Annotated in this window: 43 protein-coding genes and 3 pseudogenes (1 of these 46 running past the window's edge); 22 read left to right on the forward strand and 24 right to left on the reverse strand. The window is 65.3% G+C overall.

What is annotated here, in order from left to right:
• Positions 1-147 precede the first annotated feature (147 nt).
• The 3 genes from AC3WJE_RS16780 to AC3WJE_RS16790 all read right to left on the reverse strand — a co-directional run bounded on the left by AC3WJE_RS16780 (position 148) and on the right by AC3WJE_RS16790 (position 3,271).
• Complete coding sequence (locus AC3WJE_RS16780) at positions 148-1,887, reverse strand: Na+/H+ antiporter (RefSeq protein WP_493731960.1); 1,740 nt, start codon at positions 1,885-1,887, stop codon at positions 148-150.
• Between the two features lie 146 nt (positions 1,888-2,033).
• Entirely contained in the window at positions 2,034-2,843 is an 810-nt protein-coding gene (locus tag AC3WJE_RS16785; protein WP_493731961.1) for a DODA-type extradiol aromatic ring-opening family dioxygenase, read from the reverse strand.
• Between the two features lie 23 nt (positions 2,844-2,866).
• The gene (locus tag AC3WJE_RS16790; protein WP_493731962.1) at positions 2,867-3,271 is read right to left on the reverse strand and encodes a DoxX family protein; all 405 of its coding nucleotides are present in this window, start codon (positions 3,269-3,271) and stop codon (positions 2,867-2,869) included.
• 105 nt (positions 3,272-3,376) lie between these two features.
• On the opposite strand from AC3WJE_RS16790, the gene AC3WJE_RS16795 reads away from it, so the two are divergent.
• Complete coding sequence (locus AC3WJE_RS16795) at positions 3,377-4,276, forward strand: LysR family transcriptional regulator (RefSeq protein WP_493731963.1); 900 nt, start codon at positions 3,377-3,379, stop codon at positions 4,274-4,276.
• 156 nt (positions 4,277-4,432) lie between these two features.
• On the opposite strand, the gene AC3WJE_RS16800 is transcribed toward AC3WJE_RS16795, so the two are convergent.
• Positions 4,433-5,350 carry a LysR family transcriptional regulator gene (locus AC3WJE_RS16800; RefSeq protein ID WP_493731964.1) on the reverse strand — a complete coding sequence of 306 codons (918 nt, stop codon included), beginning with the start codon at positions 5,348-5,350 and terminating at the stop codon, positions 4,433-4,435.
• A gap of 96 nt (positions 5,351-5,446) precedes the next feature.
• Here AC3WJE_RS16800 and AC3WJE_RS16805 point away from each other — a divergent pair, with 96 nt between their 5' ends.
• Together AC3WJE_RS16805 and AC3WJE_RS16810 are read left to right on the forward strand one after the other, a co-directional pair.
• A complete protein-coding gene (locus AC3WJE_RS16805; RefSeq protein WP_493731965.1) occupies positions 5,447-6,523 on the forward strand; it encodes an aldo/keto reductase in 1,077 nt (358 codons plus the stop codon).
• Positions 6,524-6,587: 64 nt separating this feature from the next.
• Positions 6,588-7,583, forward strand: a complete 996-nt coding sequence (locus tag AC3WJE_RS16810) for an aldo/keto reductase (RefSeq protein WP_493731966.1) — start codon at positions 6,588-6,590, stop codon at positions 7,581-7,583.
• A gap of 133 nt (positions 7,584-7,716) precedes the next feature.
• Here AC3WJE_RS16810 and AC3WJE_RS16815 read toward each other — a convergent pair whose 3' ends face one another.
• The gene (locus AC3WJE_RS16815) at positions 7,717-9,966 is read right to left on the reverse strand and encodes a putative bifunctional diguanylate cyclase/phosphodiesterase (protein WP_493731967.1); all 2,250 of its coding nucleotides are present in this window, start codon (positions 9,964-9,966) and stop codon (positions 7,717-7,719) included.
• A gap of 279 nt (positions 9,967-10,245) precedes the next feature.
• Here AC3WJE_RS16815 and AC3WJE_RS16820 point away from each other — a divergent pair, with 279 nt between their 5' ends.
• Positions 10,246-12,357, forward strand: a complete 2,112-nt coding sequence (locus tag AC3WJE_RS16820) for a M13 family metallopeptidase (RefSeq protein WP_493731968.1) — start codon at positions 10,246-10,248, stop codon at positions 12,355-12,357.
• 102 nt (positions 12,358-12,459) lie between these two features.
• On the opposite strand, the gene AC3WJE_RS16825 is transcribed toward AC3WJE_RS16820, so the two are convergent.
• Entirely contained in the window at positions 12,460-13,377 is a 918-nt protein-coding gene (locus tag AC3WJE_RS16825; protein ID WP_493731969.1) for an oxygenase MpaB family protein, read from the reverse strand.
• Positions 13,378-13,638: 261 nt separating this feature from the next.
• Between AC3WJE_RS16825 and AC3WJE_RS16830 the strand changes: the two genes are divergently transcribed.
• Positions 13,639-14,241 (forward strand): hypothetical protein, encoded by a 603-nt coding sequence (locus tag AC3WJE_RS16830; RefSeq protein ID WP_493731970.1) that lies wholly within the window; start codon positions 13,639-13,641, stop codon positions 14,239-14,241.
• 99 nt (positions 14,242-14,340) lie between these two features.
• Here AC3WJE_RS16830 and AC3WJE_RS16835 read toward each other — a convergent pair whose 3' ends face one another.
• From AC3WJE_RS16835 to AC3WJE_RS16855, 5 genes are all read right to left on the reverse strand, one after another.
• Complete coding sequence (locus AC3WJE_RS16835; RefSeq protein ID WP_493731971.1) at positions 14,341-15,936, reverse strand: APC family permease; 1,596 nt, start codon at positions 15,934-15,936, stop codon at positions 14,341-14,343.
• A 243-nt stretch (positions 15,937-16,179) separates the two neighbouring features.
• On the reverse strand, positions 16,180-16,527 hold the full coding sequence (locus AC3WJE_RS16840) for a hypothetical protein (protein WP_493731972.1): 348 nt from the start codon (positions 16,525-16,527) through the stop codon (positions 16,180-16,182).
• 34 nt (positions 16,528-16,561) lie between these two features.
• A complete protein-coding gene (locus AC3WJE_RS16845; protein ID WP_493731973.1) occupies positions 16,562-17,341 on the reverse strand; it encodes a LytR/AlgR family response regulator transcription factor in 780 nt (259 codons plus the stop codon).
• Positions 17,338-18,576, reverse strand: a complete 1,239-nt coding sequence (locus tag AC3WJE_RS16850) for a histidine kinase (protein WP_493731974.1) — start codon at positions 18,574-18,576, stop codon at positions 17,338-17,340. Before AC3WJE_RS16850 ends, AC3WJE_RS16845 begins: the two co-directional genes overlap by 4 nt.
• A 353-nt stretch (positions 18,577-18,929) precedes the next feature.
• Positions 18,930-19,121, reverse strand: coding sequence for a hypothetical protein (locus AC3WJE_RS16855; protein ID WP_493731975.1), 192 nt, complete (start codon positions 19,119-19,121; stop codon positions 18,930-18,932).
• Positions 19,122-19,339: 218 nt separating this feature from the next.
• Between AC3WJE_RS16855 and AC3WJE_RS16860 the strand changes: the two are divergent.
• Positions 19,340-19,903 (forward strand): annotated as a pseudogene (locus AC3WJE_RS16860) (FAD-dependent oxidoreductase); the annotation flags it as partial.
• Positions 19,904-20,191: 288 nt separating this feature from the next.
• On the opposite strand, the gene AC3WJE_RS16865 reads toward AC3WJE_RS16860, so the two are convergent.
• On the reverse strand, positions 20,192-21,847 hold the full coding sequence (locus AC3WJE_RS16865) for a M28 family metallopeptidase (RefSeq protein ID WP_493731976.1): 1,656 nt from the start codon (positions 21,845-21,847) through the stop codon (positions 20,192-20,194).
• Positions 21,848-22,100: 253 nt separating this feature from the next.
• Here AC3WJE_RS16865 and AC3WJE_RS16870 point away from each other — a divergent pair.
• The 3 genes and pseudogenes from AC3WJE_RS16870 to AC3WJE_RS16880 all read left to right on the forward strand — a co-directional run.
• Positions 22,101-23,153 (forward strand): annotated as a pseudogene (locus tag AC3WJE_RS16870) (cache domain-containing protein); the annotation flags it as partial.
• 21 nt (positions 23,154-23,174) lie between these two features.
• A pseudogene (locus tag AC3WJE_RS16875) lies at positions 23,175-24,254 on the forward strand (methyl-accepting chemotaxis protein); the annotation flags it as partial.
• Between the two features lie 629 nt (positions 24,255-24,883).
• On the forward strand, positions 24,884-27,763 hold the full coding sequence (locus AC3WJE_RS16880; RefSeq protein ID WP_493731977.1) for a M16 family metallopeptidase: 2,880 nt from the start codon (positions 24,884-24,886) through the stop codon (positions 27,761-27,763).
• A gap of 125 nt (positions 27,764-27,888) precedes the next feature.
• Here the strand turns inward: AC3WJE_RS16880 and AC3WJE_RS16885 are convergent, their stop codons facing one another.
• Positions 27,889-28,845, reverse strand: a complete 957-nt coding sequence (locus AC3WJE_RS16885) for a hypothetical protein (RefSeq protein WP_493731978.1) — start codon at positions 28,843-28,845, stop codon at positions 27,889-27,891.
• Between the two features lie 297 nt (positions 28,846-29,142).
• Between AC3WJE_RS16885 and treA the strand changes: the two genes are divergently transcribed.
• On the forward strand, positions 29,143-30,759 hold the full coding sequence (gene treA / locus AC3WJE_RS16890) for an alpha,alpha-trehalase TreA (protein WP_493732002.1): 1,617 nt from the start codon (positions 29,143-29,145) through the stop codon (positions 30,757-30,759).
• 641 nt (positions 30,760-31,400) lie between these two features.
• On the opposite strand, the gene AC3WJE_RS16895 is transcribed toward treA, so the two are convergent.
• The 4 genes from AC3WJE_RS16895 to AC3WJE_RS16910 form a co-directional block, all read right to left on the reverse strand.
• Positions 31,401-32,312, reverse strand: coding sequence for a CorA family divalent cation transporter (locus AC3WJE_RS16895; protein ID WP_493731979.1), 912 nt, complete (start codon positions 32,310-32,312; stop codon positions 31,401-31,403).
• Between the two features lie 124 nt (positions 32,313-32,436).
• On the reverse strand, positions 32,437-33,366 hold the full coding sequence (locus AC3WJE_RS16900; RefSeq protein ID WP_493731980.1) for a DMT family transporter: 930 nt from the start codon (positions 33,364-33,366) through the stop codon (positions 32,437-32,439).
• Positions 33,330-34,712 (reverse strand): D-serine/D-alanine/glycine transporter, encoded by a 1,383-nt coding sequence (cycA, locus tag AC3WJE_RS16905; protein WP_493731981.1) that lies wholly within the window; start codon positions 34,710-34,712, stop codon positions 33,330-33,332. Before cycA ends, AC3WJE_RS16900 begins: the two co-directional genes overlap by 37 nt.
• Before the next feature lie 250 nt (positions 34,713-34,962).
• A complete protein-coding gene (locus AC3WJE_RS16910) occupies positions 34,963-37,113 on the reverse strand; it encodes a TonB-dependent siderophore receptor (RefSeq protein WP_493731982.1) in 2,151 nt (716 codons plus the stop codon).
• Between the two features lie 432 nt (positions 37,114-37,545).
• On the opposite strand from AC3WJE_RS16910, the gene AC3WJE_RS16915 reads away from it, so the two are divergent.
• The 3 genes from AC3WJE_RS16915 to AC3WJE_RS16925 are packed head-to-tail and all read left to right on the forward strand — an operon-like array spanning position 37,546 to position 42,535.
• Positions 37,546-39,624: a DUF4034 domain-containing protein gene (locus AC3WJE_RS16915; RefSeq protein WP_493731983.1), complete on the forward strand. Its 2,079-nt coding sequence runs from the start codon at positions 37,546-37,548 to the stop codon at positions 39,622-39,624.
• An 8-nt stretch (positions 39,625-39,632) separates the two neighbouring features.
• Positions 39,633-41,519 (forward strand): M48 family metallopeptidase, encoded by a 1,887-nt coding sequence (locus AC3WJE_RS16920; RefSeq protein ID WP_493731984.1) that lies wholly within the window; start codon positions 39,633-39,635, stop codon positions 41,517-41,519.
• Positions 41,516-42,535: a hypothetical protein gene (locus AC3WJE_RS16925; protein ID WP_493731985.1), complete on the forward strand. Its 1,020-nt coding sequence runs from the start codon at positions 41,516-41,518 to the stop codon at positions 42,533-42,535. Before AC3WJE_RS16920 ends, AC3WJE_RS16925 begins: the two co-directional genes overlap by 4 nt.
• Positions 42,536-42,736: 201 nt before the next feature.
• Here AC3WJE_RS16925 and AC3WJE_RS16930 read toward each other — a convergent pair whose 3' ends face one another.
• Positions 42,737-43,645 (reverse strand): LysR family transcriptional regulator, encoded by a 909-nt coding sequence (locus AC3WJE_RS16930; protein WP_493731986.1) that lies wholly within the window; start codon positions 43,643-43,645, stop codon positions 42,737-42,739.
• A gap of 113 nt (positions 43,646-43,758) precedes the next feature.
• Here AC3WJE_RS16930 and AC3WJE_RS16935 point away from each other — a divergent pair, with 113 nt between their 5' ends.
• The 6 genes from AC3WJE_RS16935 to AC3WJE_RS16960 all read left to right on the forward strand — a co-directional run bounded on the left by AC3WJE_RS16935 (position 43,759) and on the right by AC3WJE_RS16960 (position 47,916).
• Positions 43,759-44,172, forward strand: coding sequence for a (R)-mandelonitrile lyase (locus AC3WJE_RS16935; protein WP_493731987.1), 414 nt, complete (start codon positions 43,759-43,761; stop codon positions 44,170-44,172).
• Positions 44,169-45,047: a (R)-mandelonitrile lyase gene (locus AC3WJE_RS16940; protein WP_493731988.1), complete on the forward strand. Its 879-nt coding sequence runs from the start codon at positions 44,169-44,171 to the stop codon at positions 45,045-45,047. The genes AC3WJE_RS16935 and AC3WJE_RS16940 overlap by 4 nt, the downstream gene beginning before the upstream one ends.
• 132 nt (positions 45,048-45,179) lie before the next feature.
• Positions 45,180-45,407: a tautomerase family protein gene (locus AC3WJE_RS16945; protein ID WP_493731989.1), complete on the forward strand. Its 228-nt coding sequence runs from the start codon at positions 45,180-45,182 to the stop codon at positions 45,405-45,407.
• 232 nt (positions 45,408-45,639) lie between these two features.
• Positions 45,640-46,605 carry an aldo/keto reductase gene (locus AC3WJE_RS16950; RefSeq protein ID WP_493732003.1) on the forward strand — a complete coding sequence of 322 codons (966 nt, stop codon included), beginning with the start codon at positions 45,640-45,642 and terminating at the stop codon, positions 46,603-46,605.
• A gap of 101 nt (positions 46,606-46,706) precedes the next feature.
• Positions 46,707-47,471: an SDR family NAD(P)-dependent oxidoreductase gene (locus AC3WJE_RS16955; RefSeq protein ID WP_493731990.1), complete on the forward strand. Its 765-nt coding sequence runs from the start codon at positions 46,707-46,709 to the stop codon at positions 47,469-47,471.
• A 67-nt stretch (positions 47,472-47,538) separates the two neighbouring features.
• A complete protein-coding gene (locus tag AC3WJE_RS16960; protein ID WP_493731991.1) occupies positions 47,539-47,916 on the forward strand; it encodes a DUF2255 family protein in 378 nt (125 codons plus the stop codon).
• Between the two features lie 801 nt (positions 47,917-48,717).
• On the opposite strand, the gene AC3WJE_RS16965 is transcribed toward AC3WJE_RS16960, so the two are convergent.
• On the reverse strand, positions 48,718-49,023 hold the full coding sequence (locus AC3WJE_RS16965) for a hypothetical protein (protein WP_493731992.1): 306 nt from the start codon (positions 49,021-49,023) through the stop codon (positions 48,718-48,720).
• Between the two features lie 97 nt (positions 49,024-49,120).
• On the opposite strand from AC3WJE_RS16965, the gene AC3WJE_RS16970 reads away from it, so the two are divergent.
• The 3 genes from AC3WJE_RS16970 (at position 49,121) to AC3WJE_RS16980 (ending at position 53,581) form a co-directional block, all read left to right on the forward strand.
• Positions 49,121-50,317: a DUF1963 domain-containing protein gene (locus AC3WJE_RS16970; RefSeq protein WP_493731993.1), complete on the forward strand. Its 1,197-nt coding sequence runs from the start codon at positions 49,121-49,123 to the stop codon at positions 50,315-50,317.
• Between the two features lie 38 nt (positions 50,318-50,355).
• A complete protein-coding gene (locus tag AC3WJE_RS16975) occupies positions 50,356-50,757 on the forward strand; it encodes a Rap1a/Tai family immunity protein (protein WP_493731994.1) in 402 nt (133 codons plus the stop codon).
• 562 nt (positions 50,758-51,319) lie between these two features.
• Positions 51,320-53,581, forward strand: coding sequence for a glycoside hydrolase family 2 TIM barrel-domain containing protein (locus tag AC3WJE_RS16980; RefSeq protein ID WP_493731995.1), 2,262 nt, complete (start codon positions 51,320-51,322; stop codon positions 53,579-53,581).
• Positions 53,582-53,779: 198 nt separating this feature from the next.
• Here the strand turns inward: AC3WJE_RS16980 and AC3WJE_RS16985 are convergent, their stop codons facing one another.
• The 5 genes from AC3WJE_RS16985 to AC3WJE_RS17005 all read right to left on the reverse strand — a co-directional run.
• Positions 53,780-54,277: a hypothetical protein gene (locus tag AC3WJE_RS16985; protein ID WP_493731996.1), complete on the reverse strand. Its 498-nt coding sequence runs from the start codon at positions 54,275-54,277 to the stop codon at positions 53,780-53,782.
• A 110-nt stretch (positions 54,278-54,387) separates the two neighbouring features.
• Positions 54,388-55,065: a hypothetical protein gene (locus AC3WJE_RS16990; protein ID WP_493731997.1), complete on the reverse strand. Its 678-nt coding sequence runs from the start codon at positions 55,063-55,065 to the stop codon at positions 54,388-54,390.
• Between the two features lie 90 nt (positions 55,066-55,155).
• The gene (locus AC3WJE_RS16995; RefSeq protein ID WP_493731998.1) at positions 55,156-55,953 is read right to left on the reverse strand and encodes a TSCPD domain-containing protein; all 798 of its coding nucleotides are present in this window, start codon (positions 55,951-55,953) and stop codon (positions 55,156-55,158) included.
• 180 nt (positions 55,954-56,133) lie between these two features.
• Positions 56,134-56,733 (reverse strand): hypothetical protein, encoded by a 600-nt coding sequence (locus AC3WJE_RS17000; protein ID WP_493731999.1) that lies wholly within the window; start codon positions 56,731-56,733, stop codon positions 56,134-56,136.
• A 166-nt stretch (positions 56,734-56,899) separates the two neighbouring features.
• Positions 56,900-57,671 carry the 3' end of an adenosylcobalamin-dependent ribonucleoside-diphosphate reductase gene (locus AC3WJE_RS17005; protein WP_493732000.1) on the reverse strand. Its footprint extends 1,382 nt past the window's final position, so the window shows 772 of its 2,154 coding nt (coding positions 1,383-2,154); the start codon falls outside the window, past its right edge; it ends in the stop codon at positions 56,900-56,902.

Below are 57,671 nucleotides of genomic sequence, written 5' to 3' on the forward strand. Positions count from 1 at the left end.
ACAAGCAACGTCCATGGATCCCCGCTTCCGCGGGGATGACGGTAAGAGAGATGGCTAGGAAGTCGCTGGGTCCCCGCCTTCGCGGGGACGACGATAGAGAGATGGCGTGCAAAGCGCCCCGCCCCGCCCAGCAGAGAGCAGCAACAACTAACTACGCTGCCGGGACTCAATCAAATCCAGGTTATGCACCAACCGCCGCGACAGCTCATCCGAAATCTCCCGCTGCCGCGCCAACTTGAACAACTCATTGCGCTCAGCCTTCAACCCGGCACCACGCAACTCCCGCACCGCCTGCTCATACGCCCGCGCCTCCACCGGATCGCGATCCGCCGCATCCTCCACCGCGCCCAGCTTGCGCTGGTAAAGCGCGCTGACCAAGGTCGCCGCCGCGTTGTAGCGCTCCGCCGTCGCCTCGTCGCCCGCGTACTTCTGGCGCACCCTTTCGACCGCCTCCAGCGCCGCACGGGCCGAGGCCGTGCGCGCCAGATCCTCCTCCCGTTCGTGGTGGGGTTCTTCCGGCACCTCCAGCCCCTTGAGCAGGCGCGGCAGCGCGATGCTCGCGACCACCAGCGACACCAGGATCACCGAGGTGGCCAGGAAGATCGTCAGCTGGCGGGCGGGAAACTGCGAGCCGTCCGGCATCAGCAGCGGCAGCGTCAGCACGCCGGCCAGGGTGATCGCGCCGCGCACGCCGGCCAGCGAGGCCGCCACCATCACCCGCCACGGCGGGCTTGCGCCCTGTTCGCCACGGCGCTGGGCCTTGAACAGGTTCCAGCGCAGCGACAGCCACACCCAGACGAAGCGCAGCGCCGCCAGCATGGTGCTGATCGCCAGCACGTACACCGCCAGCCACCACGGATTGAGGTGACCGGCCTCGCGCACGCTGTGCACCGCGCCGTCGAGGATGCCCGGCAACTGCTCGCCGAGCAGCACGAAGATGATGCCGTTGAAGGTGAACTGCACCGTGTCCCAGACCGCGGTGCGCTTCACCCGCATGGTGCCGGGCGCGTTGCCGCTCAGCTCGACATAGCTCATCGTGACGCCGGCCGCGACCGCGGCGAGGATGCCCGAGGCATGTACCGATTCGGCCAGCAGGTAGGCGGCGAACGGGGTGATCAGGTTGACCAGGATCGCCGAGCCCGGCTCCTCGCCGAAGTGCCGCCAGATCCAGCTCTGCACCCGGCTCAGGCCGAAGGTGACCGCCACGCCGGCGCCGAGACCGGCCAGCGCGACCCAGACGAAGGTCAGCGAGGCAGTCGCCAGCGAGAACGTGCCGGTCAGCACCGCCGCCACCGCGAACTGGAAGCACACCAGGCCAGAGGCGTCGTTGAGCAGCGACTCGCCTTCCAGGATGTGCATCAGGCGCTTGGGGATCGGCACGCGCGAGGTGATCGAGGACACCGCCACCGGATCGGTCGGCGAGATGATCGCGGCCAGCGCGAATGCCACCGCCAGCGGCATCGCCGGAATCATCCAGTGGATCAGCAGGCCGGCGCCGATCACGGTGAAGATCACCAGCCCGAACGCCAGCTCCAGGATCGCGGCCTTGTCGCGGAACAGGCCTTGTTTAGGGATGCGCCAGCCATCCAGGAACAGCAATGGCGGCAGGAACAGCAGGAAGAACAGCTCCGGCTCCAGTTCATGGCCCCTGTCGAGCACGCCGGAAATCACCGCGCCCAGCGCGATCTGCACCAGCGGCAACGGCAGTGAGAAAGGCAGGATGCGGATCAGATAGCCGCTGGCGGCCACCGCAATCAGCATCGCCAGGACGACGTCGATCGAATGCATGTTGGAGCGCGCTATGCCCTTGGAGTGGTGGCCGTCAGCGGTGCGGAACCGGCGGCGTGGGGAAAGACGGCGCACGCGGCGACGTCGCCCGATGAACATAGCGGCTCGTGGGAGCGATGGGAACCATCGCGTGCGGCGGCTGTGAGCATCGCCGCATCACCCATTCATGCAATCGCACCGGACCTGCTCCGGCCGCCCGGCGCGGGTCATCGTGCCGGGCGGGGTCGGTCAGCGCATCGGTCCACTCACGCGGCGCGTTCCTGCGCCGGCGCGCCGTCGAACCGGTAGATGTCCATCGCCAGCGAGCCCATGTCGATGCCGGCGTCGATCCGCTGTGCGCCGAGCGTCGTGCCGCCGGCCGCGCCCATCGCGAAGTACAGCGGCAGCAGATGCTCGTCGGTGGGATGCGCGCGCTCGGCGTACGGCGCCTGGCGACGGTAGTCGAGCAGCGCCTGCAGGTCATCGGTACGCAGTCGCTGCTCGATCCAGTCGATGAAAGGACGCACGTACGGCGCTTCCTTGCCCTCGGCGTAATTGCGTATCTCGTGCAGGTTGTGGGTGATCGAGCCGGAGCCGATCAGCAGCACACCCTGCTCGCGCAACGGCGCCAGCGCGCGGCCCAGCGCCAGCTGATGGGCCGGCCCGAGTTCGGGCTGGATCGACAGCGGCACCACCGGGATGTCCGCCTGCGGGTACAGCAGCCGCAGTGGCACCCAGGCGCCGTGGTCGAGGCCACGCTGCGCGTCCAGATGCGGATGCAGGCCGGCCTGTTCCAGCAAACGGTAAACCTGCTGGGCCAGCACCGGATCACCCGCGGCCGGGTACTCGATGTCGTACAGCGGCGGCGGGAAGCCACCGAAATCGTGGATGGTCGGCAGCCGCGCGGCACTGCCGACCAGCGGCCGACGCCCGAGCCAGTGCGCCGAGGCCATCACGATCGCACGCGGACGCGGCAGCGACGCGGCCAGTTCGGCCAGACGCACGCCCACCAGACCGGGCTGCAACGCGGTCATCGGCGAGCCATGCGAGATGTACAGGGACGGCAGGGTGTTCATCGAAATCTCCGGGAGACGTGGGCTCAACGCGACTTGATCGTCAGCGCGCCGTCGCCGATCAGGAACTGCACCACCAGCGCGATCGCCCACACCGCCGGGTATTCCCAGCCGCCGCCGGCATTGGCGAAGCTGAAACCGTTGGCGCCATGCACGGTGACGATCGTGCCCAGCAGCAGCGGCACGCCGATCAGGCCGAACCAGCGCGCGTAGATGCCCAGGATCAGGGTGATGCCGAGCAGCAGTTCCAGCGCCATCGAGACATAACCCAGCGCGCCGGGCAGGCCCAGCGACTGGAAGTAGGCGAAGGTGCCGGCCGGCGTGAACACCAGCAGCTTGGTCAGGCCGTGCACCAGGAACAGCGCACCCAGGGTGACACGCAGCAGGGTGGCGCCGCAGGCAGGCAGGGAAGAGCGGATTGCGGTGTTCATGAGCGCCTCCTCGAAGAGTGACTGGAAGATGGAGCAAGCCTATTCCCTCACCTTTTCTGGTAAAACATCGTGAACATCCATTGTTTATTTCAGAAAGAGAAATAGATGGACACCCTCGACGCAATGCGCGTATTCGCGGCGGTGGCCGAGCGCAGCGGCTTCAGCGCCGCCGCCGAGGCGCTGAAGCTCTCCACCGCCAGCGTCACCCGGCAGGTGGCCGCGCTGGAGCAGCGCCTGGGCACCCGGCTGCTCAACCGCACCACCCGCCGGGTCAGCCTGACCAGCGCCGGTACCGCCTATTACCAGCGCGCCACGCTGTTGCTTGCCGAGTTCGATGATCTGGAAGCGGCGATCGGCGCGCAGGCGCTGCAACCGTCCGGCCTGCTGCGGATCAACGCACCGGTGAGCTTCGGCATCGCCCGGATGGGGCCGCTGCTGGCCGGCTTCCGCGAACGCCATCCGCAGGTGACCCTTGATCTGGCCCTGTCGGACCGGCTGGTGGACATGGTCGAGGAAGGCTTCGACGTGGTGATCCGCATCACCCACAAGCTCTCGCCGACCCTGATCGCGCGGCGACTGGGCACGGTGCGCGTACTGGTCTGCGCCTCACCCGATTACCTCGCACGCGCGGGCACGCCGCGCCTGCCTGCCGATCTGGCCGGCCACGAATACCTCAGCTACAGCTACTGGTCCGGCGGCGACGAGTTGCCGCTGCGCCGTGCCGATGGCACCGAGGAAACCGTCCGCATCCGTGGCGGGCTGCGCGCCAACAACGGCGACGTACTCCGCGAAGCGGCGGTGGCCGGCATGGGGATCGTCGCGCAACCGGATTTCCTGATCGACGAGGCCCTCGCCACAGGCCGGCTGGTGCGCGTGCTGCCGGACTACGAAGTGCCACCGGCAACGATCTTCGCCGTCTACACCAGCCGCAGCCACCTCGCACCGAAGGTGCGCAGCTTCATCGACTATCTGGTGGAAGTGCTCGACTGCCCGGATTCTCTGTAGGAGCGGCTTCAGCCGCGATGGGCTTCACCGATTGAATCCCGCGCATCGATGCTCGGACTCTTGCTGAGGGATATGCATGTATGCATGAAAGCCTCATCGCGGCTGAAGCCGCTCCTACGACGGCGCCCCCGTCCTTTGAGCCGAGCTTGCTCGGCTCTACGAGTGCGCGCCCGGCGGCTGGTTACCCCAGCGCTCGCGCAGGTAATCGATGAACACCCGCAGCTTCGGCGCCATGTGCTCGCGCGCCGGGTAGTAGACGTACCAGCCGGCGAACGGTGCCTGCCAGGCGTCGAGGGCGCGTTGCAGACGGCCGGCGGCGACGTCGTCGGCCACCTGCCACTCGAACACCTGGCTCAAACCCGCGCCGCCGCGCAGCGCCGCCAGCCCGACCGAGCTGTCGTTGACCACCAGCCGGCCCTCCACCTGGACCTCGAAATCGCGACCGTCGCGGGTGAACTCCCAGGGCTGGATCCGGTCATCGGCGCGACGCCAGCGGATGCAGTCGTGGCCGACCAGATCGGCCGGGCTGTCCGGCACGCCGTGGCGCGTGAAGTACTCCGGCGTGGCGACGATCAGCTGTCGCTGCATCGGCCCGATCGGCACCGCCACCATGTCGCGGGCCAGCGATTCGCCAAGGCGGATGCCGGCATCGAAACCACCGGCGACGATGTCGGCCAGGGTGCGATCGGCGTACAGCTCGACGATCACCTCCGGATAGCGCGCCAGGAACCCCGGCAGGTGCGGGCAGACCAGTTGCTTGGCGGCCACCGACGGCAGGTTGATGCGCAGCGTGCCGGTCGGGCGATCGCGCAGGAAATCCAGGTCGGCGAAGGCGGCATCGATCTGCTGCAGCCCCGGCGACACCCGCTGCAGGAAGCGCTCGCCGTGCTCGGTCAGCCCGACCCGGCGGGTGGTGCGGTTGAGCAGGCGCACGCCGAGCCCGGTTTCCAGCGCGCGTACGGTCTGCGACAGCGCCGAGGTCGACACATCCAGCTCGGCCGCGGCGCGGGTGAAGCTGCCGTGGTGGGCGACCCGGGCGAAGGCCACGACTGCGGACAGGGGATGGGTCGCCATTGTTTAGTAAAACTTCAAGGAAGATTCGGATTCTCCGGATTTATCCCCCTCGTTGCCAGGCCTAGAGTGGCTTCGTCTTCCACCGGAACCGCCACCATGCAACTCGACCATTACCGCCTGCTCGGCCGCTCCGGCCTGCGGGTCAGCCCGCTTTCGCTCGGCGCGATGACCTTCGGCCAGGACTGGGGCTGGGGCGCCGACGAGGCCGCCGCGCGCCGCTTGTTCGACCTCTACGTCGATGCCGGCGGCAACTTCATCGACACCGCCAACATCTACACCAACGGCAGTTCCGAGACCCTGCTCGGGCGTTTCGTCGCCGATCGCCGCGACCGGCTGGTGATCGCCAGCAAGTACACGCTCAACCCGTTCCCCGGTGATCCCAACGGCGGCGGCAACCACCGCAAGAACATGATCCGGTCGGTCGAAGCCAGCCTGAAGCGGCTCGGCACCGATTACCTGGACCTGCTGTACCTGCACATCTGGGACGGCACCACGCCGGTCGAGGAAGTCATGCGTGGTTTCGACGATCTGGTGCGCGCCGGCAAGATCGTCTACGCCGGCATCTCCGACACGCCGGCCTGGCAGGTCGCGCGGATGCAGACACTGGCTGAGCTGCGCGGCTGGTCACCCCTGATCGCATTGCAGATCGAATACTCGCTGGCGCAACGCACCGTCGAGCGCGAACTGCTGCCGATGGCAAACGAGCTGGGGCTGTCGGTGCTGGCGTGGTCGCCGCTGGCGATGGGCATCCTGACCGGCAAGTACAGCCGCGCCGATCTTGAACGCGCCCGTGCACAAGGCAGCGGCAATTCGCCCAGCGCCGGCGATGGCGGCCGCAGCGCAGTGGCCTATTCGCACGAGATGCTCGACGAACGCACGCTCGATATCGGCGAGCTGGTCAAGGCGATCGCTGCCGAGGCCGGGCACTCGCCGGCGCAGATCGCACTGGCCTGGCTGCTGCAACGCCCCGGCGCACCGATCCCGATCATCGGCGCGCGTACCCCTGAGCAGTTGCAGGACAACCTCGGCGCGCTGGCGGTGACGCTGGATCCGGCGCAGGTGCAGCGGCTGGATGCGATCAGTGCGGTAGCGCTGGGCTTTCCGCACGATTTCATCCGCAGCGCGATTCCGCAGCAGTTGGTGTTCGGCGGTACGCAGGTGCAACCGCGCTGAGTCCGGGCTTACCCTTGCATCCGCTCCTACACAGATACTGATTCCCCCCGCACAGGAGATTTCCATGAAAACCCGCACCCTCGGCCGCAACGGCCCGGTCGTTTCCGCTCTCGGCCTCGGCTGCATGGGCATGAGCGCGTTCTACGGTGACCGCAGCGACGAGGCCGGCTCGATCGCGGTCATCCATCACGCGCTCGAACGCGGCATCAGCCTGCTCGACACCGCCGACATGTACGGCCCGCATACCAACGAGGTATTGGTCGGCAAGGCGATCGCCGACCGTCGTCATCAGGTATTCCTGGCCACCAAGTTCGGCATCAAGCTCGATCCCGGCAATGCGCAGGCGCGCGGCGTAGATGGTCGTCCCGAGTATGTGCAGGCCGCCTGCGAGGGCAGCCTGAAGCGGCTCGGCGTGGACCACATCGACCTGTACTACCAGCACCGCGTCGATCCGAACGTGCCGATCGAGGACACCGTCGGCGCGATGGCGCGACTGGTCGAGCAAGGCAAGGTGCGTTTCCTCGGCCTGTCCGAAGCCGCGCCGGATACCATCCGTCGCGCCCATGCGGTGCATCCGATCACTGCGTTGCAGAGCGAGTATTCGCTGTGGACGCGCGATCCGGAGGAGAACGAAGTACTCGCCACCGTGCGCGAGCTGGGTATCGGTTTCGTGCCGTACTCGCCGCTCGGTCGTGGCTTCCTCAGCGGCGCGTTCAAGAGCGCGGATGATTTCGACGCCGACGACTACCGCCGCAACTCACCGCGCTTCCAGGGCGAGAACTTCGCGCGCAACCTGGAACTGGTCGAGCGGGTCGAAGCGATCGCCGCCGACAAGGGCATCACTGCCAGCCAGCTCGCGTTGGCCTGGGTGCTGGCGCAGGGTGACGACCTGGTGCCGATCCCCGGTACCAAGCGCGTCAAGTACCTCGACGAGAACCTGGCGGCGTTGGATGTGATGTTGCTGCCGGAAGAACTGGACCGCATCGGCACGATCTTCCCGCCGGGCGTGGCGGCAGGTGCGCGCTATCCGGCCGCGAGCATTGGTTCGCTGCATCGTTGAGTGGGTTGGGTTGTGCTGGCGACCGCGCTGGCGCAACTTCGAAGGATGCATGAAAAGGGGCAACGTCATTCCCGCGAGGCGCTTTTCAGCAGCCGAATGGCTGATCAAGCGGGAATGACGAGCAAGCTCGGCGCTACGAACCACCACGCAACATCTCGATGATTCCATCCAGCGTTGCCGGCCGCCCAAGCAGGTACCCCTGCACCTGGTCGCAGCCATTCTCGCTCAACCAGCCCAATTGCTCGGGACGCTCCACGCCCTCGGCGATGACCTTCAACCCGAGGCTGTGGCCCAGCGTGATCAGCGTGCGGCAGATCGCCGCGCTGCGCGTGTTGCGATCCACGTCGGTGATGAAACTGCGATCGATCTTCAGCGAATCCAGCGGCATGTGCTGCAGGTAGGACATGCTGGAAAACCCGGTACCGAAGTCGTCCAGCGACACATACACGCCCTGCGCATGCAGCCGGTGCATCGTCTGCAACGCCTGCTCGGGATCACGCACCAGGCTGGTCTCGGTCAACTCGACATGCAGCGCGCCGGGACCAAGCTCGAACTCGCGACAGGCCGCGGCGACATCGCCGGCAACATCGCTGTTGAGCAGTTGCAGCGCCGAGATGTTGATCGCGATCGGCAGGTCGGCCCATCCCGCATCGGCCAGCCGGCGCCGGTCGCTCGCGCCCTGGCGGATCGCCCAGCGTCCGAGCGGCAGGATCAGCCCGGTGTCCTCGCATAGCTGGATGAACTCGTCCGGCGGCACCTGACCGCGCTCCGGGCTGAGCCAGCGCACCAGCGCTTCCAGCGTGACCGGCAGGCCACTGCGGGCATCCATGATCGGCTGGTAATGCAGCTCGAACTCACCGTGGTCGATCGCCTCATGCAGCTGCCCGATCAGGTGCAGGCGCTCGCTCAGATGCGTGGCGATGCTCTTGTCGAAATGCATCACGGTCACGTCAGCCTCGCGTGCGGCATGTGCGGCCTGTGCCGCCTGCGCGATCACCTCGTCCGCGCGCGCGCCGTCGCGCGGGAACTCGGCCACGCCGATGCGCACATCCAACGGATGCAACGAGTCACGCCCACGTACCGGCTCGGACAGCATCGCCACCAGCGCATCGATCGCCGGCAGCGGGTCGTGGCCTTCATCGATCGCCAGCACGAAATCCTCCGACGGCTGGAACGCCAGCCAGCCGTATTCGTCGGCCAGCGCCTGCAGCCGCTCGCACAGCCGATGCAGCACCTCCGCGCCCACGCGCCGGCCCAGCGTGTCGCCGATCAGTTGCAGGCCGCGCAACTGCACATGCGCGATGGTGTAGCGCGGCATGCCGGCATCACGCAGCTGCTCGGTCAGCGCGCGCACATTGAGCAGGCCGGTGGTGGCATCGTGGCTGGCACGGTGCGCCAGTTCGCGCTGGTAGGCCATGTACTCGCTGACGTTCTCGGCCAGCACCAGCCGCGCCTGCACGCCGGCGATTTCCAGCATCGTGGTGTGCACGCGCACATCCATCTGCGTGCCGTCCTTGTGCCGGTGCACCACGGTCAGCAGCGAGCCGCGCCCGGGCGGATCGGGTTGGCGCAGCCGCTGCACGACCTGCGCGGCCTGTTCGGGCAAGCCGATGTCGACGACCTGCATCGACATGAATTCCTCGCGGCTGTAGCCGTACTGCCGGATCGTCGCGGGATTCACTTCCAGAAAGCGCAACGTTTCCAGATCGAACAACCAGCACGGCAGCGGATTGATCTCGAAGATCAGCCGGAACTGACGTTGCGCATCCATCGCCAACGTCTGGATCTCCACCCGCTCGCTGACATCGACGACGGTGCCGGTCATCCGCCGCTCGCCGGCGTCTTCCACGATCGCGCCGTGCACGGCGATCCAGCGCTCACCATGCCCGGGCAACAGCAATCGATAGGTGAGCTCGAATGCCTGCTGGCCGGACCAGGCCTGCTTGAGCATGCGTACCACCCGATGCCGGTCGTCCGGGTGGACCTGCTCGATGAAGTCGGTCACGGCCATCTCCGACCGTGCCAGCTCGAACATCTCCACCGTCTGCGGCGACAGCTGCAACCAGCGCCCGTCGCGGCCGACCCACCAGGTGCCGATACCGCCGGCCTGCTGCGCGCGCCGCAGATCCTCGTCACCGCTGCGCAGATCCGACTGCAGCTGCGCCTGGCGGCGCTCGGCGCGGCGCAGGCTGCGCAACAGATGGACCAGACTCAGGCAGTAGACGCCGAACAACGCGATCGCCGGCACCAGCAGCATCCACCAGGGCCGGAGCAGTGAGTTGCCCTCGATCGCAACGAACACCAGCACGAGCAGCAGCGCGACCAGCACGCCGAACCACAGCACACTGCGCCATCGCGCCTGCCGGAACGGGAAGGGACGCATCAAGACACTCCACACCGCCGCGGTGCACCCTGGTGATCACGCAGCGGCAGCGACTTCTTCGCCTGCAGCGATGGCAAGGCGTTCATCGGCCAGCCGTGATCGTGATGGCGGACGGCATACCGCGGCAGCACCGCTCCGGCCCCGCCAGGCCATGCTCCTGGCCCGTTGACCAACCGCGCAACAGCGTGCGCGCACGACACGCCACAAGCGGCTTCGCACTCATGAAAAAGTGCATAACACGCTCTAGACTGGATGTTTTCCCGTTGCCGAGTTGCATCCATGCTCCAGCTGCATCGCCCCGCACTGATGGTCGCCATTACCGCCATCCTCGCCTTGCCGCTGACCGCCTGTGGCCGCCACGATGTACCGGCCGCCCCCCTGAATGCGGCCTCCGCCCTACCCAACGACAAACCGGCACTGGGGGACTTTGGCTTCGACACCACCGGCATGGATCGCAGCGTCGCTCCGGGCGACGACTTCTTCAGCTATGCCAACGGCAACTGGGTGAAGACTACAGAGATTCCGGCCGACCGTGCCAGTTACAACAGTTTCACCCGCATCCAGGTCGATACCGAAAAGCACGTGCGCGACATCGTCGAAGGCGCCGCCGCCAACGAGCGCGCCAGCGACGATGAGAAGAAGATCGGCGACTACTACGCCGCGTTCATGGACGAAGCCGGCATCGAGGCCAAGGGCCTGACGCCGGTGCAGCCGCAGCTGGAGGCGATCGCGCAGATCGACGACCGCCAGGCGCTGGCCACCACCCTCGGCGCGCAGCTGCGCGCCGATGTCGATCTGCTCAACGCCACCGACTACTACACCGATCGCCTGTTTGGCCTGTGGGTGTCCCAGGACATCCACCAGCCCGAGCGCTACGCGCCGTACCTGGTGCAGGGCGGCCTGGGCCTGCCGGACCGCAGCTTCTACCTCGAAGGCGGCCGCATGGCCGAACTGCGCAAGGCCTACCAGGCCCATATCGCCAAGCTGCTGACGCTGGCCGGCATTGCCGATGCCAATGCCAGGGCCGAGCGGATCGTGAAGCTGGAGACCGCGATCGCCCGTGCCCACGCCACCCAGGAACAGACCAACAACGTGCAGGCCGGCGCCAACGCTTGGAAACAGGCGGATTTTGCGGCCAAGGCACCGGGCCTGGACTGGAACGCGTTCTTGAAGGCGGCCGGCCTGGACACGCAGCAGGACTTCATCGTCTGGCAGCCGAAAGCGATATCCGGCATCTCCGCCCTGGTCGCCTCGCAACCGCTCGACACCTGGAAGGACTATCTCGCCTTCCACGCCCTCGACCGTGCCGCGCCCTATCTGTCCAAGGCCTTCGCCGACGAACGCTTCGCCTTCTACGGCACTCTGCTCGATGGCACCCCGCAGCAACGCGAACGCTGGAAGCGCGGCATCGACGCCACCAACACCGCGCTCGGCGAGGCGGTCGGCAAGCGCTATGTCGATCGCTACGTCAGCCATGAGACCAAGGAGCGTGCCGAGGCGATGGTGGACAACATCGTCGCCGCGTTCGGCAAGCGCATCGACGCGCTGGAATGGATGAGCCCGGAAACCAAACAGCACGCCAAGGCCAAGATCGCCGGATTGACCGTCGCGGTCGGCTGGCCGGAGCGCTGGCGCGACTATTCCGGGCTGGAAATCCGCCGCGATGACGCGCTTGGCAATGCCGAGCGCGCCGAGACGTTCGAGTACCGGCGCAACCTCGCCAAGCTGGGCAAGCCGGTCGATCACCGCGAGTGGTACATGCTGCCGCAGGAGGTCAACGCACTGAACGTACCGCTGGAAAACCGGCTGATCTTCCCGGCCGCGATCCTGCAACCGCCGTTCTTCGATCCGGGCGCGGACGACGCGGTGAACTACGGCGCGATCGGCGCGGTGATCGGCCACGAGATCAGCCACAGCTTCGACAACACCGGCGCGCTGTTCGATGAGCGCGGCGCACTGCACAACTGGTGGACGCCGCAGGACATGAAGCGCTTCGAGGCGGCAGGTGCGGCGCTGGCGGCGCAGTTCGACGGCTACAAGCCGTTCGACGACCTGTCGGTCAACGGCAAGCTGACCCTGGGCGAGAACATCGCCGACGTCGCCGGCCTGGCCACTGCCTACGACGCCTACCAGCTGTCATTGCAAGGCAAGCAGCCGCAGACCATCGACGGTTTCAGCCCGGACCAGCGCTTCTTCCTCGGCTTCGCCCAGGCTTGGCGCGGCAAGTACCGCGACGCCGCGCTGCGCAACGCGATCCTGACCGACGTACACGCCCCGGGCCGTTTCCGCGCGCAGACCGTGCGCAACCTGGATGCGTGGTATCCGGCCTTCGACGTCAAGCAGGACCAGACGCTGTATCTGGCGCCGGAGCAGCGCGTAAAGATCTGGTAGCCCCAGGCAGGCTGGACCTGCTTACTGTGGGAGGGGCTTCAGCCCCGACAGGCTTTACCGGTAAAGCCTGTCGGGGCTGAAGCCCCTCCTACAACCACACACTCACGGCCAGCGCGCCAGCGCCTCCTGCGTCATTCCCACCCGCCGATAGGCCCGCACCGCCAATCCATCATTCAACGCCGCGCGAAACAGCGGCGCCGAGGCGCGCATCAATCGCGCCGAAGTGCGATCGCGCGCGCGCTGCAACGGACTGCGCCCAAGCATGTCCAGCGCCCAGTCCGGCAGCAGCGCCGCACCGGCTCCGAGGAATACATCGCGCGACAGCCCTGCCGCCGGCACCGGCAGGCGGATCGCGGCGAGAATCTCCAGCACCTCGCGTGACCGCGCATCCACCTTCAGCTGCGGCCGCATCGCCGCGAAGTAAGCGTCGACCTCGCGTTCCGACGCCGGCACCCCGCGCGCGCCCAGCGCTTCGGCGACGCGTCGGTATTCGTCGTAATAGCGATCGGCGATCGCCACAGGCACGTCGCGGCAATAGCGCCGGCAGCCCTGCAGGAAACCGTAGGCCTCGGTGACGTGCACCCAGGTCAGCAATTGCGGATCATCGGCGGCGTAACCGCGTCCGTCCGGCAGCGTGCCGCTGACCCGGGCGTGGATCGAACGCACCCGCGCCACCAGCCGCTCCACCTCCGCGCTCGGCGCATAGGTAGTACCGGCGACGAAATTGGTGGTGCGGCGCAGGCGCCCGACCAGATCGTCGCGGAAGTTGGAGTGATCGTAGACGCCGGCCAGCGCCAGCGGATGCAGGGTCTGCAACATCAGTCCGCACAGCCCGCCGGCCAGCATCCCCGGGAACTCCGAATGCACCCGCCAGGTGACGCTGTCCGGCCCGAACCAGCCCGGGTCGCCGACCGGCACGTCGTATTCGATACCGCTCTGCCCGCGCGGAAATGCGCCGAGCACCCAGCGGCGGATCTGGGCGGTGGCGGGGGCAGTGAGCGTGCGGAAAACGGCAGACATACGCCTATCGTAACGGCCCGCCCGGCGCCGGCGCCGCCCGTCCGGCCACGCGAAATCACGATGCGGTGCAGCAAGCCGGCAGCCGCCCTCGGCGAGCGCCTTGCGGTTTTCCCCGGGGAAAATTGCGGTTTGCCCAACGTCGATCGCCGGCCAACGGCCTGCTCACGCGCCCTTGATTGCGAACTGGCGCGGAAGTGCTAGAAAGGTCCTGCGACCGTTTGTCGCATGCCACATGCTCGTACCCGCCGGAAGGAGCTCGTCATGATTACCTTGTTCAGGGGTTTGGGTCTGCTTTTGCAGGACAACGCGCTGCATCACCAGCCATTCGAGGAACAGGCTGCGCACTGGCGCGACAAGACCGATGCGCAGCTTGATGCAGAGGTCGAGCTGCTGACCGTCGCCAAGCAGCAATGGGTGGTCAGTTCGATCATCGGCTGGCAGGCGATCTCGCTGGTCCTGCTGGGGGTGATCACCCACCTGCTGTGGCAGCACGACTTCCACATCACCTTCAGCCGCGTGGTGATCGTGTTCACCTCGTGGGTCTCGATCCTGTTCGTGATGTGGTACATCGCCGATCTGTTCGACCACAGCGCCGGCTTCGAGCGCTGGCTGCGCGCCTTCAACAGCCGCGCGCGACTGACCCCGGATGCCGACTCGGTCGAATGCGTCAACGAAGCGCTGGAAATGGCGCGACGCTATCCCGAAGTGCTGCGCTACAAGCAGCAGGTGATGGCCAAGCGCGACCTGCGCCACGAGGACATCGTCAACATGCGCGAGATGGGACGCATGCGGCAGTACACCGAAATCGTGCGCGAGCTGGACCACTACGACGGTGGCCCCAGACTGGTAGCCCGCTCCGCGTAACTGCCCCGTAGAGCCGAGCTTGCTCGGCTGGGGCTCTGCCAGGAAATCCGGGGAAAGCCCCAGCGGAGCAAGCTCCGCTCTACGGCTGGCGGCCTCCGATCAGGCGGCCGCGACCGCCTTCTCGATCGCCGGGGTGCGCCAACCGCTGCGCACGCCCCACAGGTAGAACAGCAGGCCGACCACACCGACCACCGCCAGGTCCGGTCCGTAGGACAGATAACCGTGGCCGCCGAAGGTGGTGCTGCCGGCCCACGACAGCAGCGCGATCGCCGGCAGGTAGGCGATCATCCAGGCTGCGCCCTTGAGGTTGCGGCGGAAATCCTTGAAGCCCTGCTTGGCCTGGTAATACACGTACACCGGCAGCGCCACGACCATCAGCAGGATGATCTCGCCGGTCAGCGGCCAGCGCGCCCAGTACAGCAGCTCGGTCGCCATCACGAACGCCACGCCGGCCAGCAGCGGCATCGCCGCGACCCGCAGCGGGCGATGCACATCCGACGCGGTGCGGCGCAGCGTCATCGCGCTGATCGGGCCGGTCAGGTAGGAAATGATCGTCGCCACCGAGATCACCGCCGCCAGCGTACCCCAGCCGCGGAAGAAGAACAGGAACAGGTAGGACACGCCCAGGTTGAGGAACATCGCCGCGCGCGGCACGCCCCACTTCGGATGCACCTTGCCGAACACCGCCGGCATCGTGCCGTTCTTCTCCATGCCGTAGATCATCCGCGCGGTGGTCGCGGTGTAGGTGATGCCGGTGCCGCTGGGGCTGACGAAGGCGTCGATGTACAGCAGCATCGCCAGCCAGTGCAGGTTGACGATGATCGCCAGCTCGGCGAACGGCGAGCGGAAGTCGATGCCGTGCCAGCCGGCCTTGGCCAGCAGATCCGGCGGCACCGCGCCGATGTAGGCCACCTGCAGGATCACGTAGACCACGGTCGCCAGCGCGATCGAACCGAGCACCGCGAACGGGATGCTGCGACCGGGATCGCGCGCCTCGCCGGCCAGGTTCACCGGGCTCTGGAAGCCGTTGAAGCTGAACACGATGCCGGCGGTGGCCACCGCGGTCAGGATCGCGGCGAAGTCGATCACGTGCGCATCGCCGTGCAGGCCGACGCTGAAGTTCTCGCTGTGGAAGCCGCTGGCGATCAACGCCACGCCGGTCAGCGCCGGCACGATCAGCTTGAACACGGTGATCGCGGTGTTGGAACGCGCGAACAGCTTCACGCTCCAGAAGTTGAGGAAGAAATACACCAGCACCAGCACCGCCGAGATCAGCAGGCCGGCCACCGACAGCTCGCCCGCTCCACCCGGCGCATGCATGTACAGGTCCTGCGCCCACTGCCACGGCCACGACGCCATGTACTGCACCGAGGCCTCGGCCTCGACCGGGATCACCGAGACGATGGCGATCCAGTTGGCCCAGCCGGCGATGAAGCCGACCAGCGAGCCGTGCGAGTAGTGGCTGTAGCGCACCATGCCGCCCGACTCGGGGAACATCGCGCCCAGCTCGGCGTAGGACAGGGCGATGGTGGTGATGATCGCCGCGCCCAGCAGCCAGGCCCAGACCGCACCGGGACCGGCCAGACCTGCCGCGCGCCAGGCGCCGAACAGCCAGCCAGAGCCAATGATCGACCCCAGGCCGGTGAGCATGAGCGCAAAGGGGCCGACTTCGCGGCGCAGGGGGCTGTGAGACATGGGCTACCTGACGGTGAACGCCGCGAGCACGGCAACAAGCCGGCAATGATCGCAGAACCGTCCACGCGCGTCATGGCGCATTCAGACACGAAGCCAGCCAGCGCGGTCTTGTAGGAGCGGCTTCAGCCGCGATGGGGCTTGCCCGTTTGAATCTCCACACATGGATGTGCGGGCTTTTGCAGAGGGATCTGCATGGAAAGCCCCATCGCGGCTGAAGCCGCTCCTACAGGTAGAAAGAAGGGCTCAGCAATCGCCCTTGATCGCCTCGGCCGAGGCGCACTGGCGGAAATCCTGCGCCAGCCCCTTCAACTCGCGGACCTGGCCCACCGCCAGCTCGAAGCGGTCCAGCTCGCGGTGTGGACAGGCCTTCGTATCCGCACCGGTGCAGGCAGCGGTGTAGACGAGGTAGTGGCAACGTCCGCTGCTGCTGCCCAGGCAATGGAAGACGGCATCGCCAGCATGCGACTCGACCTTGCTGAACAACAGATCGCGGCCATCGACGGTGGCGCGGGTGATCGAGGTGGTGCCGGTGTCCTGATGGCAACCGAACAGGCCCATCAGGCAATACAGCATCGAGGCGAGCAGGCGCATGACGAATCCTTCCTTCAGCAATTGGCGGGCGGCATCACATGCCGCGGAACAAGCCCATGAACGGCTGGCTGACGGTGAGCGTCTCCGGCCGGTTCTTCAATTTCAGACAGCCCTTGCCGGTCTCGTCGCGCGACACCGAGGACACCGCCTTCATGTTGACGATGGTCGAGCGATGCACCTGCTTGAAGGTGCCCGGGTCGAGCACCTCCAGCAGCTCGCGCAGCGGCGTGCGCAGCAGCGACTCGCCGTCGGCGGTCATCACCACCGTGTATTTGTTGTCGGCCTGGAAATAGGCCACGTCGTCGAGCATCACCAGCCGCGTCTCGCGGCCGGCACTGGCAGTGATCCAGGCCATCGGCGGTTTCTCCGGTGTGGGTGCTGCCGGGCGCCGCGCCAGTCGTTGCAGCAGCGCTTCCAGCATCGCGTGATCGTGACCACCGGCGGCGGCGCGTGCCTGCACGCGCTGCACGGTGGCTTCCAGGCGCTCGCGCGTCACCGGCTTGAGCAGGTAATCGACCGCGCCCTGTTCGAAGGCGTCGATCGCGTACTGGTCGTAGGCGGTGACGAACACCACCTGGGTGGCCGGGCTGACCTCGCTGATGCCGCGCGCGACCTCAATGCCGGTCAGGCCGGGCATGCGGATGTCGAGGAACACCACGTCCGGCAGGTGTTCGGCGATGCTCTCCAGCGCGCTGGCGCCGTCCTCGCATTCCTCCACCACCTGCAGTTCCGGCCATACCTCGCCGAGCAGCTGCAGCAGCGACTCGCGCAGCAGCACTTCGTCCTCGGCCACCACGGCCCGCAACGCACTCATGCTCGTGACTCCTGCTGCGCCGGCAGCGTGATCGTGGCCGCCATGCCGGCCGGGAAGTTGGACACCAGCGCGAAGCTCGCCGCATCGCCGTAGGTCAGGCGCAAGCGCTCGCGCAGGTTCTTCAAACCGATGCCGGTACCGCTGCTCTGGGTGTTGAAACCCTGGCCGTCGTCGGCCACGGTCACGGTGACGTTCCGGTCGGTCTGCCGCGCCAGGATCCAGATCGTGCCGCCGCCCGGCTTGGGCTCCAGCCCGTGCTTGATCGCGTTTTCCACCAGCGTCTGCAGCATCATCGACGGCAGCGGCACGCTGCGCAGTTCGTAAGGCACCTCAAGCTGCAGCGCCAGGCGCGAACCCATGCGGATGCGCAGGATCTCCAGATAGGCCTGGGTGCGCTCCAGTTCATCGCCGAGCGTGGACATCGATTCGTCGGCGCTGGGCAGCGAGCGGCGCAGGTACTGGATCAGGTGCCCGATCATCGCATCGGCACGCGGCGGGTCGGTGCGGGTCAGCACCTGCGCACTGGCCAGCGTGTTGTAGAGGAAGTGCGGCTCGACCTGCGCATGCAGCAGGTTCAAGCGCGCTACCGCCAGTTCCTTCTCGGTGGCCGACTGATCGGCGGCGGCCTGCTCGTCGCGGCGCTGCTCGGCGACCTGGCGGGTGATGCTGCGCCCGACCGTCTCGGCGTTCTCGTAGTTGTTGCCCTCATCGACGGTGAACAGGTCGACCCAGGCCGCTGCATCGGGCTCGAACAGCAGCATCGCGCTGCTGGTGCCGGCGCCGGGGGTGATCGTCGCCAGCACCCGGTCGCGCTTGATCGCAAAGCGTGCAAATACGTTCCAGCGCGACGGCTGGCGGCCCTCGTAGCCGTCGATGCGCCGCACCTTGGCACGTACCTGCAGGCTGCCGGGCAGGCTCTCGATCTCCTCCACGCGCGGCAACTCACGGATCGCCGCATCCACCAGCGCAAATGCGGCGCGGGTGTCGAGCGGGATCTCGATCTGGCGGCGCTGGCGGCTGGTGAGGGTGTCGTGGTCGAGCCGACCGGCCAGCAGCTTGACCCGATGCAGGTGAGTGACCACGCTCATCGCCGCCATCACCAGCAGCACGATGGTGAGCAGGCCGAACACGCTGCCCGGCCCGCCGAACACCTGCGCCCACATGATGCCGGCCACGATCAGCGCCGCCGCCCAGGCGAAGAGGATGCGCACGAACAGGAAGATGCTGGCGGACACGGCGGATTCCGTTGATGGGTGGTTGAGTGCGGGGCGAGCATAGCCGCCCCTCGGGCGGGTGTGGCGGGGGATGCGACGAAAGCCCGGGATCGGCGATGGAGACCCGGCAAAGCGGCGCAAAGCCGGCTCTGTGGGAGGGACTTCAGTCCCGACGGGCGTTACCGGGAAGGCGTCGGGACTGAAGTCCCCCCCACAGAACAACCGCCTGGGGACGCATTACCGCGCGTTGCGCCGCGCCGGACATCGTGGTCCGGCGGCTCTTGTGCATGCCCAATGACGTCTCTGCCACAACGGCCATCCGTGGACGCTATGCTCGCCCCCGTTCCCCTACGAGGAAATCGCATGCATCGCCGTCATTTCCTGCGCGGTGCGGGTGCCGCGCTCGCGGTCGCTTCCACCGGCGCGCTGGCTGCCGAATCGCAGCGCAAGACCGTTCCGGTCGCGGCACCCGCACCACCGCCATTGGCACCCCACTTCGCCGAGCCGCAACCGCTGGCGCCGATCCGCGCCACGCCGGACCGGATCATCGCGCTGAGCGTGTGCACGCGGCCGTTCCGCGCGCAGGGGCCGCGCGCAGGGGCCGCGCATCGAAGTCGAGCGCATCGGCCGCAAGCAGGTCGTGCACAACTATGGTCATGGCGGCAGCGGCTGGTCGTTGTCGTGGGGCAGCGCGGAACTGGCAGTGGGGCTGGCGCAGGCTGCCGGCGCCAGGGACGAGCTGGCGGTGATCGGCTGCGGTGCGATCGGCCTGACCACCGCGCTGGTGGCGCAACGCGCCGGCCTGCGGGTGCGCATCTACGCGAAGGAGCGTCCGCCGGAAGTGCGCTCGTTCTTCGCCACCGGGGTGTGGTCGCCGGACTCGCGGATCTGTACCGCCGAGCACGCCACACCGGAATTCAGGAAACGCTGGGAACAGATGGCGCGGACTTCGTTCCGCCGCTACCAGACCCTGCTCGGCCTGCCGGGCGATCCGATCGAATGGCGCGATGGTTTCGTGCTGTCGGATGTGCCGTTCGACCAGCCGGCCGGCGGCAACATGGAAAGCCACGAACCGGAATATCCGCATCTTGAAAGCGAACTGCTGGACGACCTGAGCCCCAACTCGAAAGTGCTGACGCCGGGCGAGCATCCGTTCCCGGTGCCATACGTGGCCCGTTACACGCAGATGACCTACAACATCAGCGCCTACGCGCGAATGCTGATGGACGACTTCCTGCAGGCTGGCGGCGAGCTGCACACGCGCGAGTTCGAGAACCCGCGCCAGTTCGCCGATCTGCGCGAGAAGGTGATCGTCAATGCCACCGGCTACGGCGCACGCGCGCTGCTGGGCGACGAAAGCATCGTGCCGGTGCGCGGCCAGACCGCACGGTTGATACCGCAGCCGGAGGTGAATTACGGGCTGTACTGGCGCGGCCACAACCTCAACGTGGTGCGCCACGCCGCGACGGCATCCTGGTGCAGGCGCAGAGCCCGGACGATTTCGGCAATGCCGACATCACCCCGAACCGGGCCGCCTCGGACGCGGCGGTGGCTCAGCTGGCGAAGTTGTTCGGGTAAAGCCGCATCGCCGTACACCTACAAACCGGGGCCGTCATTGGACGGCCCCGGCGTTGACTCACTTGCGTTCGGCCGCACTCGCATCGCGCGTTGCACGGAACTCCGAGTCCTGGCTCCAGTTCGGCCACTGGCGCGAATCGGCCAGCTGCATGCCGAGCTTGTACAGCACCGCCAGATCGCGTGCGGCGCCGGCGAAGGTCCAGTCAGGCTGCCACTCGTCGCCCTGCTGGTGGTAGCGCTTGGCGGTGTAGTCGTCGGCCGCCGCCTTGCCTGCGGCGACGCCACCGACTTCCCAATCCTGCCCGGCCGAGTACGACAGCGCCGGCACGCCGCGCTTGGCGAAGGAGAAGTGATCGGAGCGGAAGAAATAGCCCGCTTCCGGCTTCGGGTCCGGCGTGTAACGCAGGTTCCAGCCCTGCTTGGCGACCGCCTTCAGGTCGTCGAGCAGTTCCAGCTTGGCGCTGCCGTAGATGCCGAAATCACGCGACGGCACGAACGGGCTCATGCCGTCCATGTTGATCACCGCCACGGTCTTGGCCAGCGGATACAGCGGCTTGGACGCGTAGAACTCCGAGCCGAGCAGGCCCTTCTCCTCGGCAGTCACCGCCAGGAACACCACCGAGCGATCCGGCTTCGGGCCCTTGGCGAAACCACGCGCCAGTTCCAGCAACGCAGCACTGCCGCTGGCGTTGTCGAGCGCGCCGTTGAAGATGGTGTCGCCCTTGGCATCCGGCTTGCCGACGCCGATGTGATCCCAGTGCGCGCTGTAGATCAGCGTCTCGTCCGGCTCCTTGCTGCCTGGCAGGCGCGCGACCACGTTGTGCGAGGTGATCACGTCACGCTTGACCTGATAGCGGGCGCTCAGACCTTCGCCCTTCAGTTCGACCGGCTTGAAATCGCGCGACTGCGCCTGCTTCTTCAACGCCTCGAAATCCAGGCCCGCGTCCTTGAACAACTGCACCGCCAGATCGCGCTGGATCCAGCCTTCCACCTTCGGATGCACCGTCGAGGGATCGTCACGCACCACGTCGAACATGGTGTTGGTGTTGGAGCTGGCGACCGTGGCCCAGCCGTAGGAGGCCGGCGCGGTCTCGTGCACGATCAGCACCCCGAGCGCGCCCTCGCGTGCGCCCTGCTCGTACTTGTAGGTCCAGCGGCCGTAGTAGGTCATGCCCTTGCCGTCAAAATCGCCGTGACCTGTTTCGAAGTCCGGGTCGTTGATCAGCACGACCGCGATCTTGCCCTTCAGGTCCACGCCCTTGAAGTCGTCCCAGCGGCGCTCCGGCGCCTTGACGCCATAGCCGACGAACACCAGCGGCGCGTTGGCGATGTCCACCTGGGTGGAACCGTCCATCGCGGCGCGGATCGCGATGTCCTTGCCCTGGGTCAGCGCCTGCGGCTTGCCGGCCACATCCAGCGCCAGCGTCGGCGTGCCGACGATGTCGGCGCGCTGCAGCGGCACCGCCTGGGTCCAGGCACGCGTGCCATCGGCCTGCAGGTCGCCACCGGGCTGCAGGCCCGCGGCCTGGTACTGCTTGCTCAGGTAGGCGATGGTCTTTTCCTCGCCTGCCGTGGCCGGGCCGCGGCCCTCGAATTCATCCGACGCCAGCACCTTGACGTCCTGCGAGATGCGCTTGCCGTCGAACGTCGGCGTCGCCGCCATCAACACGCCCGAGATGGACAGCGCGAGCACGCCCATTGCGATTCTTTTCATTGCGACACCCCCAACCGAAATAGTTCACGAGTGTAGGACAACCGCGACACGTGCGGGCATGTGCCAAAGGCCACGCGCGTCACGCTCCGGACCACTGCCGGTCCAGGCCACACGCGGATTCCGGCCGCAGCCAATCGCGGTCAAGCGACTGATCCGAAATGAATATCTCCCATCCGGGCAAATGATGGCCGATCAAGTTCGCGGCGCACTCGCCGATAGCTCGACCATCTTGTTTACTTTTTCGGGAAGCGCCATGAACCCGTTCGCCGCACTGCAACACCGCATCGCCGACCTTTCCGTCACCCGCAAGTTCGTCCTGCTCTGTTCGCTGCTGGCGCTGGGCGTGATCCTGCTTGCCATCGGCGCCGCGCGCCTGCAGTACCTGGACCTGGTCGAAGCCCGCAAACAGAACGTGAAGACCCAGGTCGACATGGGCATCGACGTGATCAACCACTACGCCACCAAGGCCGCACGCGGCGAGATCACCCTCGAACAGGCCAAGGCGCTGGCCAGTTCGACCCTGGCCGCGGTCAGCACCAACCACGGCGTGGACTATTTCTTCGTCACCGATCCGCAGATGCGCATCGTGATGCATCCCAAGCGCAAGGTCGGCACCGACATGCGCGACTACAGGAGCGATGCCGGCGAGTACGTGTACCGCGACATCCAGAAGGCGGTCACCCAGGGCGATGGTTTCAGCTACTACACCGCGCCCAAGCCGGGCCAGAAGACGCAGTTGCCGAAGATCAGCTACGCGCGCGCCTTCCCCGCCTGGAACTGGGTGCTGGTGATGGGGGTGTATGCCGACGACATCCAGCACGAGGCGTGGGGTTTCACCGGTCTGGTGACGCTGATCGGCGCGATTGTGGTCACGGTGATCATGGCGCTGTCGTGGCTGATCGCCGGTGCGATCGTCAATCCGCTGCGCGCAGCCACGCGCACTGCCGAGGCGATCGCCGGTGGCCGCTTCGACAATCCCATCGCGGTTACGTCCAAGGACGAAACCGGCCAACTGCTGGCCAGCATGGCGCAGATGCAGCACCAGCTGCAGCGCTTCAATGGCGAGATGCAGACGATGATCCACCTGCAGCAGGGCGAGGACATCGGCCATCGCATTCCCGAGGATTTCCCCGGCGATTACGGCACGCTGGCGCGCGGCGTCAACACCGTGCTGTTCGAGCACCTGGATGCGATCAGCGACGCGATGACGGTGATGGACGAATACGGCCGCGGCGATCTGCGCAGCGACATGCGCCGCCTGCCTGGCCAGCGCGCACGCCTGCACGAAGCACTGGATGCAGTGAAAGCCAACCTGTCGGCGATCAACCGCGACATCGCGCATCTGGCCGAGGCCGCCGCGCACGGCGACTTCAGCGCACGCGGCGATGAAGCGCGCTACCAGTTCGCCTTCGCCGAGATGGTGCATGCCTTGAACCGGCTGATGCAGCAGGCCGACGCCGGCCTGGGCGATGTCGGCCGGATCATGGCGGCAATCGCCGATGGTGATCTCAGCCAGCGTGTGGATGCGCATTACCAGGGCGCGTTCGGTCATCTGGCGCAGGCCGCCAACCGCACCGCCGAACAACTCACCGTGATCGTGCGCGGCATCCAGCATTCGGCCGAATCGATCGACACCGCCGCCAGCGAGATCGCCGCCGGCAACGCCGACCTGTCCACCCGCACCGAAAGCCAGGCCGCCAATCTGGAAGAAACCGCGGCCTCGATGGAGGAACTGACCTCGACCGTACGCCAGAACGCCGACCACGCCCGCGAAGCCGACCGACTGGTGCAGAACGCCGGCCAGGTGGCAGGCGAAGGCGGCCGCGTGGTCGAACAGGTCGTCGCCACGATGGCCTCGATCCGGGAAGCTTCCACACGCATCGCCGACATCATCAGCGTGATCGACGGCATCGCCTTCCAGACCAACATCCTCGCCCTCAACGCCGCGGTGGAAGCCGCCCGCGCCGGCGAACAGGGCCGCGGCTTCGCCGTGGTCGCCAGCGAAGTGCGCGCACTGGCGCAACGCTCCGCGCAGGCAGCCAAGGAGATCAAGACCCTGATCGACGACTCCGCCGAACGCGTCACCCAAGGCACCCGCCTGGTCGCCAGCGCCGGCAGCACGATGTCCGAAGTGGTCGGCGCGGTACAGCGCGTCACCGGCATCATGGCCGAGATCACCGCCGCCTCGCAGGAGCAGTCATCGGGCATCGAGCAAGTCAGCCAGACCGTGATGCAACTGGACGAAATGACCCAACAGAACGCCGCATTGGTAGAAGAAGCCACCGCCGCCGCCCGCAGCCTGGAAGAACAGGCCAGCCAACTCACCGAAGCGGTGGCGGTGTTCCGCCTGGAAGGGCAACCGCAGGACGAGCGGAGCGCGGACGTGCACTACGCCTCAGCGGCTTGAAAACAGCGAATCACAACGACGGAAGTCGCTGTTGCTGTTGCTGTTGCTGTTGCTGTTGCTCGTGATTTTGCCTTTGCTGTTGCCTTGGACTTTGACTTCCCGGGGCCCCCATCCGCAGCGACGGAGCCAGCGGGAAAAACCCGAAGGGCGACGCACATGGATGTGCGTCGTTTTCTGCCGCGGCATGGATGCCGCGTCAGAAAATCCCGCTGGCGGAGTGGACCCGTAGCGCAGCGAAGGGCGCGAGGACTGGGGCGTGTTTCTTTGGGTTACCTTTCTTTGCACGAGCAAAGAAAGGTAACTCGCGCCGCAGGCGCGAAAGCCTTGGCTGTTGAAGTTGCTTCAACTACAAGAAACTAAAAGCAACGTCCATGGATCCCCGCTTTCGCGGGGATGACGGTAGATAGATGGTGACAGCGGTGAGATGGCGCGAAAGTCGCTGGGTCCCCGCCTGCACGGTGACGACGGTAGTTGGATCTCCTGGAAAGAGCCCGATCCCAACCCGCACAAGAACAACGACGATCAAGCTGCCCACAGAGCAAAACCCCCATCCCCCTAACCAAAGTCATTTGCACAGCAACAACCACAGGCATAGCCTCGACGATTCAAGTCCGCTCAAGGAGTGATACATGCTTCGTCCGCTGTCCCTGCTGATCGCCGGCGTGCTCGGCACCGGCGCCGCCACCTTCCTGCCGCCGGCAGATGCCGCCCCGGCCTCGCTGGCCAAGCCCGCCGCCGATGCCGCGATCCCCGACATCGCCTACACCCGCTTCACCCTGCCCAACGGATTGACGGTAGTGGTGCACGAGGACCACAAGGCGCCGGTGGTCGCGGTCAGCATCTGGTACCACGTCGGCTCGGCGGACGAGCCTGCCGGCAAGACCGGCTTCGCGCACCTGTTCGAACACCTGATGTTCTCCGGCTCGGAGAACCACAAGGGCACCTACTTCGCCCCGTTCGAGCAGGCCGGCGCCACCGACATGAACGGCACCACCTGGTTCGACCGCACCAACTACTTCGAAACCGTGCCGACCACCGCGCTCGACATGGCGTTGTGGATGGAATCGGACCGCATGGGCCACCTGCTCGGCGCGATCGGCCAGCACGAACTGGATACCCAGCGCGGCGTGGTGCAGAACGAAAAGCGCCAGGGCGAAAACCGTCCCTACGGCCGCGTCGACCAGAACATCCTCTCCAACATCTTCCCCGGCAACCATCCGTACCAGCACGACACCATCGGCTCGATGGAGGACCTCGACGCGGCCTCGCTGGATGACGTCAAGGGCTGGTTCCGCGATTACTACGGCGCCGCCAACACCACCCTGGTGCTGGCCGGCGACATCACCGTGGCGCAGGCGCGTGCCAAGGCCGAGGAGTACTTCGGCGACATCCCGGCCGGCAAGCCGGTGCCGCGCCAGCAGCCGTGGATCACGCCGCTGGCCAGGCAGACCCGCGGCGTGCAGCACGACCACGTCGCGCAGCCGCGCATCTACCGCACCTGGGTCGCGCCGCAGCTCGGCACCGACGATGCGGTCCAGCTCGATCTGGCCACCACCGTGCTCGGCGGTGGCAAGACCTCGCGCCTGTATCAGCGTCTGGTCTATCAGGACAACCTGGTCGATGACGTCTCCGCCAGCGTCCAACCGTTCTCGCTGGCCAGCCAGGTGCAGATCCAGGCCGACGTGAAGGACGGTGTGGACCCGGCCAAGGTCGAGGCCGCCATCAATGACGAGTTGAAGAAGTTCCTGGCCGAAGGCCCGACCGCCGACGAACTGCAGCGCGCGCAGGTGGCCTACCGCGCCGGCTTCGTGCGCGGCCTGGAGAAGGTCGGTGGTTTCAGCGGCAAGGCGGTGATCCTGGCCGAAGGCCAGGTCTACCGTGGCGATCCGGGCGCCTATCGCAAGGATCTGGAGCGCGTCGCCGCCGCCACCCCGGCCAGCGTCAAGCAGGCCGCCGACAGCTGGTTCGGCAAGGGCGACTACCTGTTGACCGTATTGCCGGCCGGCGAAGGCTTCGACGCTGATGCCGAGGACAAGGCCGTGGTCGCGCTCGGCGACGCCACCGGCAAGCCCGCGCCGACATTGCCGGCGGCCGCCAAGTACAGCGTCGGCAAGAACCGCGTCGATCGCGCTGCCGGCGTACCGCAGACCACGCAGTTCCCGAGCCTGAGCTTCCCGGCCCTGCAACGCGGCAAGTTGAAGAATGGCATCGAGGTGGTACTGGCCGAACGCCACACCATCCCGGTCACCCAGATCGAGCTGCTGTTCGACGCCGGCTATGCCGCCGACCAGGGCCACAAGCTCGGCACCGCCAGCTTCACCGCCGCGCTGATGAACGAGAGCACGCGCTCGCTCGACTCGGTGGAAGTGGCGCAGCGCCGCCAGCGCCTGGGCGCGATCACCTCGGTCGGCTGCGAACTGGACGCCTGCAGTGCCTCGCTCGACGCACTGAACGATCAGTTGCAACCCTCGCTCGCCCTGTTCGCCGACGTGGTGCGCAACCCGGCGTTCAAGGCCAACGACATCGAACGCATCCGTGGCCAGTGGCTGGCCGGCATCGCGCAGGAGAAGACCCAGCCGCAGGGCCTGGCATTGCGCACGCTGCCGCCGCTGATCTACGGCAACGGCCACGCCTACGGCATCCCGTTCACCGGCACCGGCACCGAGGCCTCGATCCAGAGCCTGACCGCCACCGACCTGCAGGGCTTCCACGACACCTGGCTGCGCCCGGACAACGTGCGCATCCTGGTGGCCGGCGACACCACGCTGGCGCAGATCATCCCGCAGCTGGACGCGGCGTTCGGCGACTGGAAGGCACCGGCGGTCGCGATACCGAAGAAGAACGTCGCCCAGGTCGCCGCGCAGACCAAGCCGCGCGTGTTCCTGATCAACCGCGACGACGCGCCACAGTCGCTGATCCTCGCAGGTCTGCTCGCACCCTCGACCAAGGCGCCGGACAACCTCGACATCGGCGTCGCCAACGGCGCCTTCGGCGGCACCTTCACCTCGCGCCTGAACATGAACCTGCGCGAGGACAAGCGCTGGGCCTACGGTGCCTTCAGCTTCCTGATGGATGCGCAGGGCCAGCGTCCGTACCTGTTCTACGCGCCGGTGCAGACCGACAAGACCGCCGAGTCGGCGGCCGAGGTGCTGAAGGAAGCCAGCGCGGTGATCGGCGACAGGCCGTTGACCGAGGACGAGGTCGACAAGATCAAGAACCAGCGCATCCGCGCCCTGCCCGGCAGCTACGAGACCGCGGGCGCGGTGCTGAGCGCGGTCGAGGGCATCGTCCAGTTCGATCGTCCGGACGACTACGTGCGCACGCTCAAGCCACGCCTGGAGGCGATCGGCCAACCGCAGGCGCAGCATGCGATCAAGGAGATCGTCACGCCGCAGGCGATGACCTGGGTGATCGTCGGCGACCTGAAGAAGATCGAAGCCCCGATCCGCGCGCTCAAGCTCGGCGAGGTGCAGGTGATCGACGCTGACGGCAAGCCGGTCGGGAAGTAAGCACCAACTGCGGAAACAACTACATTGTGGGAGGGACTTCAGTCCCGACAGGCTCTACCGGCCCTCTGTCGGGACTGAAGTCCCTCCCACAGGATTCCTCTGCGCGGCGTCAATCCAGCGCCTTCCTACCCGCAAACCGTCCACTGCTTGCGCGCATACCACAGCGCACGCCGCGCCAGGTCGTAGGCGCTGTCGGCCTGCCGCGGCAGCATCTGCTCGGCCATGATCGGATCGGCGCCATGCATCATGGCGTGTTCGACACGCTCCAGATCGGCCAGATGCACCCGCGCCGGTGCCAGCAGTTGCTTGCGACGCGCGGCATCGCATGCGCTCGGCTGCGCCTCCAGCGCGGCCAGTTCCTCGCGGATGCGGCGACTCGCCGCGCCCTTCAGGTCCGGCACGTCCTCGTGCGCGATCGGCGCAGCCTTGTAGGCATCGCCGGTGGCCTCGCTGCCGAGGTCGGCCTTGTTGTCGGCCAGCGAGGGGTTGAAGCGCACGTCCGGCGGCGGACGCGCCTTGACCGACTCCACCTCCTTGCCCCAGATCACGCCGTTGATCTTCTTCATGCCCCGGTTGAGGCTCTGCACCGCCACGTCACCGAGCGTGCCGCTGCTCTTCCAGTCCTTCTCGAAACGTGTTTCGTGGTAATCGACCGGATTGGGCCGCTCCAGCAGCTTGCGTGCCTTGTCCAGCGTGCGCTCATCGGTCATGCCCGGTGGCACCGCCGCGTAGCCCGGATCGAGTGGATTGACCAACTCTCCCATCCGCACCCGGCCATCACGCGTGTACAGCTGTGCCTGCATCTCGCCGGTGGTGGCGCGTTGCGGCGGTGGTGCCGCATTGGCCAGATGCGGCGCCGCTTCGGCATGGCGCACCGGCATGGGCGTGGAGCGCGGTGAGGGCGAAGGTACCGACGTCGCCGTCGGCTCCGCCTGCGGCACCGGCTCACGCGGCAGGAAGCTCACCCGCATCACCGACGCCCTGCGCGAGACCGGCGCGGCCGTAGGCGTGTGCAACAGCAGGCGCAGGAACAGCAGCAGGATCAGCAATGTGCCGAGCATTGCCACCACATGGATAAGCATGTCTTCCCGGCTGCTGGCCTGTTTCACGGATAACAGAGTGCGTGGAATGCGAATGGGAGGGGGAAGGATGGGAGGGGAATTGTGCCGTACCGGCGGCGCGCGCCGGTGCCAACGTATGTCCGCAGGCGACGTGCAAACGCCGCGGCGCGCCAATCTAGCGGCCGGCCCGGTACGGCGCGTATGAATTCCGTTGCGCGCCCATCCGCCAACAGCCAGCGTTCACATTGATGAGCTCTCGCCGCGTGAAGACCGTGACGAGGCTGCCCCCGCAGACCTGACCTATCCTGCCGGCCCGCCATCACGGAGAGAGCCGCCATGTCGGTCCTGCATGCCTGCCGCCCGCCCCTGCTCGCCATCGCCTTGCTGGCCGCAGCCGCCTGCACCCCGCTGCAACGCAGCGATGGCCCGCCCGCGCCCCCGCAACAGGCCTATCCGGCGCTGTTCGAAGCGGTGCAGCAGACCTCCCTGTTCGAGGACCAGAAGCAGTTCGTCGACATGATCCCGCGCAACGCACCGGCACGGATCGAGGCCAGCTACCTTGCACGCCGCGAACAGCCGGACTTCGATCTCGCCACCTTCGTCACCACGCATTTCGATCCCCCCGCCTCGCACGCATCCCCGGCACTGCCGACGCAGGCCTCGTTGCGCGAGCACATCGACGCGCTATGGCCACTGCTGGTACGCGACAGCCGCCAGGTGCCGCGCTACAGCAGCGAGCTGCCATTGCCCAAACCCTACGTGGTCCCGGGCGGACGTTTCCGCGAGCTGTACTACTGGGATTCGTACTTCACGATGCTCGGCCTGCACGAAAGCGGCCGGACACGGCAATCACGCGACATGCTCGACGACTTCGCCGGGCTGATCGACCGTTACGGCCACATCCCCAACGGCACGCGCAGCTACTACCTCAGCCGCTCGCAGCCGCCGTTCTTCTCGCACATGGTCGAACTGGAAGCCGAGGCCGGCGATACCACGCTGTACGTGCGCTACCTGCCGCAACTGCGTGCCGAATACCGCTACTGGATGCGAGGTGCCGACAAACTAGCCCCCGGCAGCGCCAGCGAGCACGTCGTGCGTCTGCGCGATGGCAGCGTGCTCAACCGTTATTGGGACGCATCGGACACACCGCGTCCGGAGTCATACCTGCAGGACCGCCAGACCGCCGCCGAAGCCAGCGACCGAGCCCCCAGCGAGGTCTACCGCGAACTGCGCGCCGGCGCCGAAAGCGGCTGGGATTACTCCTCGCGCTGGCTGGGCGATCGCCGTCAGCTGCGCACGATCCGCACCACCGCGATCGTACCGGTCGACCTCAACAGCCTGATCCAACACCTGGAACGCACCATCGCCCATGCCTGTCAACAAGCCGCGGATGCCGCCTGCATACGCGAGTTCACGCAACGCGCAGCCGCGCGCGAGCAGGCGATCCAACAACACCTGTGGAACCCGGCCGGCTACTACGCCGACTACGACTGGCAACGCGGCACCGTCAGCGAACAACTGACCGCCGCCGCCGCGTTCCCGCTGTTCGTCGGCATCGCCACACCCGAGCGAGCGCACGCGACCGCCACCGCATTGCGTACACACCTGTTGCGACCCGGCGGCCTGGTGACCACCGCGCAGGTCACCGGCCAGCAGTGGGACGCCCCCAACATCTGGGCACCCCTGCAATGGATCGCCATCGCCGGCCTGCACCGCTATCACGAAGACAGCTTGGCCAGCCAGATCGCCGGCAACTTCCTGACCCGCGTACAGAGCGTCTACGCAAGCCAGCACAAACTGGTGGAAAAGTACGATGCAGAAGATGGTCAGGGTGGCGGCGGCGAATACCCACTACAGGACGGCTTCGGCTGGACCAATGGCGTGACGCTCAAGTTGCTGTCGTTGTATGGGGAGCCTGCGGCATCGGGTCAGTAAGTGCCGTCGTAACGACGAAGATGCGACCTGTCGCAGCGTTTCAAGTCGCTGGGTCCCCGCCTGCGCGGGGACGACGGCGGAGAGATTGTCGTTGCCGTTGTGTTCGCTTGCTCAGCTGAGGCGTTGCTGTTGCTGTTGCTGTTGCTGTTGCTCGTGATTTTGCCTTTGCTCTCCGCTTTTCCGGGCCCCCCATCCGCAGCGACGGAGCCAGCGGGAAAAACCCGAAGGGCGACGTGCATGGATGCACATCGTTTTCTGCCGCGGCATGGATGCCGCGTCAGAAAATCCCGCTGGCGCAGTGCACCCGTAGCGCAGCGAAGGGCGCGAGGACTGGGGCGTGCTTTCTTTGGGTTACCTTTCTTTGCACGAGCAAAGAAAGGTGACTCGCTCCGAAGGAGCGAAAGCCTTGGCTGTTGCTGTTGCTGTTGCCGTCAATGCAACTTCAAACCCAAGAAGCAACGTCCATGGATCCCCGCTTTCGCGGGGATGACGGTAGAGAGATGGCGCGGAAGTCGCTGGGTCCCCGCCTACGCGGGGACGACAGCAGAGGAATCCTGCGAAAGGAGGTGGCCGGACACTCCGCAAGGACAACACGAAACAACGACCGCACACCCAAGCCTACTCACCCAAGCACAAAAACCCTAAATCCACCCACGCCGCTTGAACCAGGCCAACGGCACAAAAATACTCAACCCAATCACCCCAAGCGCCCAGAAATAAGCGTCATGCCACTTCAACTCCGGCATGAACGCAAAGTTCATACCCCAGATCCCCACCAACACCGTAGGCGGAATCCCCACCACCGACGCCACCGCCATCACCTTCATCACCTCGTTCTGATCCATGTTGATCAGCCCGAGCACGCTGTCGAGCAGGAACCCGATACGGTCGCTCAACTCCTGCTCGAACTCGCCCAGCGAGCCGACGTCCTTGTGGATCAACTTGATCCGGTGCCGGGCGTCCTGGTCGAACCACTCCGGCGGCGCCTCGTCCAGGTACGTCGCCAGCCGCAACAAGCCATGCACCGTGTTGTGCGTGCCACCGATGCGCTGGCCCATCGCCCCGACCTCACGCAGCGCCCGTTCCAGGTCGCGATTGCGCCGCCCCGGCACGAACGATTGCCGCGTCACCTCGGCCACGTGCACCTCCAGCGCTTCCAGACGATCGGCCAGCACATCGACGATGTGTTCGAGGATGCGCAGGAACAGATCCAGCGAGCCCCCGCACGGCCGCCGCGTGATATCGCTCGCGATCTCCGCCAGGGAATTCAGTGCCACTTCGTGCTGCGTCACCAGGGCGTTCGGTGACAGCACGAAGCCCAGCGACGACACCGTGCCGTCTTCGGTCTGGAAACGCGGCAGATTGAGGATCCACGCATCGCCGATGCTGCGCACCCGGCTGGTGAACTCGATCTCGCTGATCCCCGCATGCCCGGGAATCTCGAAGCCGACCTGCCGCGACGCATCCGCCAGTTCCTCCGCTCCCGGCTGACACAGGTCCACCCATGCGCCGGGCTTTCCGTTGCGGTCGGTGATCGGATGGAGGGTGATCATGGTCTGTTCCCGTGGCGGTCGTGGGAACATTCTCCCGCACGCCACGCCTTGTCGACGCGAAGAACGCACGGGATGCGCATCGATGCAGGCGCAGCCTCGGCTTCACGCAGCGTTGCGGCCGCGCTCAGACGATCCGGGTGCGCCGCCACCAGTGAGTGACCTTCTCCTCGCGCACCAGCGTGAACAGCCCGGCGCCGAGGATCAGCACGATGCCCACCGCCATCGGCCAATCGAGATGGTCATGGAACAGCAGGTAGCCGAAACCGATCGCCCACAGCATCTGGCTGTACTGGGTCGGCGCCACCGCACTGACCGGCGCAGACCGCGTGGCGTACATCAGGAAGATCGCCGCCAGCCCGGCGAGCAGGCCGTAGCCGGCCAGCAACGCCCACTGCAACGGCGTGGGCCACACGAACACCGGCAGCATCATGATCGCGCCCATCACCAGCGGGCCGAGCACGCCGGCGCCGTACAGGGTGATGCGTTTCTCGTCGTTGCCGGCCATGCGCAATGCGATCACCGAGATCGCCCCGACCAGCCCGCACACGATCGCCGCGACATGCCCATGACTGAGATGGCGAAAGCCCGGCCGCAGCACCACCAGCACGCCGACGAAGCCGACGATCACCGCCGACCAGCGCCGCCAGTGCACCTGCTCCTTCAGGAACAGCACCGACAGCACGGTGACGAAGATCGGCATCAGGAAGATCAGCGCGAACGCCTCGGCCATCGGCAGCGTGGTGAAGGCGATCACCGAGGTCAGGTTGCCGATCGCCGCGGCCAGCGCGCGCAGCAACCACAGCGCCGGCTTCTTCGCGATCACCAGTTCGCGCCAGCGGTCCTCCGGCGTCTTCAGGAACGGCACCGCGATCAGCATCAGCACGGCGCCCAGGCACAGCACCTCGTACGCCGGCAGGCCACCTTCCAGCAGCTTCACGAACGCGTCGCTGATCGAGTAGCCCGCGTAGCAGGCGAAGCCCAGCAGCACACCCTTCAGCGGCGGCCGCTCCTTCTGCATCATCGCGGGGCGGCCACGCTCTTGCGTGCCTTCCACAGGTAGCTCACCGCCAGGATCAGGAACCACACCGGGCTGGCCAGCAGCGCGTACAGCGTGTCGTTCTGCAGCGTCAGCACCACGATCACGAACGCGAAGAACGCCAGCACCACGCCGCACATCGCAATGCCGCCCGGCATCTTGAACGTCGACGCCGCGTGCAGCTGCGGGCGCTTGCGCCGGTAGGCGATGTAAGCGAACAGGATCAACGACCAGACGAACATGAACAGCACCGCTGCCAGCGTGGTCACCAGTGTGAATGCCGTCATCAGATTGGGCACCACGTAGATCAGCAACGCACCGGCCATCAGACATGCACACGAGAACAGCAGCCCGCGCGCTGGCACCGCCGCACGCGAGAGCTTGGCGAAACCCTTCGGCGCATGATTCTCCTCAGCCAGGCCGTACAACATGCGACTGGTGGAGAAGATGCCGCTGTTGGCTGAAGACGTCGCCGAGGTCAGCACCACGAAGTTGACCAGACTCGCCGCCGCCGGCACGCCGGCCAGTACGAACAGCTCCACGAACGGGCTCTTGCCCGGCACTACTTCGCGCCACGGGGTCACACACATGATCGCGATCAGCGCGAGCACGTAGAACACGATGATGCGCACCGGGATCGAGTTGATCGCCTTTGGCAGGTTGCGCATCGGGTTGGCGGTCTCGGCCGCCGTGGTGCCGACCAGCTCGATGCCGACGAAGGCGAACACCGCGATCTGGAAACCGGCGAAGAATCCGCCCAATCCCATCGGGAACATGCCGCCGTCGTTCCACAGGTTGGACAGCGAGGCCACGTGCCCGCCCGGCGAACGGAAGCCCCAGGCCACCATGCCGGCGCCGGTGATGATCAGCGCAACAATCGCGATGATCTTGATCAGCGCGAACCAGAATTCCATCTCGCCGAACAGCTTCACCGTCACCAGGTTGAGCGAGAGCAGCAGCATCACGCACATCACCGCGGGTATCCATGGCGCCAGTCCCGGGAACCAGAATTGCGCGTAGGCCGAGATCGCGATCACGTCGGCGATCGCGGTGATGATCCAGCAGAACCAGTAGGTCCATCCGCAGAAGAACCCGGCCCACGGCCCGAGCAGATCGGTAGAGAAGTCGATGAACGACTTGTACTCCAGATTCGACAGCAGCAGCTCGCCCATCGCGCGCATCACGAAGAACAGCATCGCGCCGATGATCAGGTAGACGAACAGGATCGACGGGCCGGCCAGGCTGATGGTCTTGCCCGAACCCATGAACAGACCGGTGCCGATCGCACCGCCGATGGCGATCAGTTGCAGATGGCGGTTGGAAAGAGAGCGCTGGAGGTGATCGGGAACGGACGGCTCGGACATGGGAGGCAGGCGCCGGTGGCGGAGACAGGCGGCCAACTTAAGAGAAGCCCGCAGCGCACGCCAGCATTATCTTTGCGCCCCGGGATGGTGCGTCCGCTGCGCCGGCCCGGTGCAGCGGAAGGGGGCTCGGCCCGGCGCTCATTGCGGTTGCGACTACCCAGAATTTGTCAGGACTGACATACCGCCACCACACGCTGATGCCCATGCAGCGAAGCACCGGCCCCCCGCAGGGAGCCGGCACAACCCAGGCTCAGAAGCGATAGTTGAAACCCAGCGTCGCGCTCCGGCCAGCCGCGTAGTGCAGGTTGCTGTACTGATCGAGGATGAAGTACTTGCGGGCGGTCAGGTTCTCGACGTTCAACTGCATCGAGGCATGCGGACCGAACTCATAGCGTCCCATCACGCTCAGCAGCGTCACCGCCGACTGATCGATCCGGCGCACGCCGTCCGGGACGGGCGCGCTCACCATCGAATAGCTGGACGCCTGCCAGTTGACGCCGCCGCCCACGCTCAACCCGCTCCATTCGCCCGGCAGGCGCCAGGTGCTGAACAACCGCACCAGCGTGCGCGGCAGGTCGGGGCGCAGGTCTTCGCCGTCGGGTCCTTCCAAGTTGAAATGCGACCAGCCGAACGAGGCATTCCAGCCCTCGGCCAGCTCGCCCGATGCCTCCAGTTCGAAGCCGCGCGAACGGGTGCCGTCCACCCCGTAATAGGCCTGGGTAATGCCGTCCGGCAGGTATTGCCCGGGATCGGCCACCGCCAGATTGTCCTGACGCGTGTCGAACAGCACCAGCGAGGTGTTCAGACGTCCGTCGAAATGGCGCCCCTTGATGCCGACCTCGCGGCTGCTGCCCAGCACCGGATCGAGGAAGCTGCCATCGGCACGGCGGTAAGGCTGCGGATTGAAGATCTGCGTATAGCTGACGAACGCCGAGTACACCGGCGTGATCGCGTACATCAACCCGGCATATGGCACGGTCTTGTGGTGCTCATAGTGGAACACGCTGCTGTCGCGGGTGTCGTTCTTCCAGCGGCTGTAGCGCGCACCGGCGATCAACGTGAGCGGGTCGGCCAGTGACAGCCGTGCGGCGGCGTAGGCACCCTGCTGATCGGTACGGTTGTCGGCCGCCTTGTGCTTGTCCGCGCTGAAATCCGGATACGGATAATCGCCGTTCCAGGTCAGGAAATTGCCGACATCGGCCAGCTCGCCATGCGTGGACTCGAACGTCTCCGTGTCATAGCGCGAACCGCTCAGGCCCACCACCAGCTCGTGCTCGCGCCCCCACGCCCGGAACGGACCGGAGGCATACAGGTCCAGCATGTTCTGGCGTCCCTCCTGGTGGGCCTGGTAGGCGTAAGCCGTCATGCCCTCGCCGGTCAGCCGGTCCGGAAAGCCCTCGACATAGAACAGCGCCATGTCGCCTTCGGTCGCGCGGTGGCTGGCCATCGCGCGCAGCTGCCAGCCGTTGCCGAAACGATGCTGCAGGTCGGCGAACGCGGTCTGCGTGGTGTTGTACCAGTATGTCCAGTTGGCCGCGCTGTTGAAGCCGCGCGACCATTCCAGAAAACCGCCGTCGGCGTAGAACACCGGATAGAAGCCCCAGGTGATGCGCTCCGGCCGGGTCCTCTGGTAGTCATAGCCCACGCTCAACGTGGTGTCCGGGGTGAGATCGGCATCGATCACGCCGTACAGCACCGTCTTCTTGCTGTGGTAGCGGTCCAGGTACGAATCGCCCTGCTGGTAGGCGCCCACCACCCGCCCGCGCACGCGGCCATCCTCAGTGAGCGGCGAGGACACATCGACGGTGCCGCGCCAGGTGTCCCACGATCCGGCACTGAGCGAGGCCTCGCCCTGGAAATCGCGACTGTCGGCGCGCTTGCGCACGAAATTGATCGTCGCCGACGGATTGCCCGCGCCGGTCAACAGACCGCTGGCCCCGCGCAGCACTTCGATGCGTTCGTAGATCGCGGTATCCAGGCTGCCATCGGCGGATTCGGCATTCAGGCCCGGCGCGACCGGCACGCCGTCGTATGCCATGTTCTGGATCAGGAAACCGCGCGAGTAGAACACCACGCGTTCGGTGTCATAGGCGTTGGACGACACGCCGGTGACGTTGTCGAGCACGTCGTGCACCGAGGTCATGGCCTGGTCCTTGATGCGCTGCTCGGTCACCACGGTCAGCGATTGCGGTGTCTGCTGCGGCGTCAACGTCAACCGCGTCGCCGCGGCGGTCTGCTCGACCGTGTACGACTGCGGCAGCGTGCCGCGCACATTGACCGCATCGAGGGTGGTGGCGTCGTCGGAAGCGCTGGACTGCGATTGCGCCAGCGCCGATACGGCGGTGGAAAGGCCGACCGCCAGCAAGCCCAGGCGCGACGCGCTGGAACGGATGTGGAACATGGATGAAGCTCTCCGGCATGGATTGGAGCGCAGGCGCGGCGGCGTGCGCGGATCATGACGATCTGGCTGGCGGAGAGCTTGCGTGTCGTCGGATGACACAATTCTACCTGAGCGGCCAGCAGCACAAGAACCCACACCGGTTCCCGGCCGGGTGCGTCCTCCGTTCAACGCCTGCGCGGCGTCGTCTCCGCGAGGTTCAGGAGGGCCGCCGAACCCGGCGCGTGTACGCCCCCTCGCCAGCGGCCTTACTCGAAATTACGCTGCGCAATCGCCGAGCTTTGCGATACGTCCGCGGGAGGGCCGGCCGGAAACGCCATATGGAGCGCGGCCCGCACCCGAGCCCGGCCAGTGTCGATGAAGTGGATTTTCCCGGGTTGCTCTCCATCGGGTTCCGGTGAAATCCGTTGCGACCGGTCCGTGAAACGAACTACCTTGAAAATCGTCCTCCAACAAACCTCCCTGGGAGCTGCCTGCATGCCATTGGCCACAAGTTCGCCGCCCTTGCCGCTGAATGGTCCGCAGTGGACCCGGCTCCACCAGCAGGAAGAACTGCGGAAGGCGGTGCTTGAGCGTCGTTTCGACGAAGTCGAGCGCACGATGACCGCGCTTGAAGCGGCGTGGTGGCAGGCCACCGACGAATCCGCCGACTACTACACCTTCCTCGCCACCAGCTCCGGCCTGCTCGACCATGCCAGCGTCGGTGCGGCCGACAGCCTCCAATTGCTGCATGACTGGAGCCAGTCCTTCCCGGACTCCTATCAGGCCAGGCAGATCCTCGGTCATTACTGTTTCCGCCGCGCCTGCGACATCCGCACTGCGGCCTGGGCGGAGCACGTCGGCGAAGACCAGTGGGTTGCCTCGCACATGGCATGCGTCATCGCGGCCGAACATCTGTTGAAGGCCATGACGCTCTCGCCGCGGCCGGCGCTCGCCGCCGCGACCATGATGCAAATCAGCCAGTATCTCGGCCAACCGGATTTCGTCGACGCGTTGTTCCGCGGCGCGCCGGTCGAAAAGACCATGCAGCGCGACGAGTTCGAGCCGGCCCTCTACGAGGCGGCCTGCGCCCAGCTGGCCAGGCATGGATTGAAGCCGCCTGCCACCGTCACCGCCGTGCTTCCCGCCTCGCTTCCCCCGATGAAAGAGGGAGACCTCGAAAATCCGGGCTACTACTGGCTGCGCTACTGCCTCTCGCTGCGACCGCAATGGCCGGACGTCCTGGCCGACTATGCGCAATACCTGAGCCCGAGATGGGGCGGCAGCAACGGTGAAGTCGAAAAATTCGCATCCGGCCCGCTGTGTTCCGGGTTGAGCGAGCAAGAGCGCAACGCCGTCCGATGGCCCGGCATTCTTGACGCATTGACGCTGCCCGATTATCCGGAGCCGGGCGATGTCCGGGAGATCGCCGCCAGGGAGAAGATTTTCAAGAACTGGCTGGGGCGCGATCTTCCCGATCGCCTGCGCTTCATTTCCCTCGGGAAGTACGCCAACTTCACCCACTACTCGCTCACCGACGCGGAGCTGGCGCATCAGCGCCATGTCGAATCCATCCGCCATTGCAAACCGCCGGGAACCTACCCGGCTATCGACGGCCCGTTCCGCGACTTCACCAACCTGATGCTGATCAAGCATTTCGAGGATGTTGAAGGCGCCTATGCAAACGTTCTTCAGACCGCTGCTCGCCGCTTTGACGAACCCACGATGCTCACCATGGCGGCATTTGCCTGGCAGTTCGGCATGTGGGGCATCCAGGCCGATCCGGCCATCGCCACGCAGCTGATCGAACGGGCCGCGCAGCTGGAACCGCTCTACGAGCCCGATGAATTCACGCCGATGCATGCCTGCCGGATGATCTGGGATGGAGGGTTCCAGCAGGAGGCGACCTATCTCACCCGCGCATTCGCCGAGCGGCGTGTCTACTCCGCCGCGGCAAGCATGTATGACATCACCCGAGGCATCCGTTCCGATGCCGAGCCGCAGTTGCTCGATGAAACCGAAGCCAATCGCTGGCTCGAACAGGCCGTCGAGGAAGGCGACGCGGTGGCGTTCTACAACTATGCCTGGCGCCTCGAGAATGTCGATGACATCGACCTGGCGGTCCGGGAAAACTTCGAGCGGGTCAGAAATTTATACGCCGAAGCGATGCATGGCGGCATAGGCATGGCCGTGATCCGGCTTGCAAGCGTGGATCGCCGGCATGGGACGCCCGAGGAAAAGCAGCGCGCCGTCGCCCATATGAAATCCATCATTGCCCACGATGACGACCACATTGCCGGCGAGGCCTATACCCAGGTCATCCTGGCCTACAAATATGGCGATGGCGTTCCGAAGAGCGAATTCGTCGCGATGCAATGGTTCGACCGGTACAAGCAGCTTCTCCCCGAGCACTCATCCATGGAATGGATGGAACAGCAGGTCTACGGATCGAGCGGATTGCAGATGGCCGGACGGGCGATGAAGGCCTTCTTCCTTGGCAACAAGCTCTCGCAAGAGCATTTGCCGCCGAAGTAAGCATCGCGATGGACAGCCTCCTTCCGCCATCGCACGAAGGCAGATGGCGAGCCTTCATCTGGCTCGCCTCCGGCGACGTGTTCCTGCTTGCCAGCGGGTCCGCACTGGTGCTTTCGCCGCTGGTGCTCGCATGGCTTGCACCCTGGTGGCTGCTGGTACTTCTTGCCCTGCCTTCCCTGTCCTGGGTCTTCTATGGACTGATGGTCCTGCGTGCCTATGCGACAGTGCCACCGCCCCCTGTGTCGAACGGCATACGGCTGGATCCCGAAAAGATTCCCGCCCTCGCCGAGGCCCTTGAAAAGTTGCGCCTTGCCTGCGATGCGCCCGCCTTCACGGCGGTCTACATCAACGCCGAACTCAATGCATCCATTTACCAGACAGGATCCCGCAACGCTGAGCCGAAACATGTGCTGGTGCTGGGCTTGCCGCTTCTCGCCTTGTTGACGGCACAACAGGCCACCGCCGTCATCGCGCATGAGTACGCCCATATCTCCCGGCTGCATGGCCACTTTGCCCGATGGGCTTACGTGGCCCGTCAACGCTGGATGGCGCTTGGCGATCTGCATGAACGCAACCACCGGCTGATCACCGCACCGCTCAGACTGTTTCTTTCCTGGTACGTGCCTCGCATGAGGCGCGAGACCCTGGAGTTCTCGCGCCGCTGCGAGACCGTTGCCGATGCGCAAGCCATCCGCGTCTGCGGCGCCGATATTGCATTCGAGGCGGAAGTGGCTCTGGAACTCCGGAAAAAGGCCCTGTCCGACCGGTTCTGGCCAGGCGTGTTCGCGCAGGCCGACAACAACGACATCGCCCGGATGCAGCCATTCACCGACCTTCTGGAAGAACCAGAGAACAGTCGCGCGCATGATGACGCGCAGGCGGCCGTCTGGTTGCACGAATGTCTCTGCCAGAAGCCGGATCCCCACAGCACGCATCCTGCTTTCTCCGAACGCATCGCGGCCACCGGATGCGATCCGGCGCACCCGCTTCCCGAGCATCTGCCTTGGCAGCTTGAAGAGATGTCGGCGGCCGCCGATTGGCTGGGGGACGAAGCGCCCGGCATCGCCGCACAGCTCGATGCCGTTTGGCGCGAAAACGCCGCACAAGGCTGGCGGGATGCGGGAGAGTGGCATGCCCACCAGCGCGGCGAATTCTCACAACTCCTGTGGCGCCGCGAGCAGCAGGTGTTCGACCACCAGGACTGGTTGCAATTGGCGCAACTGGCGGAGAAATTCGACCAGACAGGCAGCCTTCGCGCGGAAGCCATTGCACGGGGCCTGGAACACGCTCCCCACGACCTCGCACTGCTACACCTGCAAGCCACCGATCTGGAGCGAGACGGTGATACCCAGGCAGCCATTGCCCTGTGGCATCACATCAGCAGCAGCCCGACAGCTTCCGATCATCGAGTCCATCGCTACCTCTGCATGCTCTGCTTGCGCATGGGAGACAGGGCAACGGCAGAACATCATCGGCAGATCGCGGACGCATCATGGACACGCGATGACGCGGCGCAATCCATGTCCGGATGCCTTTTCCCGCACGGGATGAATGCCAAAGAGCTCACGTTGCTGCAGAACAATCTCCGACCGCTCTTCCAGCACGCACGCGCCATCTGGCTTTGTCGCGACACACCGCCAGGCACGGCAAGACCGCCGCGATGGTTCCTGTATGTGCAGGCCTATGACAGCTGGTTCATGCGCATGATCGGAAAGCTGACCGGCGAGGACGACATCAACGCCTCCGCGTGCAAACGGCTGCTCGAACGCCTGCAGACCCGCCTGCACCTACAGTTGGAGGTCCGGTTCATCGGGCCGAACGATCGGCTTCCGGTGCATTGCACGCATGCCAGCCTGATTGCCGTTGCTGGCTCATCGATTTCGGCCCCATCATGATCCCGATCCCGCTTCTTCCTGCGTCTCTCCTCTTCCTGCTGCTCGCCTCGGCGATATCGCTGCTCATCCTGGCATCGTGGCTCACGGCGCTTGGCTTCTCGCGCAATGCGCGCAAGGCTTTTCGGGCGCGGCTGTGGTTGAAACTGCCCATCACGATTCTGTTGGCGGTGTTCTCAGCCCTCGCCCTGTCTTTCGTCTATCAAGCCTATCTCGTAGATGCAGATATCAAACGCGACGAAGCCGCGCGCAATAGGGTGCTGGACACACCGGCCACGGTGGCCGGAATCGCGATGCCCGCAGGGACCCGGTTGCACAGCATGACGCCAGGCAACCGCGATGCCTTCGACGAGGCCCACTTTCCTGTTCCGACCTCGATCAATGGCCTGATGGCGACGAGCCTCGGCCGCACGCTCCATCCGGATGTCGACACCGATACTTATGCAGCCACCTCGATCAAGGTGACGCTTGCTTCCGACCAGCCCATCAACGGCTGGCGCTGCGGAACGCGGGAACCGGTGACGTTCAAGATGGAGGCCGGCATCGCCACCTTCGAATCCTGCGCGCTCGCTGCGGGCAATCACCTGGAAGACCGTGAAATCCCGACCGGCGCGATGCTGCGGTCGCATGAGAATGGCCCACGCGCCTGGACCGTTTTTCTTGCTCCAGCGGCGGTGACAACGGTACGCGGGCTACCCCTGCAGGGCGCCCGGTTGGAGCTGGACAGCGAGCATCGCCTTCTTGGTTTCAGCGATGCCGTGCTGGCCCAGGATTTCCGCCTGGGCACGATGGCCTACCCAGCCGGCACCCGCATCCGCTCGATGGATTGGACTTCGCCAGGCAAGAATTCCGACATGCTGATCCTGAGCCCGACGCGAGGCCAGGTTGCCAGGCACGACGGCCAGCCCGATGTTCCATTCGGACACTCGGTCAAGCAGACCGTGTCTGGCGAGGTGCAGGCAATCATGTCCAACCCGCAGGCGGGCATCCCGGATTTTGAAGAGCTGAGCGTCGATTGATCGAGCCGACGGCATCGCCGAACGCCACGCCATCGTCCACCGCTTCGATTCATCGCCAACTGGAGCAACATCCAGCACCTGATCTATCGACCATGATGGATCGGCGTCATTGCGTTGCAGGCTCGATCATCTGCGCCTCTTCCAGCGCGCTGCGGCCTGCAAGCCCGATAGCCTGGAACAAGCGTGCGATCCAATGGACCGCTATCGCCTTCGCGCCGGCTTGGTGTACCTCAGCGCCTCGACCACCAGGGTGAACGCCGACGAGTGCTGGCGCCTGCTCGGGTAATACAGGTGATAACCGGGGAACGGAGGGCACCAGTCCTCCAGCAGCCGGACCAGCTTGCCGGCCTTCAGCTCGTCCATCACCAGCCCCTCGGGTAGGCAGGCAACCCCAAACCCCTCCACCGCGGCCACCGTCACATGCGGCGCGGTGCTGAAGGTGAGTTGGCCATCGACCCGCGCATGGACCTCGCGACCATCGCGCTCGAACTCCCACGGATAGGCGCCGCCGAACGTCGGCAGGCGAAGGTTGATGCAGCGGTGCTCGGCCAGATCCCTCGGATGCGTGGGCGCAGGATGCGTGGCCAGGTAAGTCGGCGAGGCCACCGCCGCCATGCGCATGTCCGGCCCGATCGGTACCGCGACCATGTCCTTCTCGACCTGCTCGCCCAGGCGGACGCCGGCGTCGAATCGGTCCGCCACGATGTCCCGCAGCCCGTAGCTGACATCGAACTCGATGTGGATGTCGGGGTACTGGCGCAGCAGCGGCAGCAGCTTCGGCCACAGCACCGAACTCAGCGCGTGATCGCCGGTGGTGATACGCACGGTGCCGGCGGGCTTGTCGCGCAACTCGCTGATCGATTGCAGCTCGGCCTCGATGTCATCCAGATGCGCGCCGACCGACGCCATCAGCCGCTCGCCGGCATCGGTCGGCGCCACGCTGCGGGTGGTGCGCGTGAGCAGGCGAATGCCCAGGCGTTCTTCCAGGGTGCGAACGGTATGGCTCAACGCCGATTGCGTGAGCCCCAGCTGCGCCGCCGCCTTGGTGAAGCTGCGCATGCGCGCCACCGTCACGAAGACCTGCAGCTCATTGAAGTTGGGCCGGGCCATCACTGCGCCTCAATTGATGAAATCCGATCATATGTTCAATCGAATTGATCCGGCTAATCAATGCCTGGCGGGGCACCCACACTACAGATCGATCATCACTACAGGAGCCTCGCATGCACCTCATCCGCAGCGGGTCGCAGCCTTCGGCCAAGGGCCCGGCCGAGTTTTTCACCGGCACCGTCCGCATCGACCCGTATTTCAACGCCCCCGGCCCCGCCCGTGTCGGTTGCGCCAGCGTGACCTTCGAACCCGGCGCCCGCTCGGCCTGGCATACCCATCCGCTCGGCCAGATCCTGATCGTGACCGCCGGCTGCGGCTGGACCCAGTGCGAGCATGGTCCGATCGAGGAAATCCGCGCAGGCGACGTGATCTGGTGCCCGCCGGGTCACCGCCACTGGCACGGCGCCACCTCCACCACGTCCATGACCCACATCGCGGTGCAGGAATATCTGGATGGCAAGGCGGTGGAGTGGATGGAACACGTCACCGATGCGCAATACCTGGCCGGCACAGGCAACGCGCAATGAGCATGCGCCCCGCCGCATGCACCTGGACGAGACGACTGGCAGGCCGCTGCGCCCTGTTGCTGGTTTCAGCGTGGGCGACGGCGGCGTGGGCACAGGCGCAGCCCGCGCCATCGGGCGATGCCTCGCAGGAGATCCGCATCGTTCGCAGCGCGCAGCGCCCGCCGCAACCGGGCCCGGCCGAATACTTCACCGGCAAGGTGACGGTACAGCCGCTGTTCTCCCCCACCGCGCCGTCGCGCGCGTCCGGCGGGCTGGTCACGTTCGAAGCCGGTGCCCGCTCGGCCTGGCACACCCATCCGTTGGGCCAGACGCTGATCATCACCTCCGGCGTGGGGCGGATACAACGCTGGAATGGACCAATAGAAGAGATCCGCGCGGGCGACGTCGTCTGGATTCCGCCGGGCGTCAAACATTGGCATGGCGCCGCGCCCAACAGCCCCATGTCGCACATCGCCATCCAGGAAACCAGTGATGACCAGCCGGCCGTCCGATGGCTGGAAAAAGTCAGCGATGCCCAATACGCCGCCCCCATTGCTTCAGGAGAAACCGCCGTGTCCCGACCGCCCGCCGCCAACGCCGGCCCCTACGCCGATATCGCCCCCGCACTGAACGACTACACCCGCAACAACCTGTTCGGCGAGGTATGGGAGCGTCCCGAGCTTTCCAAGCGCGATCGCAGCCTCGTCACCGTCGCCGCGCTGGTCGCGCTGTATCGCACCAACGAGCTGCCGTTCCACATCAAGTTCGCGCTGCAGAACGGCGTGACCAGGCAGGAACTCAGCGAGGTGTTCACCCAGCTGGCCTTCTACAGCGGCTGGCCGACCGCCAACACCGCCATCGAAATCGCCCGCAAGGTCTACGCCGAAACACCCTGACCCGGCGTATTGCGAACTTCGAAGCACCCCGCACCACGCGAGAGCATCCGTGCGGCATCGGCGTGGTATCGCGTGTGAGCACCGGCCCCGCCGTCGTCGCATCTCGACGCGCATAACCTCCAAGGAGCGAGCATGCCTCACATCATCGTCAAGCTGGTGACCGGAAAGTCAGAAGCCCAGAAACAGCAATTGGCCGATGCCATCACCCGCGACGTGATGGCGGTACTCGGCTGCGGCGAAGAACCGGTCTCGGTGACGCTGCAGGAAATCGCGCCCGACGACTGGGCCGAACAGGTCTATCGAACCGACATCCAGCACCCCACCGGCAAGCTCTACAAGAAGCCGGGCTATTCCTTGTGACCGCTACTGTCCGGAGGATTCCATGAGCGAGACCCTGCCCGATCCCAGACCTTCCACGCGCCGCGATTTCCTCCTGGCCAGTGCGTCGCTCAGCACGCTGGGCGTGTCGCCGCTGGTGATGGCGGCCGACAACACACCGCCAGATCGCACGCCGACCCGCTCGCCGAAGCTCGACAGCACCGACCTGCCCCTCATCGCCCACAAGCGCACGCTCGGCACCGGCGGTTTCGGCATGCAGGTGTCCGCGCTGGGTTTCGGCGTGATGGGAATGAACTACAACCGTGGCCCGCATCCCGACCGCAACGCGATGATCGCGCTGCTGCGCCAGGCCGCCGAGCATGGCGTGACCCTGTTCGACACCGCGCAGGTCTACGGCCCACTGATCAACGAGGAACTGGCCGGCGAAGCGCTGTATCCGTTCCGCGACAGCGTCATGGTGACCACCAAGTTCGGCCACCGCATCGTCGATGGCAAGTACCACCATGGCGAACTCGACAGCCGTCCCGAAAACATCCGCCGGGTGGCCGAGGAATCGCTGCGGCGCCTGCGCGTGGATGCGATCGATCTGTTCTATCAGCATCGCCTGGACCCCAACATCCCGATCGAGGACGTCGCCGGCACCGTGAAGGACCTCATCGCGCAAGGCAAGGTCAAACGCTTCGGCCTGTGCGAAGTGGGCGCGCAGACGATCCGCCGTGCCCACGCGATCCAGCCGGTCACCGCAGTGCAGAGCGAATACCACATGATGTGGCGGGAACCGGAGACCGACGTCCTGCCGGTGCTGGCCGAACTGGGTATCGGCTTCGTTCCCTACAGTCCGCTCAATCGCGGCTTTCTCGGCGGCGCCATCACCGAGTACACGCGTTTCGATTCCGGCAACGACAACCGCAACACGCTGCCGCGTTTCGCGCCCGCCGCACTGCGCAGCAACCTCGCCCTGGTCGAAGCGCTCAACGCATTCGGCCGGACGCGTGGCGTGACATCGGCACAGATCGCCTTGGCATGGCTGATGGCACGCAGCCCCGCGATCGTTCCGATTCCCGGCACGACCAAGCTGGCGCATCTGGAAGAGAACCTGAGAGCGGCGGAGCTGACGCTCACATCCGACGACATGGCCGAACTGGATCGCACGCTCTCGACGATCGGGATTTCGGGCGATCGTTACCCCGCGGATCTCCAGAACCAGATTTCGCGCTGAGCGCTCGAGCTGTTCTTCCGCGACACCCACATCAGCGGCGCGGCCTCTCCCGCGACAGACGCGCCTGCACATCCTTCCGACAACCCTTGGAAAAATAGAACGTGGAAATCTCATTCAACAACAAGGTGGCGCTGGTGACCGGCGCCGCCTCCGGGCTGGGCTTGGCCACCGCCCAGGCCTTCGCCGCCTCAGGCGCAGCGGTCGCGCTGGCCGACTGGAACGGCGAGGCCGTACAGGCGGCAGCCGACGAACTCGCCTCACACGGATACAGAACCCTTGCGATCCGCTGCGATGTGTCCGACGACGATCAAGTCGCCGCGATGGTCAGGAAAACGGTCGACACGTTCGGCAGGCTGGACGTGGCCTACAACAACGCCGGCGTGCAGAACGTGCTGGCCGAGACCGCCGACTCACCGCGCGATGACTACGACCGGGTCATGTCGATCAACCTGCGCGGCATCTGGAGCTGCATGAAGTTCGAACTCCAGCACATGCGCGAGCAGGGCAGCGGCGCCATCGTCAACTGCTCCTCGCTCGGCGGCCTGGTCGGCGGTGCCGAACGCGGCACGTACCACGCCGCCAAGCATGGCGTGCTCGGCCTGACCAAGAGTTCCGCACTGGAATACGCCGCACGCGGCATCCGCATCAATGCCATATGCCCCGGGCTCATCTGGACCCCAATGGCCGACCAGATGGTCGCTGGCGGCCAGGGCGAGGCCCTCGAAGCAATGACCAGGATCATCCCGATGGGACGCCATGGACGCCCCGAAGAGATCGCCGACGCAGTGCTGTGGCTGTGCAGCGATGCGGCGAGCTACGTCACCGGCCAGTCCATCTCCGTGGATGGCGGCTTCGTCATGCGTTGAGTGCGTGGGCGCCTCGTGCGCCCACCCTCCTGCCGGCCGACAGGCAACGACTTCCGGAGAACCGATCATGCAATGGCCCCTCGAACAACTCCGCGGGATCGTCGAGCGCGACGATCTTCATGTCGCCCCGTTCCGCGCCGACGGCATCGCCCATGGCACACCCACCTGGATCTGGTGCGTGGAGGTCGATGGAGAGCTGTACGTATGCGGCTACCGAGGCACCCGCTCGTCCTGGTATCAGGCCGCATGCCGACAGCACGCGGGCTTCATCCGCGTATCGGGCGATTTTCTGAAAGTCACTTTCGATCCGATCCCTGGACCCATCAACGACCGCATCGATGCGGCTTATCGCAGCAAATACCCGAACAGCCCATACCTGGCAGCCATGATCGGCTCATGCGCGCGCGAGGCGACGATCCGGATCAGGCCCGCCACCGATCCATGAAGCATCGATGGCTGGACATTCCAACCACCGCCGGAAGCGTTCGGATGCAGTCCTATCGCATGATGACGGGTGACGGCGCGTGGCTTATCGACCGTGATGAACCGGCGCGATTGCAGGCTCGATCATCCGCACATCGTCCAATCCGCCGCCGCCTTCAAGCTCCGTGGCCCGGAACAACCGCAACCCATCGCCCGTGACTTTATCCAGAGCCCTGTAGGTGACCCCGGAGCATGTGTATACCCCCTGACCCAGCTGCGTGATATCGGCCAGGACATCCTGACCGTCGAAGGGGCCACCAATAAGCATGATTCGCACTCGCATACGAAGGTCTCCTTACTCATGCAGGCTTTCCAATGTGGCCGCCCCACGCACCACATCACGTACATTCATCAAGCTGGATCAGCCGGCTCCCCGCCAAATGCTGATCGGCATCCACTGTCGCCGAGGCCAAGGTATCAACCCCGCGTGTAGACGGTGCGAACATCGTTCCGAGGAAGGATCCTGGTCTTCCGTAATCGATATGGATTGATCGGATCGCCATGACCAGACCGTTCTTCCTTCACCCACCACATGAAGAAATGCCCGAAGGACTCAATACCTCAGCCCGATGCATGGCCATCGGCGGATCACGCCCGCACAGCTCCCCAGCATCTGCAGGCGGAATGATTCTGCGGCAGTCGTGAAGACCGCCATCAACGCGACATCAACGCGTCCAGTCCCTCAGCAAGATCCGGGGCGACATCGCAGACCTTTTCCTCGCATCCAGCCATCACATTCGATACAGATGCATGCCGAGAGCCTTCATTGCTCCCGGCGCAGGAACAGGCGCGGCCCACGCCAGCGCGGACGCAAGACCTGCAGCACAAGCGCGCCGAGCGCAAGCGCCGCTGCGGTCAGCAACGCGCCACCCAGGCCTTGAACGATGCAGGCCGCCAGACCGGCAAGGCCTGTTGCCGGCTTTCCCACCCAGTCCACCTGCACCGCTCCGCCGAGCGAGGCAAGCCCCAGCGCGATGCCTGCTGGAAGCCAGAAGCAGACGCTGAGAACCAAGCCGATGCGGCATAGCGATCCGAGCGTCATATCGTTCAATCGAACTTCGTCATTCATCGGCGGGATGCTCTTGGTTTCCTAACGCGCAAGCATCCATCTTTGGGCAGGGAATGCAAGGCTTGGCCGCACATTCAGTTCAAGCACGCAAGGGACGATGCAGCAATTCCTGCTTTATCGCCGCCATGAATCGCCGCTATCCTCGGCCCGGATAGCTCGGAGAGAACAGCAAGCCATGAACAGCTTCCGCACCGAACTTGACCTTCGACGTTCATTGAAGGACGCAGGGCTGGGTGCAATGGCGGACCGCATCGTCGCGACCGTGCGGTCAGCGTTGCTGTTCGTGCGCCGACAACGGCCCGACGATGCGCTGCCATCCGGCACAAGCAAGATGGGCGGCCTGCCCGATCTGCCCGCAGGCTTCGCCTGGCCGCAGCGGCCACCACGGCAAGATGCCGAGGCACTGGCCCATGCATTGCGCGAGCGAAGATCCCAGCAACGGGCACGTCTTGCATCATCGCGTTCCATCGGTATCGATGACGAGATTCTGTCTCTGTTGCCGGAAGACGAGCGCGAGGCGTGGCTACGCTCTGTGGAAACCAGCCGTCCCGATCCGGAAAGAATCGCCGCGCAGCACGCAGAGGAAGATCGCTACGACGCGCTGATGGCGGCCTCCTTCAACCGTCACTTTCCGCTTGCGTTCCTTGCCCAGCTCGACCTTGACGCACTGTCGCGCGAGCCGGGCTTCGATGCCGATCTTCCGACACACGGTCTGCTCAGCCTGTTCGAGGATCTGACCGACCAGGATGGCGGCGGCTTCCAGCTTCATTGGTTTGATCAACCGACCGGAACACTGCAACGCCGGTCACCCCCTGACGAGCTGATTGCACTATCGGACGCACGACAGCCTGACTTCCCCTGGCGTGAGCAGAGCATGGCGGAGGTGCTGGAACCTCACTCGACATTGATCGTTCCCTTCCATTGGGCCGAAGCAGCCGGCGCACACCGAGCAGCGATGTTTGCTTTCCTGCGCCGCCCTACCAACGGCCACTTCCCGCTGGCAGAGCCTGTTGATGGAGAACAGACCGGCTACTTCGGCGACAGGCTCGGCGGCTGGCCGGATCCCATCCAGGCAGACCCGGAACTCTGGTTCACCGGCGATGAGTACGGACGTATCGAGCCGGGTGATGATCGGATCCGCCACCTCTTCTCCTGGGGCGGTGAATACCATGCGGAGACACGACGCATGCATGCGCCGTTCGGCGGTGATGGCAAGACCTATCTCATGATCCGTCGCGAGGATCTCATCGCCCGGCGTTTCGACAAGGCGCGCGCGTTGTATCAATGCGACTGAGTAACATCCCGTTCACTCATCGAAAGGAAGGCCACTCGATGTTTTCACGCCCCCGATTTTCCACCGGCATCTTCATCGCGATCGCGCTTTATGCAACCGCCGCATCAGCGCAGCCCGATTCGACAGGCGCACCCACCGATGCCTATCGATCACTGAGCGCGAAGGAGCTTCTTTCCGGCATCGACGAGGGCTCGCTGGCGGAACCCGGTACCGATCCGGCAAGGCAAAGAGAACTTTCAACCGGCAGAGCCACGGCCTACATCTTCGGTGTCGCCGATACCACGGCAGGCAAGGCCTGGTGTTCGCCGCGAAAGCTGACAATCACCGAACTGGCTTCGACGACCTATGACTATCTGGCCAAGCTGCCGGCATCACGCCTGAGTGATCCGGCCGCAGGGGTGGTCACGCAGGCATTGAAAGCGGCTTATCCCTGCAAGTGAGGTAGGCACTGCCTTGTCATGTGGTGCTCGGCAGACCCATGCGCGCTTAGGCCCATGCGCTGGATGGGCACAAACCCATATCCGAATGGATATGGATGCCAGCGATATTGTTATTTTCGAAGCATCGACCCTGCCTTGTAGCATCATGCAGCAAGGCGTCGCTGCACAATCGGCAGCTCCCGTCCCGGCTTCCTTTTCCAGGCATCGCATCATCCAGGGATGCAGCCGAAGAGCGGCTTCGACGCAGCCAGATGTAATTCGAAGGCATGCAGGGTTCCCGAGCAAAAGCCATGGTTTTCCGCATGGCGTGTTCGACAGGTACCCGGTCATCGCCACTGCAACACTTGGAGGGAGGAGTGCCACCATGAGAACGATTGCGGCCACGAAACGATGCCTCGCGGCAACACTGCTCATGGTGATCGCCACATCGCCTGCCTTGGCGGAAGTCCACACGCTGTCGCAGGACTGGCTCTTCCACGCCGGAGAGTCCACCGGTGCGGAGCGGGCCACCTTTGATGATCGATCCTGGCAACGGGTGAGCGTGCCTCATGACTTCTCGATCATGGATGGATCCGAGGGCGACAAGCCGAATGGACGCTCGCCCTTCAATCCGGATGCCGTCAGCGGCCAGGATTCGGGCTATCTGCAGGGTGGCAGCGGCTGGTATCGCCGGCATCTGGTGCTCACGCCGACCGAAGCTTCGCGCATCGTCCGGCTGAATTTCGAGGCCGTGTACATGGACGCCGATATCTGGATCAACGGCGAACACCTCAAGAAACACCGCTACGGCTACACCGCCTTTTCCGCCGATCTGACCGGCAAGGTCCGTTCCGGCGAGAACGTCGTCGTCGTGCGCGTCAATCATGTCGATCCGTCTTCGCGCTGGTATGCCGGCTCGGGTCTGATCAGGCCGGTTGCGCTGGAGATCCTCGATCCGGTCCACATCGAGCCCGAGAGCGTATTCGTCACCACGCCGGTGGCCGACGAGGATCGGGGCGTGGTCTCGGTCAGTGCCGCTGTCGTCAACCGCTCCAACAAGGCGCAGTCCGCCGAATGGGTGAGCCGGGTGGTTTCGGGCAACGGGGAGACCGTTGCCGAGGCCCGGCAGACCCAGGCGTTGCCCGCAGGTGGCCGTGCCGAGCGATCGCAGCAACTCGCTGTGACCAGGCCGCGCTTGTGGTCACCGGATTCTCCCAATCTCTACACGCTGGTCCAGGAAGTCCGCATCGGCGGCGTGACCGTCGACCAGCGGCGCACCCGTTTCGGCATCCGCACGATTGCGCTGGATGCCGCAAACGGCCTGCGCATCAACGGCCAGCGGATCCTGCTGCGCGGCGGCAACATCCATCATGACAACTACATGATCGGTGCCGCCGGCGTACCCGATGCCGACGCCCGCAAGGTCGCCTTGATGAAGGCGGCCGGATACAACGCCATCCGCAACGCGCACAACCCTGCGAGCCAGGCCACGCTCGATGCCGCCGACGAACTGGGCATGCTGGTCATCGACGAAGCCTTCGACAGCTGGAACAAGAGCAAGAAGCCGCAGGACTACACGCGCTTCTTCGCCGAGGATTGGCCACAGGACATCGACAGCCTCGTCATCAGCGGCCGCAACCATCCCAGCGTGCTGTTCTGGAGCATCGGCAACGAGATTCCCGAAGACGGCACACCCGAGGGCGTGGAGACCGGCCGCAGGCTCGCCGAGCGCGTGCGCAAGCTTGATCCGACCCGGCCCGTCACCCAGGCCATCAACGCCGATCCGCCGAAGAGCACCAACCAGGCCGCGGTACTCGGCGTCGTCGGCTACAACTACCATGCCCATCTCTTCGCCGAGGAACACGAACGGCTTCCCAAGCTGGCGATGTACACCTCCGAATCCACATCGAAGGATCTGTTCCGTTACTGGCAGGCCGTCGAAAGCATGTCGTGGGTGATCGGCGATTTCGTCTGGACCGCGGTGGACTATCTGGGCGAGGCCGGCATCGGCTGGATGGGATACAGCCAGGACTGGCAGAAGCTCGGCCCCTATCCCTGGAACCTGGCCTACAGCGGCGAGATCGACGCCACCGGGCGCCTGCGCCCGGCCGCCTACTACCGCCAGGTCGTGTGGAAAACCGGTGCGTCGCCGATATCCGCATTCGTCCGACAGCCCGAGGGCACCAAGGACCTGCCCGACCGCCACCTGTACTCGATCACGCCGCCACACCTCGATTGGTCGCTGGACGACGTCCACCCCAGCTGGACGTGGCCGGGACAGGAAGGCCGTCGCCAGGAAGTACTGGTCTATTCCGAATTTCCGGAAGTGGAACTGTTCCTCAACGGCAAGAGCCTCGGCCGCAAACCGGTGGGCGTGGACAGCGAATACAAAGCGGTCTACCAGGTGCCCTACGCACCAGGGCGCCTGCTCGCCGTGGGTTATCGCGATGGGCATGAAGCCGGGCGCTGGGAACTGCGTACGGCAGGCAAGCCGGCCATTGCAGAGGTGTCGGCGGACCGGCCGCAGCTCAAGGCCAATGGCGAGGACCTGGCTTACGTCACCGTGGAACTGCACGACGCCGACGGCACCCCCATCTATGCCCGCAACGACGACAGGCAGGTCCGCGTGCGCGTGCGCGGAGCAGGAGCGCTGGCCGGCGTCGGCAACGGGAATCCCGTGGACGTGTCCAGCTTCCAGTCAGGCGAACGCAAGACCTTCCACGGGCGCGTGGTCGCCGTGATCCGCGCCGGCACCCAGGCCGGCCCCATCGTCATCGATATCGATGCGGAAGGTCTGCCCTCCCGGCAGGTGCGACTGCAAGCGATCACGCCGCAGCCGCTCTGAGCGGAGCGGCCTGGGCCGCACTCCCGCGCCCGCGACACGCGGGAGGCAGATGAAGCTCGAAGTGACTGGCAGACCCGTCATCCCCGCGCAGGCGGGGATCCAGCGACTTCCGACCGGACCAACGTGCAAGTCACCCGGGCTCTTGCCGGCGCGGGAGCGGCGAAAGAAGCGCCGACAGGTCACCGATTCGGAAACTCACTAGCGCTGCAACAGCGCTTCGATCTCGGCACGCTCTTCAAGGCCGCGCTGAAAGTCTGCCGGATAGACCGGTTCGTACCCGCTTCCCTTCAGCAAGAAGATGCCTCGACTACCCGTAACATTCTTCTGCATGGAACCCAGTTGGTAATGCCACATCTTCCATAACGGAATATTCAATTGGGACGGGACACGGCCTGTTCGCGAGAAAATCACGTCCTCAACCTGCAATTGGAAGCGCATCTGGTTGCTCAGCCCGGGACCGGTCCGGGCTTCCGGATCGTGTATGCGACGCCCACGGGCATCCACCATGACGACGTCAACGACTGTGGCGACGAGCACGTAATCGGCTTTGGGCACCAGTTCCTCAAGTGACCTGGGTACAACCGAGGTAGCCATCGCTGGACTGGCAAACAGCAGCAGCGCAAACAGTGAGCACCCGAAGCTTGCTGATAGCAGCCAATGAATCAAACCAAAATGTTTCACTCTCTTATGTGCCATCACCTTACAGCCTCCTCTGCCATGGCCTTCCAATCAAGCAAGTGAACCTGATCCCATGATCTTCGTCTGTGTAGTCCAATCATCGAGCAGAGACTCCTTCCTCTCCCGTTTCAACTTTCCACAGACGCAATCGGCTCCAAGGAGTCGACCAGCAAGGCTTCATGCAATTGCAAACGGAGTCGGAAACTTGCACCCAACCAACCAATAACCCACAGAACGGCCGCAAGAATTCCGAATACTGAAAGCCAGGATGGCAATGCCAGCAGTTCGCGCCAACCGCGTAACACTACATAGAGCGACAGGAACACAGGCAAGAGTCCCAACTTGTCGACCCCGCCGATCAACAGTCCCAGCTTGGCCCCCAACTGTTCCTGCGCAAAACGGGCATAGCGTAGTTGCTCTTCAAGCGCCGATCGCGGATAGCTCCGAAGCCACTGTTTAATCGTGCGCAGCTGAATCACGTCATGATCCAGCTGCTCGATAAACGCTCTGCGATAGTCCCGAAATTCGCGCACGAGCAGCAAGAGCGTACGAACAAAATAGGGCAAAAAAGCCAGCATGAACACCAAGCCTCCTCGCGCCATTGTAGCCATCCACTCGTGAGCCCCCATCCACTGCAGCAGCAATGAAGGCATCAATGCCACGACCAACGCAACCACGCCGATGCCATTGCAGATCATGATCCAACGTGGCGTATCGAGCATGCCTACCGGCCCTTCCGGCAGATCTCTGATCCGATCTTCGATCAGAGAAAACGTCAACGGCGGCAACGATTTCTTGGCATCCATTCTCTAATTCCCACGCCCAATTGCCCGGCCGTTCGACCAGAATATTTTCGATGGCACAGGTTGGGTCACGCGTTTAAACCGAGGGGCCGGCTACCCGCATTTGCTATAACCGCAATTCAAACACGTCGCACACCCATCCATGATCACCAGCGCCTTGGCGTGGCACTTGTGGCACATGGTCGCGCTGGGCGGGAAGCTGGCGCCGTCGCCGGTGATGGCGATGTCCTCTTCGTGATCGGCCGAGCTGGTGATCTCGGTCGCCGGTGCCGGCGTTACTTCAATGTTTTTTTTTGAGCGCTCTTCGTACTGCTTGCGCTTTTCGGCCAGGATCGCGCGTTGGTGCTCGCTCATCTCCGGGTCGTGCAGCAGGCCGATGCTCTTGAGGTGTTCTTCGATGATGCTGCCGAGTTCGGCCACCAGCGAGGGCATGTAGACGCCGCCGGCCTTGAAGTAGCCGCCCTTCGGGTCGAATACCGCCTTCATCTCGTCCACCAGGAAGGTGACGTCGCCGCCCTTGCGGAACACCGCGGAGATGATCCGGGTCAGTGCGACGATCCACTGGAAGTGCTCCATCGACTTGGAGTTGATGAAGACCTCGAACGGACGACGCTGTTCGTGCTCGGTGCCGGCGTTGAGCACGATGTCGTTGATGGTCACGTAGATGGCGTGCTCCACCAGCGGCGATTTGATCTTGTAGGTGGAGCCGATCAGCACTTCCGGCCGCTCGATGCGCTCGTGCATCTGGATGATGTTGTCGGTCGCGCTCTCGGCCTGCGCGGTGGCGCGCTCCATCGATGCGGCGGGCACCGCAGGCGCAGCCTCGCGCGCCTTGTCCTCGGGCGTGACGACGGCGTAACCCTTGATCTTCTTGTCGATCCTGACGGCCATGGGACGTACTCGCTTGCGGGTGGCGGATTCTCTCTCCCGGATGCGGGAGAGAGTTGAAGCATGGCGCCGGCAGATCCGTCATCCCCGCGCAGGCGGGGATCCCGTGCCTTTGCTTTCCTGCATGAATCGCTGGGTTCCCGCCTGCGCGGGAGCCGCCAGCCTTGCTCTTTGTGGTGCTGATTACTTCTTGACGGCCTTCTTCACCGCGGCGCTCTTCTTGGCGACCTTGGCGGTCGTCTTCTTGACGGCCTTGGCGACTTTCTTGACCGCCTTCTTGGCGCTGGCCTTGGTCACGGCGGTCTTCTTGGCAACCTTCTTGGCCGCGGTCTTCACCGTCTTTTTGGCAGCGACCTTCTTGGCGACCACTTTCTTGGCCACGGCCTTCTTGGCAGCCGGCTTCTTCGCCGTCGCCTTCTTCGCGGTCTTCTTGGCGGCTTTCTTCGCGGTCAGTGCGGCGGCTTCGGCCTTGGCGTTGGCCTTGGCGGTCTCCAGCTTCTTGCGGGTCTTGGCGACGGTGCCGCTGACCGATTTCTTCACCGACTTGGCGACCTTGCCGGCCTTCTTGGTGACCGTCTTCTCGGCCTTCTTCACTGCCTTCCTCGCCTTGGCGACGCGCTGCTTGACGTCCTTCTTCGCCTTCTCGACGGTCTGCTGCGTGGCGGCGACCGCCTCGCTGGCGGTGGCGGAGAGGCTCTCGCCCAGGCTGGCCGCCTTTTCTTTTACGCTCTCGACGACCTGGGACAGGGTCGCCGTAACACCATTGCCGTTGCCGTTGCTCATATGCCCTCCTGAAGGGCGTCAGTGTTGGAACGATCGCGATGCTATACCTATGCCATGAAGCGTGGAACGGAGATGGACACGCGACGAACAACAAAACGTCGTCGCGAAGTGCAGACAGTCATGCGGCAGTGGGGAAACATCTGGCAATCCCGGTCGCGACCGCAGTTCAGAACTTGCCGTAATAACCTTCCTTGAGCGCGTCGAACAGGTTGGCCGCGGTGTGCAGTTCACCGTCGTACTCGATCTGTTCGTTGCCCTTGACCTCCACCAGCGAGCCGTCCTCCAGTTCGAAACGGTAGGTGGTGTTCTCCAGGTCCGCCTCCTTGACCAGCACGCCCTGGAACGCAGCCGGGTTGAAGCGGAAGGTGGTGCAACCCTTCAGGCCCTGCTGGTAGGCGTAGCGGTAGATGTCCTTGAACTGCTCGTAGGGGTAGTCGGTGGGAACGTTGGCGGTCTTGGAGATCGAGCTGTCCACCCATTTCTGCGCGGCGGCCTGCACGTCCACGTGTTCCTTGGGATGGATGTCGTCGGCAGCGATGAAGTAGTCCGGCAGCCGCGCGTCGGCGTCCTCGGCGAACGGCATCGCCTTCGCATTGACCAGATGGCGGTAGGCCAGCAGTTCGAAGGAGAACACGTCCACCTTCTCCTTGGATTTCTTGCCCTCGCGGATCACGTTGCGACTGTAGTGGTGGGCAAAGCTTGGCTCGATGCCGTTGGAGGCGTTGTTGGCCAGGCTCAGCGAGATGGTGCCGGTCGGCGCGATCGAGCTGTGGTGGGTGAAGCGCGCGCCGGTTTCGACCAGCTCATCGACCAGCTCCGGGGCGACCTCGGCGATGCGCTGCATGTAGCGGCTGTAGCGCGCGTGCAGCACCTTGCCCTCGATCTTCTGGCCGATCCGCCAACCGTCCTTCGCCATCTCCGGGCGCTTGCGCAGCATC

It is taken from the genome of Pseudomonas sp. GW821-FHT07E12 (assembly GCF_058986605.1).

What these genes read in the sequence shown, in the direction of transcription:
- AC3WJE_RS16780 (WP_493731960.1), bottom strand. Translation starts at nt 1,887, where the DNA reads ATGTTCATCGGGCGACGTCGCCGCGTGCGCCGTCTTTCCCCACGCCGC.
- AC3WJE_RS16785 (WP_493731961.1), bottom strand. Translation starts at nt 2,843, where the DNA reads ATGAACACCCTGCCGTCCCTGTACATCTCGCATGGCTCGCCGATGACC.
- AC3WJE_RS16790 (WP_493731962.1), bottom strand. Translation starts at nt 3,271, where the DNA reads ATGAACACCGCAATCCGCTCTTCCCTGCCTGCCTGCGGCGCCACCCTG.
- AC3WJE_RS16795 (WP_493731963.1), top strand. Translation starts at nt 3,377, where the DNA reads ATGGACACCCTCGACGCAATGCGCGTATTCGCGGCGGTGGCCGAGCGC.
- AC3WJE_RS16800 (WP_493731964.1), bottom strand. Translation starts at nt 5,350, where the DNA reads ATGGCGACCCATCCCCTGTCCGCAGTCGTGGCCTTCGCCCGGGTCGCC.
- AC3WJE_RS16805 (WP_493731965.1), top strand. Translation starts at nt 5,447, where the DNA reads ATGCAACTCGACCATTACCGCCTGCTCGGCCGCTCCGGCCTGCGGGTC.
- AC3WJE_RS16810 (WP_493731966.1), top strand. Translation starts at nt 6,588, where the DNA reads ATGAAAACCCGCACCCTCGGCCGCAACGGCCCGGTCGTTTCCGCTCTC.
- AC3WJE_RS16815 (WP_493731967.1), bottom strand. Translation starts at nt 9,966, where the DNA reads ATGCGTCCCTTCCCGTTCCGGCAGGCGCGATGGCGCAGTGTGCTGTGG.
- AC3WJE_RS16820 (WP_493731968.1), top strand. Translation starts at nt 10,246, where the DNA reads ATGCTCCAGCTGCATCGCCCCGCACTGATGGTCGCCATTACCGCCATC.
- AC3WJE_RS16825 (WP_493731969.1), bottom strand. Translation starts at nt 13,377, where the DNA reads ATGTCTGCCGTTTTCCGCACGCTCACTGCCCCCGCCACCGCCCAGATC.
- AC3WJE_RS16830 (WP_493731970.1), top strand. Translation starts at nt 13,639, where the DNA reads ATGATTACCTTGTTCAGGGGTTTGGGTCTGCTTTTGCAGGACAACGCG.
- AC3WJE_RS16835 (WP_493731971.1), bottom strand. Translation starts at nt 15,936, where the DNA reads ATGTCTCACAGCCCCCTGCGCCGCGAAGTCGGCCCCTTTGCGCTCATG.
- AC3WJE_RS16840 (WP_493731972.1), bottom strand. Translation starts at nt 16,527, where the DNA reads ATGCGCCTGCTCGCCTCGATGCTGTATTGCCTGATGGGCCTGTTCGGT.
- AC3WJE_RS16845 (WP_493731973.1), bottom strand. Translation starts at nt 17,341, where the DNA reads ATGAGTGCGTTGCGGGCCGTGGTGGCCGAGGACGAAGTGCTGCTGCGC.
- AC3WJE_RS16865 (WP_493731976.1), bottom strand. Translation starts at nt 21,847, where the DNA reads ATGAAAAGAATCGCAATGGGCGTGCTCGCGCTGTCCATCTCGGGCGTG.
- AC3WJE_RS16880 (WP_493731977.1), top strand. Translation starts at nt 24,884, where the DNA reads ATGCTTCGTCCGCTGTCCCTGCTGATCGCCGGCGTGCTCGGCACCGGC.
- AC3WJE_RS16885 (WP_493731978.1), bottom strand. Translation starts at nt 28,845, where the DNA reads ATGCTTATCCATGTGGTGGCAATGCTCGGCACATTGCTGATCCTGCTG.
- AC3WJE_RS16895 (WP_493731979.1), bottom strand. Translation starts at nt 32,312, where the DNA reads ATGATCACCCTCCATCCGATCACCGACCGCAACGGAAAGCCCGGCGCA.
- cycA (WP_493731981.1), bottom strand. Translation starts at nt 34,712, where the DNA reads ATGTCCGAGCCGTCCGTTCCCGATCACCTCCAGCGCTCTCTTTCCAAC.
- AC3WJE_RS16910 (WP_493731982.1), bottom strand. Translation starts at nt 37,113, where the DNA reads ATGTTCCACATCCGTTCCAGCGCGTCGCGCCTGGGCTTGCTGGCGGTC.
- AC3WJE_RS16920 (WP_493731984.1), top strand. Translation starts at nt 39,633, where the DNA reads ATGGACAGCCTCCTTCCGCCATCGCACGAAGGCAGATGGCGAGCCTTC.
- AC3WJE_RS16925 (WP_493731985.1), top strand. Translation starts at nt 41,516, where the DNA reads ATGATCCCGATCCCGCTTCTTCCTGCGTCTCTCCTCTTCCTGCTGCTC.
- AC3WJE_RS16930 (WP_493731986.1), bottom strand. Translation starts at nt 43,645, where the DNA reads ATGGCCCGGCCCAACTTCAATGAGCTGCAGGTCTTCGTGACGGTGGCG.
- AC3WJE_RS16935 (WP_493731987.1), top strand. Translation starts at nt 43,759, where the DNA reads ATGCACCTCATCCGCAGCGGGTCGCAGCCTTCGGCCAAGGGCCCGGCC.
- AC3WJE_RS16940 (WP_493731988.1), top strand. Translation starts at nt 44,169, where the DNA reads ATGAGCATGCGCCCCGCCGCATGCACCTGGACGAGACGACTGGCAGGC.
- AC3WJE_RS16945 (WP_493731989.1), top strand. Translation starts at nt 45,180, where the DNA reads ATGCCTCACATCATCGTCAAGCTGGTGACCGGAAAGTCAGAAGCCCAG.
- AC3WJE_RS16950 (WP_493732003.1), top strand. Translation starts at nt 45,640, where the DNA reads ATGCAGGTGTCCGCGCTGGGTTTCGGCGTGATGGGAATGAACTACAAC.
- AC3WJE_RS16960 (WP_493731991.1), top strand. Translation starts at nt 47,539, where the DNA reads ATGCAATGGCCCCTCGAACAACTCCGCGGGATCGTCGAGCGCGACGAT.
- AC3WJE_RS16965 (WP_493731992.1), bottom strand. Translation starts at nt 49,023, where the DNA reads ATGAATGACGAAGTTCGATTGAACGATATGACGCTCGGATCGCTATGC.
- AC3WJE_RS16970 (WP_493731993.1), top strand. Translation starts at nt 49,121, where the DNA reads ATGCAGCAATTCCTGCTTTATCGCCGCCATGAATCGCCGCTATCCTCG.
- AC3WJE_RS16975 (WP_493731994.1), top strand. Translation starts at nt 50,356, where the DNA reads ATGTTTTCACGCCCCCGATTTTCCACCGGCATCTTCATCGCGATCGCG.
- AC3WJE_RS16980 (WP_493731995.1), top strand. Translation starts at nt 51,320, where the DNA reads ATGGATGGATCCGAGGGCGACAAGCCGAATGGACGCTCGCCCTTCAAT.
- AC3WJE_RS16985 (WP_493731996.1), bottom strand. Translation starts at nt 54,277, where the DNA reads ATGGCACATAAGAGAGTGAAACATTTTGGTTTGATTCATTGGCTGCTA.
- AC3WJE_RS16990 (WP_493731997.1), bottom strand. Translation starts at nt 55,065, where the DNA reads ATGGATGCCAAGAAATCGTTGCCGCCGTTGACGTTTTCTCTGATCGAA.
- AC3WJE_RS16995 (WP_493731998.1), bottom strand. Translation starts at nt 55,953, where the DNA reads ATGGCCGTCAGGATCGACAAGAAGATCAAGGGTTACGCCGTCGTCACG.
- AC3WJE_RS17000 (WP_493731999.1), bottom strand. Translation starts at nt 56,733, where the DNA reads ATGAGCAACGGCAACGGCAATGGTGTTACGGCGACCCTGTCCCAGGTC.